Here is a 56,664-nt window from a genome sequence, read left to right as displayed (position 1 = left end):
TACTCTACATCTATTCTGTTTTTCTCTTTTACCATAAAGTAAGGCTCTGCTCGGTCTGAAACTTTGCCGGATCCCTTTACAATTACATAGCCTATCTTAACACCCTTAGAAATTAAATAACCAGCTTTTGCTGCCTTTCTCGCTGCAACAACATGGGGCGCAGTAACATCATATTCCTCCAAGTTCTTATCAATAGATTTCCAAATTATTAAATCTTCTATTCTGAAATTATATCTTCTTAAATCAAAGATCACGGATTTAACATATTTTATAGCATCATCCACTTTACCGGATTTTAATATAAGATCTATTACTTGTGTCTGAACTTGTTTTGCCAGATCACACCAATCTCCTCTAACAGCTTCGAAACCAACTATATCTATTTTTCCATCTTCTGTTAATCCAGCATAGCGTTTTTTATTCTCTGTGAAGAATACTCTCTTGTACACTTTATCTATTTTAATCTCCAGACTGAATTTTGTTGAGATTTCATTAATTAGTGAATTTACATCTCCTTTACCTTTAACAAAAATTGAGTCGGTATCGCCATAAACAACTGTAAAACCTTTTTCTTTAGCTAAGTTAGCTGCCTCAGAAATTATACTCCTTCCCCATGAGGTTACTGCCTCAGCACTTTCTTTGCTATACCATCTGGCGCCAACCCAACCCATATATCCATAAAATGCATTAGCCATAACTTTTAACGCTCTTTGTCTAGCATCAAGTATTCTCTTCTCGTATTCATCAGTACTTTTTTCCATTTTTCTTTTTACTTCTTTTCTTTCTTCCACTAACTTTTGCAACACATTCTTATACAAGCCAGCTGGCTCTTTTCTGAATTTATAACCAATTGGAGAAACCCAACAATCCTCACACTCTCCTTTTACCAAGGTATCAGGGCCTATGTTATATTTTATCATAATTGAAGGATACATTGACGAGAAATCTAAAACATAAACATCCTCATGAATCCCAGGCAATGGAGAAATTACAAGCCCTCCTTCATAACTTTCATATTCCCTTTCTTCCTTATTTGGAATTAATTCATTATATCTGTAAGCTTCTCTCATTAAAAGCCATTCAACTCTATGCCCTACACTAGCCATAGAAAGTTGATCCAATGGTAAACCGCTTATCTTAGTCAATTCCATTCCAAATGGTACAAACACTTCGGCTAAGAGATAAGCCGACTTTGCGTCGTCAAGATTATATTTGAGCAGAGTATCGCGTTTTTTCTCATCGTCCCAATAATTTGGTATATCATACCATTCAATTAAAGTTCTTTTTTCCTTTGGCAAAACGCCTAAATAATCAGCAACATTTTCTAAAGTTTTTACTTTTATTTCTTGAATTGATTGAGCAAAACCGTATAAGTCAACATTTAATCTACCAGTAACAGAAAAATGACCATAAACACCTTGAGAAGGTTCACTGTTGAATCTTCTGCCCACGTCAATTTTTATTCCTCTAATATTGGCTCTCTCTAATAGATATGGCCAATCAAAATTATTTGTATTGTAACCTACAATGATATCTGGGTCGTATTCTTGGACAAAACTTACAAATTCTCTTAGAACTTTTAAATCATCGTTCTTATCAGCCAGGAACTGCTTGACTCCCTCTTTTGTCCAGATTCCGATAATAATTATAGGATCTCTTCTAGGATTGGGAGAACCATATTTATTATACACCTCAATATCAAATGCTAAAGTCTTCAATTCTGGTTCTCTATCCTCATAAATCCTATTTATTTTCTTTAGTTCGTAAACTTTCTTTACTCTAAAACCATTTTCTTTTATCTCTTCTACCTCTGCCTCAATCCAATAAAAGGGTTTTACACCGTTATCTATTGAATACCTCATGTAAAAACGAATATCAGCTTCAAGAACATTTTTAACGCCTTTTACTTTAGCTATATCGTCACGATATACTCTCACATAAGCAGGAATTATTGTCTCAATCCTTAATACTTTAACCGGGGCTCCAAAGTATCTTTTATCTTCAATTAATTTAACATCTGTGATGGGGGAATACGATTTACTAAGTTTAAGTATCTCCTTCTTTACTTCTTCGACATTAGCACTTTCATCTAATAATGCGTAAAAGTATGGACGGAAATCTTTTTCTAGTAGAACAACCCTCTCATTATTTTTGTTAACTGCCCAAATATAAATAACTGGCTTATTGTCAACTACATCATATGAAAAGTCAAGGATGAAGAAATTATCTATCATAAATAATTAGTATAAACAATGAGATATATTTTTAATCACTCAAAACTCTTTCCATTTAAAAAGCTTTTTACCATTATAAATGCATGCTTGCCTCTGCCATAATAGTTTTTTTGAAACTTAACTACTACATAGCCCTGCTTATTATAAAATGCTATTGCAGGGACGTTTTTGTAATTCACCTCAAGATAGGAATAAGTACAATTAAATGCCTTAAACCTGCTTTCAAGGTCTTTGAGCAATAAACTTCCTACCCCCTTATCTCTGTAATCTCTTTTGACCGCAATGGAAACAACATGACCTCTGTAACCATATTGTATTATGCCTAAAGCATAACCAAGAATCTCATTTCCTTCCTTTGCTACTATAAACAGCTCTCTAGCTAGGTAGTAATAGGCTTTAAGCAAAGAATAAGAATACGGTTCACTAAAGCTTTCAAGCTCTATTTCATAGACTTTTTGAAGGTCTCCTTCATCCACGTTAGTTATAATTATCACAATCTATCGATATTATTATGTATCATGAAGATTTTAGAATTTGATGATAAGAAAGGAATAATGAAATTACATATCGAGAATGAGGACGATTTATGGGTGTTACACCTTATTCTTAAAAAGGGAGATAAGGTAATAGCTAAAACTACAAGAGATGTGAGTTTGGGGAAGGAAAGTAGAAGAGTTCCTATGATTGTAGAATTACAAGTAGAGAAAACGGAATTTCAACCATTTACTAGTAGATTAAGAATACATGGCCTAATATTAGACGCACCAGAGAGATTTGGTATAAAAGGAGCCCATCATACAATTAACCTTGATATAGGGGATGAAATAGCAATAGAAAAAACCCATTGGGGAAAGTTTGAAATGGACAAAATAAAAAGGCAGACTGAAAAATATATGAAATTACTAATAGTGCTAGTTGACTTTGATGAATACCTTATCGCTCTTCCCATGGGCCAGGGGATAAAAATTCTATCTGAAAAATCGTTAAGACCTCCTAATAAAGAAGAGGAAGGAATAATAGAAGAAAATGCTAAAGAAGTAGCTAAGGAGGTCATGAGCTACGTAGAGACTTTGGGAGTTGAAGCGATACTTTTAGCAGGACCTGGACCTTTTAAGGAGATTGTTTCCAAATATGTAAAAAATGTGAAAACTTACGTAGATAGCGTGTCGTCAGCTACAAGAACTGGATTGAATGAAATCCTTCGAAGGGACATAGTTGACCAAATTAACAGAGATTACGAAATATCTCAAGAGACCAAGATAATGGAAAAAATAATGGAGAATTTAGCTAAAAACACTGGGTTGGTAGCTTATGGAAAAGAAGAGGTTAAGAAATCTGCAGAATACGGTGCTATTGATACTCTACTTGTGATAGAAGATCTAGTTTCTTCTGAGGATGAGGAGGAAAGATTAGAAATAGATCGTATAATGGAAGATGTAGAGAATAAGAATGGAAGAGTGCTCATAGTCCCTAAAGACTCACCAATATATTTTGAAGTTAAAAATCTTACTGGGTTGGTAGCGTTACTTAGATTTAGAATACAATAACTTTTCAGAAACTCTAAGCCTTCTTGCGTCAGGGTGTTCTTCCACTAACCAGATCTCATCAGCATTTATCATATTTATATACTGGGGGGAGATACTCCATAAATCACCATCTTTTTCTCCGTAATCAGTTAAATCACCATTACTTTTTACTAGGGCTCTAATAATTGTACCTTCTCCAGAATAATCCTCATAAGGCTTACCAGAGAATTTTATAATTCTTAGAAACCTTGTTCTTGTCTCAACTACGTCCTTATAAACAGAACTGCAGTAATGAAGAGCAATTTGAGAGTGTTCGAATTTCTTTAAGATAGAAAGGGCAGAATTAAAACTACCATTGACTCCAGCTACACCGTGATCAATTCTAAATCCACGTGCATTTAGAAGCTGGTAATTCCTTTCAGTAAGTTCAAGTTCGTTTAAATTAACAAATTTCACACCTTTCTCTATAGCCCATTTGATTAATTTCTCTTCATACTCCTCTTCGCCAGGTATAGAAGGAATTTCTAGACCTACATCAAAATCAAATTTCAATGCCTTTTCTACTGCTTTAAGGTATTCTTCTTTAACTGGGTGAAACCTAATCTCGTCAAGACCTACACTTTTAAGTTCATTTAGAACGTCATTGGTAACATATTTTCCACTAGTGTAAAGATGAACATGAAATTCACTTCCAAACTCGTCTTTTAAGAGTCTAATAAGTTGAGTAACTCTATCAATAGCTAAAATGGGATCTCCTCCGGTTATTCCGGCACCCAATGCGTTCATTCTATACGCTTCATAAATATAATCAAACAAAGAAGAGACTAAACTTTCATTAGCATACATGACATCCTTACCAAACCTTTCATAACTCACGGGACAATAATAACATGAATCCCCACATTCCCCAGTGATATAAACAACGAGTTTCCCACCCAATCTACAAAGCTCACAACCTTTAGGCAAAAAGTGATTATACAAGCCAATATCTGGATTACCCTTGAGCAAGTTTATTCTCAATAAACTTTCTCACATAGTCCTTTTTAACTTCATCTAATAACTTTCTTAGCTGTCTTTTTTCTTCTTCTTTATTTAGAGGTTTGTTAGCTTGAATTTTTGGGGCTCCCTCGTTTCCTCCTTCGGGGTAATACCAATCTTTGAACCATGTGAAACCAGCCTTCAGCATCGAAAAACCTAAAGGAGTGTCAGCTGGATGAAAACCCCTATAAAGCATTTCCCTAGTTTCTTTGTCTTTTAAGTATGTAACAAACAGTTTAGACCCTGGAGGTAGGAAATAATAGATAAATAAAAAGAATTGATCCTCAATGCCTTCATCTCTTAACCAAGGGGAATAGTCTATTTCTAGCCAGGGGGAATAATAGCCTCTACCAGAAAAGTAAAATGAAATACCTACTTCTTTCCCATTGACATATAGCCTAAATCTTTTCAGCTCTTTTATGTGAGTATCTTGCACATCCTTACTTTCTATTATAACGTTACTAATTTTACCGTTCAGCATTGATTACCCTCCTAAAAAACTTGTTATTTTTACTTAAATTTCTAATAGCATACTCAAAGCTTTCATCATTATCAAGCTCATATTTTATAAATACTCCAGTATGTCCCCTTTCTTCCCTTTTTTCTAATAATCTCTCTCTTTCTAAAATGGTATCATGAGAAATTTTTAGCAATTTTACAGCATAATCTTCATTTCCATGCAGGGGTAACTGTAAGTGCCCGTTTTCAGTAGGAATAATGATTTCAAGATCTTTATTAACTCCCGGAACTCTTTTATTTTCTATTAACTTATCTAGCGATATTAATCCCCCAAAATTATAAAATTCTATCTCTTTTCTTCTTAACTTAGCTAAAGGAAAGGAAATTACTTCTTTTTCTTCTGGGTCCAGAGATATATATGCTTTAGGAGTAGAGGAAGGAGTTGCTTGAACTATGAACCTATGATGAAAAGGTAAAAGCTCAAGTTTCAACAAGTCTGGATTAAAGACTATAACGTCTATATCACTATCTTTTTTGACATCACCTCTAGCTACTGAACCATATACGTGTCCCTCTATTCCTATTTCTCTTAGTCTAGTAAGAGTTTCTATTGCCGTTTGCCTCTTCTCTCTTAGTAATTCCCAATGTTCTCTAGTATATACTATTTCCATAACCATTTAATAGTACAAAATACTGCTTATATTTTGTGAACTCAGCTGAACTATTCGGAATTGCACTACTAGTTTTCTGGGCTTTAATGTTTCTACTTAAGAAGAGACTTGAGCCTAAGGGGTTTCAAATATATCCTTTCTTATTGTTGTGGAGAAAGAGTACAAGAAGTGAGTGGTTTCCCGATATTGCAAAAAGTAAATGGTATAAAGTGTTTGAAAAACTGGGCACTGTTTTAGGATTAGTCTCAATGGTAGGTGGCATAATTCTGATATTTTATGTATTATCAGAATTTATTACCCCGAAACCCGTTCAAACTGCTGGTTTACGTTTAGAACCAGTCATCCCCGGTGTAACAATAGGGATTGGCCAGTTGCCTTATATTTTGTTGGCCATAGGTATATCTGTGACTTTACATGAACTGGCTCATGCAATATCAGCAACGTCAAATAATGTAAAAGTAAAAAGTGGAGGAATACTGTTCTTAATCTTTTTCCCTGGGGCCTTTGTTGAGCCTGATGAAGACGAATTCAATTCTTCTTCGACCTCAACGAAGTTAAAGATAATCTCAGCTGGGATAGCAGTAAATCTTATACTTGCTGCAGTGTTTTTCCCCTTAGCAGTGTATTTGCCACCAATGTTATCACAAGGTTTACAAATAGTTGGAGAACTGCCACATTATCCTGCATATAACGCTTCAATCCCAGTTAACAGTATCATCCTTAAAGTTAATGGTAACAAAGTTGCAACACCAAACCAACTGGAAACATATTTGCGCAGTTCTTCTTCTCCTATATTAACACTAAAATATCCTAATGGAAGCATCGGTAATATTAAGGTCAATGTAACTGACCCTCAACATCTACTAGGCGTATATCTAACATATTATTTTCCCTCATGGGCGTACGCTATCCTAGATTTTATATCATGGATGTTCACAATTAACTTCAGCTTAGCATTATTTAACGGAGCCCCTCTAATAATAACTGATGGAGGAAAGATATTTAATGAAATAGTGAAAAAAGTAGGACTAAATGAAAGAATATCGTATCTTATTCAAGGAGCACTCTTAATGTTATTTATTTCTGCAATCTTACTTTCTATGAGTCCTCCTCAATGATTTTTGCACTTAACATGGGGAATGGAATAACTTCTTTTATACTGAAATTATTTGTTAATAACATTACTAACCTATCCACACCAATACCTAAACCTCCAGTTGGTGGCATGCCATAACTTAAAGCTCTAACAAAGTCTACATCATATGGGTGAGCTTCCTCATCTCCTTTTCTAAACATTTCTTGCTCTTGTTTAAAGAGCCTATCTTGTAATATAGGATCATTAAGCTCTGTATACGCATTCGCCAACTCCATACCTACAATAAACAGTTCAAATCTTTCTACCAGTCCAGGCTTGCTCCTATGCGGTTTACATAAAGGTGTAGTTTCTATTGGATAATCTAAAATAAATGTCGGCTGTATTAAGTTTGGTTCTACTAATTTATCAAACAATTTTTCTATCATTAACCCTCTGATATACATGTTGCCTCTAGGTTTTAGAGCGTACTTGTCCATTAACGATTTTAATTCCTCATCACTCACATTATCTATATTTTTACCTAGAGCTTCTGAGAGTGCATCATAAATAGTTATTTTTTTGAATTGTGAGAATTCAATTTCATACTCTTTTCCTCCAATAGTATATTTTATTTTCGTATCGTTGTAAACGTTTTTAACAACGGTTTGAATCATTTCCTCTGTTAGTTTCATTATATCGTTGTAATCCGCATAAGCCCAGTATAGTTCTAATAATGTAAACTCTGGGTTATGGGTAACATCAATATCTTCATTCCTAAATACTTTCCCTATTTCAAAGACTTTATTAAAGCCACCCACAATAAACCTCTTTAAGTAGAGCTCCAGTGAAATTCTGAGATACCAATCTTCATTAAGATAATTTACATGACTCTTAAAGGGTCTAGCTAGAGCTCCACCATAAACAGGCTGAAGTATAGGAGTTTCTACCTCTACAAACCCCTTCGAATATAGATATTCTCTTATTAGTCTGATTGTTTGAAAACGAATTTCCATTGCCCTTCTTGCATTATCATTATAAAGAAAATCCACATATCTATGGGCATACCTAAATTCAGGGGACAAATTACTCCAGTCTGGTGGTTCTATAAGTGATTTAGCTAGCATTGCATAATCTTTGACTCTTAAAGTAAGTTCTCCCTTGAGAGTATAAAGCAAGTCTCCCTTTACGCCTATTATATCTCCCCTATCAACTATTTCAAAGAATTTATCATATTTCTCTCCAAGATCATTTACTCTTAATTGTAACTGTAATTTCTCTCCCTCATCGAATATATCGACAAATGAAATTTTCCCGTGTCTTCTTAGGTTTGCTACTCTTCCGGCTGTAGAGATATCAAACATAAATGGTTCAGTAGGTTTGTCGTTTTTCTGTGAAGCTATTTTCCTCAACTCTTGTATTGTGTGAGTTATTTCATATTTCTGAGGATATGGATTTATCCCTTGATTCCTTAGATCTTCAATAACTTTTATTCTCCTTTCATCCCATTTCAATTACAATCAATATAAGGGAGTAAAAGTAGCTTATTAAAATATTTCCATGTAGCAAAAGAGTTAAGCTTATTTTATAAGAAGATAACTTTGTATTTAGACACATGATCGATAAAGGGCCCATAGCTCAGCCAGGTAGAGTGCCGGGCTCCAGCTTTCATCGGGTCTTTTGACTTTATGGGATGAAGAAAAGCTGGAAAGGAGAGACCCGGTGGTCCGGGGTTCGAGTCCCCGTGGGCCCATTATTTTCTTCTTTGTTTTTCTAAAATTGCAAAAGGAATACTACATTCTAGTTATTTAAAAACGAAAAGAAAGAGAGAAATCAGCGCTTGCAGTCGTCTTCACCAATCGTCCAGAGCCCGGAAGCTCATCACGAAATATCATAAGGACATGATTCTTCTTGCTTTAATACTTTTCTCCTAGCATAACTGCATAAAGGACACATTGAGATAGGATCTGTCCCATCTCCAGAAGATATGAGCTTTTGAGTAAAAGATTTTACAAGATCCATAAAATTTTCATCATTAAGCAGAGTCTTCTTTAGTTCCTCGTCTCCTCTTTTCCCTTTTAATAAGAAATTAACCTCTGCTATAGAAATATTAAGAAATTCGGCTATTTCTTTCTGGCTGTAATTTCTAGCTGAAAGTTCAATAACTAGAATAGCCTTAATTGCAGGGATTACATCCTTTACTGCAACTTCACAAGGCACTATTATTTTTTTAGTCAATGTTCTCAATTAACACTATGTAACAACAATTTAATAAAACCAATCATATAGTTTTTTTAATTCTTTTCTAAGATTACATTTTCGTTATTTAAATCTAGATATGCAAAAACCTCATCTTCCCTCTCTACTATTTTAAATCCTAATTTTCTACCTATCTTTATCATAGGAATATTTTCCGGCAAAGTGTAGAATTTAATAATTTTCATACCATGTTTCTTTCCATATTCTATGAGCCTTTTTACTAGTTCTGTTCCAATTCCATATTTCCTAAAATCTGGAGCAACAACCACAGCTAGTTCTCCGTCAGAGTAAAGCGATGCTTCACCTACGATCTTGCCATCAACTTCAGCTATTACCGTATAATGATTTCTAGTATCCGCTATTCTCTTTGCTTCCTCTTCTGTAAGTCTATGGTATGTAAAGAACCTTAAATACAAATCTTCATCCGAGAGTGAATCATATAACTTTAGTATATCTTCCCAGTCGTCACTTTTCGCTTCCCGATAAATAACGTTTATAGTCAAACTCACACTTATACATTACAATTCTAATTTAAAAATTTTTACTGTTGTTTAATCCGTAGGAAATAAACCGTGATATTTAATAACTATTTTACGTTTTAATCCATAATGATACAAAAGATAGTTGTTGTAGGAGCAGGAACAATGGGTCATGGAATTGCAGAAGTAGCTGCACTCTCAGGTTTTAAAGTAGGTATAGTTGATATATCATGGGATTTTTTAAATAGAGCGAAAGAAAAGGTAACTGATTCTTTAAATAGAATGTATGAAAAAGGACAATTAAAAGAAAAGCCAGAAGATGTATTATCAAGAATAGAATTTAATGTATCATATGAGATAGCAAAAGACGCTGATTTTGCAATTGAGGCTGTTCCAGAAAATATGGAATTAAAGAAAAAAGTCTTTAAATCACTGGATGAAATTGCACCGAAACATGCTATATTGGCTACCAATACATCTTCAATACCTATATCAGATATCGCTGAAGCAACAAGTAGGAAGGAAAAAGTAATTGGAATGCACTTCTTTAACCCTCCCGTTATCATGAAATTAGTTGAAGTGATACCAAGTAAATATACCGCAGAAGATGTAGTAAATTTAACTATTGATCTTGCAAATAAAATGAATAAAATACCAGTTAAATTAAAGTATGAGATACCAGGGTTTATAGGTAACAGGATTTTCATTAGGCTTTTACAAGAGGCTTGCAGAGAAGTAGAAAGTGGCGAAGGAACGATAGAGGAAGTAGACAGTGCCTCAAGGAACAAACTAAAATTGCCTATGGGACTTTTCGAATTAGCAGATTATGTAGGACTTGACGTAGTTGTGGATATTTGGAACGTCTTAGTAACTAGGGGCACATCAGATGTAAAATGCAGTATGTTTAAGAACAAAGTCAATGAGAAAAATCTTGGAGTAAAGAGTGGTAAAGGATTTTATACATATCCGTCTCCAGGGAAATATGCAAAAGTTCAGTTACCAGCAGACAGCAAGATAGATCCAGCAAAAATAATTTCTCTGGCAGTAAACGAGTCAAGTTGGATGATAGAAAATCAAATAGTTAATGCAAGAGATATTGATACTGTTATGATTTATGGTTTTAATTTCCCGAAAGGATTATTGGAGATGGCGGATGAGTTAGGCTTAGATCTTATCTATAATTATCTTAAGGAAATTTACAGCAAAGGCTACGAAGCTTATAAACCAACAGCTTTACTCGAAAAAATGGTAAAAGAAGGCAAAATTGGAAGAAAGAGCGGAGAAGGATTTTACAAGTACTAATTTTTTTAAACTGCTTATACAATTTAAACATATGTCGAGTGTTTTAGCTGAATATGAGGCTATGCATAAAGAGTTAAGAGAACAGAGCTTTATCAGACCTGATTATCCACCAAACCCTTCAGAAGTATTATGGAACAAAAAAATAATGACAATGCCAAGAGAAGAACTAGATAAGTTAAAGACTTTTAGACTAAAGAGAATCGTAAACTGGGCTTGGGAGAACATACAGTTTTACAGAAGATACTGGAAAGAGAAAGGATTTGCACCAGATATGATAAAAGATTGGAAAGACGTAGTAAAAATTCCGATTTTAAGAAAGGATGAGTTAAGAAAAGACCTACAACAAAACCCACCCTTTGGAACAATTTTCCACCCAGAACTAGCAAGAAGAATTAGGTTTGTTGGAGCAACCTCAGGGTCAACAGGCTTACCGACTTTCCAAGGTTGGGGAGCATTAGAAATGGACTACTTCCAAGAAGGGCAGGCTAGATATTTATGGACATTTGCAGGGGTAAAGCCTACTGTTGTTTATGCTAATTATCTAAACATGAGTGGTTTTTACAGTTGGGGACCACCAGTAGTAGAAACTGCGATGTGGAGATGTGGAGGAACTGCTATAGCAGGTGGAGGAGAGACATTCTTTAGCTGGAAAAACAGACATATGCTAATATTCAAACTTTGGAAAGTTGATGTATTTGCAACTACTCCATGGCTACATAGGCTAATTGGAGAAGAGGCTACACTTGAAGGGTGGGAAACGCCATTTAAAGTATTATTATTACATGGAGGAGCTGCTGCTGAAAACACAAAGAAAAAACTGTTTAGCGTTCATCCAAATGCTGAATTAGCAATAAACGTTTGGGGAACAACCGATGGACATATGGCTATCGAGATACCAGGTTCTGAGGGTCAGCTAGTTGTATGGGAAGATATGGAGATTTTTGATATTGTTGATCCTAAAACTGATGAGCCTACTGCTGAAGGTGAAAGGGGAGAATTAATAGCTACACTTTTAAACCACTTCACAATGCCGCTTATACGCTATAGTTTAGGAGACTATGTAAAGAACGAGTTTATAACAGACCCAGATCCGAAATTTGGAATTACCCATATGAGATTTGCAGAGCCAATCCCTGGTAGAGTAGAATGGATGTTTAGAGTTAGAGGAAAACTCTTGTTCCCCATATATGTTGAAGACGCGGTAAATGAAATACCAGATACTACTGGAATGTATAATATTATAATATATGACAATGAAATGGACAAGCTAAAGATAAAGATAGAAACCAGAAAAGAATTGGTAGACCCGCAATATGACAAGCAAGCAAGAGAAATATTAGCAGGAAGACTTGGTATAAATCCAGATGACGTGGAAATAGAGTGGCTAAAACCAGGTCAAACTGTATGGACTGGATATAAATTGCAAGTATTTCTTGATCAAAGAAAGAAAAAGTAAAACAAAATAAAGATTAATTTTTATTTATCTTATTTCTTTCCAGATTTTTCTAACATTTCAATTAATTCTTTTGGAGCATCTTTTTCGCTTACTGCTCCTCTACCAGTCTTGCCATTGTCGTCATATGTGAATGATATCATTTTTCCAACTTTCCATACTTTCTTTATTTTTGAAATATCTACTTGTTTCTCTTCTCCTTTGTACTTGAACTTTACTGTTACCATTTTTCCTCAAGTAATCTTACGATACTCAGATAAATAAACCTTACGGTATTAAGTTAAGGATTACTTATGATATTACCTCAGATATTTTTAGCGGAAAAAGGGTTTGAATTTTAAGATGAGTTATGTACAATAATTTTTTGGCTAATAAAAATTCTCTTTATGCAATAAAAATAGAAATTAATTATGAAAAATAATATAAGATAGACTAGGTCTCACTAGTTAAACAAAATTATCAGATCTATATAATAAAAGCTGAAAGAAGTTTAACCAACTAACGAGTATTCAGAGTATAAATTTGATAGATGCCACATTTTTACCTATATCAAGAACTTGGTAATCACAGTTATTGATGAAAGTTCTTTATCCAATCCAGTTGTAACCCTGCTCTCTATAATCACTCTCTAATCCAAACATCACTTAGAATACTAAGAGTGTCAGACTTACTTTAATTTAACTTTTTAATTTACTCAAGACCCAAAGCCAAGAAAAATTTTAATAAGCGTTAACAGCATATAAATAAGTGTAGGATGGGGCCGTAGTCTAGCCTGGACTAGGACGCAAGGCTTGGGCCCTTGTGGTCGGGAGTTCAAATCTCCCCGGCCCCACCATACAAAAATTTAAGCAATTTAAACTTATTATATACTGATGAGTCAAAAAAGGATTAAGGTTCTGGTTTCAAAATTAGGTTTAGATGGACATGACAGAGGAGCAAAAGTGATAGCTAGAGCATTAAAGGATGCAGGGATGGAAGTAGTATATACTGGACTAAGGCAGACACCAGAGCAAATAGTAAAAGCTGCTATACAAGAAGATGTTGATGTAATTGGCGTAAGCATTTTAAGTGGCGCTCACTTAGAGTTAGTACCTTTAGTAGTAAAAGAAATGAAAGACAAGGGATTAAATGACGTTGTCCTTGTAGTAGGAGGAGTTATACCACCGCAAGATATACCCAAGCTAAAAGAAATGGGCGTAGATGAAGTTTTCCTTCCGGGATCAAGTCTAAAAGAAATAAGCGAGAAGATTACAAGAGCTGTTGAAGCGAAAAGGGGCATAAAGATTGCTTCTTGAAAAAGCATTAGCTGGTGAAGAACTAGCTATTTCCAGGCTTTTAACAAAAATTGAATACTTTACACCAGAAGGATTGGAAAGTTTACAAGAATTAATAAAGAGATCCGGAAAGGCACATGTTATAGGTATTACTGGTTCACCGGGTGCGGGTAAGAGCACATTAATTTCTGAGTTAATTTCGGAATATGTTAAGAGAGGGCATAAAGTAGGGGTAGTATTAATAGATCCATCAAGTCCTTTTAGTATGGGCTCGTTCATGGGTAATAGAATTAGAATGGTAGGTAAGGATGTGCAACAAAATGTATTTATAAGAAGTATTGCATCTAGAGGAAACCTTGGAGGTATCTCTGCTGAGGCTCTAATGCTTATAGAGGCATTAGATGGTTTAGGTTTTGATAGGATCATAGTAGAAACTGTAGGAGCTGGACAAACGGATACAGATGTAGTAAGTGGAGTCCACACTATTGGTGTAGTCTCTGTGCCCGGGACGGGGGATGAAATACAAGCTTTAAAAGCTGGCATAATGGAAATCGGAGATGTTTATATAATAAATAAGGCTGATAAACCAGAAGCTGAAATGCTTTATGAAGCAATCAGATTTGCTTTAAGTAGTGCGGAAATAAATTTCAGAGACGGATGGACTCCAAAAATTGTAAAGACAATAGCTATAAAGAACGTCGGAATAAAAGAGTTAGTAGACACTTTTGAGGAACATTTAAACTACACTAAATCTCAAGGTCTTTTTAATAAGAGAATAAGAGATAGAAGAGTAAAAATGATAGAGTTACTTTTGAGGAAAAGAGTTGAAGAAGTGATTTCTAAAATAGTCCTAGAAAACTCTAATTATATCTCTAAGGAAATAAATGAAAAGCATAATCTGTTAAATTTAATTAATGAAATGTATAACAATGTAAAGGCTTCTCTATAGTTATTTTGGTAATATCCCTTTCCTCTTTAGCTCTCTCACAACTAGTTCTCCAATCCTAGATAAACCATAATACTTGTGATGAGTCCTCGTCTCTTTTTTAGGCTTTGATTTCCTTTCTCCGAACTTTATTATTTTTGCCGTTTTTTCTTCCAATAGTCCAGTTTTCTCTAATTCCTCCAACTTTGGTGTTACCTCTTCAAGTGGTTTATGAAGTAACTTTGAGTAAGTTAGAGCGTGGTCAGCGTTTACTTCATCAGCTATTCTCAAGATATCTAAAGCAAATTGATCATTTCTAACAAGATCCACATAACCATCAATTAGTGCTTTTTCATCAAGTTGTCTAAGGAGATGGTCTCCTTCTCTAGTTAGAGTATAATACGTGTGGTGTTTATGAACTTCTTTACTTAGCTTAAATTTTGCCTCTGTATTTTTTAATGTTGCACCATGTACTCTCTCTATTAAACCTATTTTCTCTAACTGATCCAATAAATCAACGACTTGATCTATCGGTATTTTTGTGTTTAACATTATTGATTTTCCATAGTCTACATTAGCCTTTCTTAAGTGCTTTAGTATTTCTAGAAGCCTTTTATCTCTGAGTATCTCTAAAAGTTTTGGCTTTAGTTCTTCATCCATCATTCACTCTCCCTTTAAGAATTTTACAATTTGCTGATTAAACGTGTTAGGATCATCTAAATAACATGCATGCTGTTTACCAACCGTAATAAATTTAGCACTTTTTACATGGGCAAGGATTAATTCTGCATTTCTTCTTGGGGATACTGAATCTTTTTCTCCCCAGATTAATAGAACTGGTTTTCCATCAAGGTTTCTTAACTTATTCTCATATGAAGAAACTCCAACTGCTCCAACTAAAACTAATCCTTCAACCATGTTAGGGTTTTCCACTGCAAAACCTAATACTGCCTCTCCACCCATTGATGCACCCAATAGGTACGCTTTCTGGATATTCATTGTATCCATAAAGTCTTTTATAAAACTTGGCAACGAATCAAAGTTTCCTCTCTGTGATTTTCCAAATCCCGGAAAGTCTACTGACATTGCTTTAAATCCAGAAGATGCTATCGCTTCTACTGTCCTTGTCTCTACCCATGTATAAGAATTGAACCTTGCCCCGTGAAATAAAAGGAAGGGTGTTCCATCACCTTCTTCTACATAATGTATTTTACTTCCCTTGACCTCAACAAATGAGTCTTTCATGTATCTAAAGTTTAATTTTAAGACTAAAAAATTTGTTATCTGTTTAAAGATGTATTTTGTACAACCTAAGTTTTATACTTCTCTTCTTCCTCGATTCTATTAGAAATAAAATCAATTAAGTTCTTCTCTATTATATTTATTGACGGGTTTATTTTCCAGCTCCTAACTTTTGAATATTTGATGAATGAAGAGACCTTAATATTCCACGGAGGAGAAGAAAAAAATTGAAGAACTTTTTTGAAGTCCTCAAGAAGAAAGACTTTCCCTGGAGACACTGTAAAAACTAGATCAACATCCGTAGAGAGATAAGTAGGAGCTAAGGCATCATTATAGGATTCGATGATCGTGTCGTTAGCGGAAAACTTAGAAACACAAAGATCTGCTATCTGAGCAGAAGAATCTAGCAATTCTCTTAGTTTAGTTGAATCCGCGCTAATTCCGTTCACTTCTTGTACGAATTCCTTAAAGGGTTGAATAATTGAATCTGGAATTATTGAGAGAAGAGAAGACGAATAAATGTGAACTATAGCTCTACAGTCATAATATCTAACCATAATGGGGAGCCCAGAGGCAAGGAGCTCATTATAAAGCCTTACATCTAACTGCAGCTTCTCTAGGTCTGGAGGAGCTAGGAGGATGTCAAATGGATTAATTTCTTCTACTGGAAGCTTTGTCTCATCATAGTATCTCAAAGCATCATTACCTGCAAGTATTTTCAACTCTTTACTTCTTAACAAAGTAGAAAAACTATACCAAATGTTATGTCCAGCTACTGGTTTTAATGGTCTAAAATTATATCCTAGCTCTTTCAGAGATCTTAGTAAGTTTAGAGAAAAAGTGGTTTTCCCTGCATCATAAGGGATTAAACCATTTACTAATATCTTCATCCCAATGATCTTCTTATCTTTGCAATTTCTAAAAGGTAACTCTTAGCTTCCTCTATGTTACCCTCTTTGATTGCTATTAATGCTAAACTTGACATTAACGCATGCTTTCTTCCAATTGAGTTTGAATCTCCTAATTTAATTCCTAACACGCTTTCGGCATATGATAAGTCTTCCTTTATTCTTTTCATTGTTCCTTCATTAATATTCCATATCTCCTTTGCTAAATCCAAGCCTTCAAAATTAACAAATCTTGCAGCAGTTTGTAAATCATGCTTATAATGCTTATATGATTTTTCAAATAGGCTCCATTCCTTCTCATTAAGTTGAGAAAGGGACGAAATACCTATAAGCTCCGGTGGAATGCCTAGAGAATAGAGTGCTCCGGTGAATGAGATTGCTCTAGGTAAGGTAACTTTTCCAGTATTTCTAGAATATCCAAACAACCCTATATGCAACTTTCTAGCTCTCCTCCTAGGTAGGAGTAAAGCAATCTTATTTATTGCATTTGCCAAGCTTTCTATTATTGGCTGATACATAGAAGTATATAAGTTTGCTATTCTATGTAATATAGTTTCTTCCTCTTCATTAAATAGCTCTATCTCACTCATTTGTCTTTCATTTACTTTTCTTATTGCATCTTTTACTTCATCGTCTTCATAATCATACTTAAATGCTGACTGAACTGTAAACGTGTAAACTCCTCTATATTCATCTAACACTTTATCGACGTTTCTAGGGTTGAAATGCCCCCTAAACGGTAACGAACCTACACCTATTATTGGAAACATTTCTATATTGAATTCTTTTTCCATCTTAGCTATTCTATTAAGGGCATACTTAACGGATAATACAGCAGAGACTAAACCGTAATTCATAGCTGGGTCTGATCTTGCCAAGAAGACCCTCATATACGGTGGCTTTATCGCTTTTATGTAACCACCAACTATCTCATCAATTCTGAACATTGAATCTCTGTCTTCTATTAGAGGTATTATTTCAATCTTTTTTGGATTTACACTCCCTATAAGGTCTTTTACATAAATGTCATCAACAAGTTTTGTATTTTCTCTATTAACAATAGCAACTTCATAATACTTCGCTATAGCTACCAATTCTTTGTAGTCAGTGGTGAAAGGTAATATAACTTCGAACACTGGGGGAATTGGCTGTGAATCAAAGAACCTTTCAGCTAAGTCATATGTTATTGGGATACTTTCCATTGTCTCAGCGAATACTTTCTTTTCAGCTCCTTCAATTTTCGGGTTTGGAATTCTATAAGTAAGAAATATATCTCTACCTAAGATCTTTTCCTTAAAGAACTCTGGGTATTGCGTCAACAACTTTCTAACTACATGGGTGTCTACATCCTTTCCCTCCGCATCCCACATAACTTCATCTACGCCATAAATTTCATAAGCCACATACGCCTCGATAACTTCGCTCTCTCCACTTATTACCTCGCTTTTACTCCATTCTGGTACTCTCGCATTGTCTGGATGCTGTGTTGACATAGTCCTAGGGATCTTTCTCATTTCCTTATTAACTCTTATCCGCTTCTTATAAACTAAACTATAAAAGCTAGTTCGAATTTATAACCCACATGCCAGTAAATGTTGGAGACGACGCACCAGATTTTGAAGCCGAATCTACAATAGGAAAAATAAAACTTTCAGATTTTAAAGGTAAAAATGTTGTACTTTACTTCTATCCAAAGTCTTTCACACCAGGTTGTACGAGAGAGATTCAGAGATTCGTGGAGCTTTATGAGGAGTTCAAAAAACTAAACACTGAGATAATTGGAGTAAGTGCAGATAGTATATCAACACAGAAAAGGTTTGCGGAAAAGTATGGAGCTAAATTCCCAGTAGTAGACGATAAACAGAAAAAAATAATAGAGGCCTATGGAGTGCTTAACGAAAAAGGAACAAGTGCTCAAAGAGTCACTTTCATAATTGACTCAAACGGGAAAGTAGTAGAAATACTAAGCAAACTGAAAAAAGCGGAAGAACACGCGGATAAAGCGTTAGAAATTATAAAAAAATTGTCGTCTAATTCTGGTCAATAACTCTTTTGTACACTTTTTTCTTAAATGCTTCTAATGGATTATTAAGTACAACTGGTATCTTGTTTAAGATGTCTGTAGGAGTTAGATGAGGGCCTACCTCTGAGTATGCTAAAGTACCTGCAAGACTGTTTACAAAAACGCCTATTGATGCAGCGTCAATTGGAGTAAGCCTCTGTGCAAGTAAAGTACCTACTATTCCAGTAAGAGTGTCTCCGGAACCGCCTACCGTCATCCCAGGGTTCCCAGTCTTGTTTAACCTAAACTCTTTACCATTACTAACTATATCAACATAACCTTTTAATAGTACAGTACAGTTACAACTTTTAGCTTTTTCTATAACTTGATTTATTCTTTTTCTAATCTCCTTTTCCACTTCCTCCTTAAAGAATATCTTAAATTCTCCTGCATGCGGAGTAATAACTGCATTAGGATACAGAGTGAATCCGGAGATTGCCTTTAAAGCGTCTGCATCAATGACAGCTAACTTATTTTTTTCCTTCAAATAATTCACAATTATTTTTGAAGCCTCAACAGTTTTCTCATCTAATCCCGTACCAGGGCCAATAACAACTACATCAGCTCTATCAATCCATGGTCTTAGTTCATCAAAATTCTCTGGAGATATATTCTTTCCGCTGAGCTTTATAGTTATCAAGTCTGGCGAATAGCCAGCTATTATTTTTGCTGTTTCTTCAGAAGAAGCTACATAAACCAAATCTGCCCCAGTTCTCAATGCTGCTAACGCTGAAAGTGTAGGTGCTCCGGTAAAGGTATAACTGCCACCAATAACTAAGACTCTTCCGTTATCCCCCTTTTTAGTCTTGAAATCTCTTTTCTTAACGTTTACTATAACGTCCCCTGGCCCTACATAAATTTCGGCTTCTGGGGGAATTCCTATTTTCTTAATCACCACATTAAAATTATGATTTAGAAGTCCTTTCTTTATATCATGAAAAGTTACAACTAAATCTGGTTTAACATATTCTCCAGGCGCTTCTCCGGTATCAGAGTCTATACCAGATGGTAAATCTATTGAAACTTTATAGCCCTTACTTTGATTAAAAACTTTTATTGCTGTAGCAAAAGGTTCTCTAGGCTTTCCTCTAAATCCAGTTCCTAACATAGCATCAACTAAAACATCAGCTTGAACGGGTGTTAAGTCACTAACATCTTTAATTTCTTGAATATCAATAGAGTAGTCCATATCTAATATTGCATTATAATTAAGAATGGCATCCAGATGTTTATTTTCGCCTAGGATAAGGACTCTAACTTTTACTCCTTCACCAGCTAGATGCCTTGCTGTTACTAATCCATCTCCTCCTTTTCCGCCATGACCTATAAATATTATTGCATCTTTTGGTTTCGTTCTAGTTAGTATCTCATCTTTTACGCTTCTTCCAGCATTCTCTATCAATAAAAGAGTTGGTACCCCAAAGGCTTCACTATTTATTTCTATTGCACGCATCTTTTTTGTATCTATCATATATATAAAGATAGAGAGAAAGTTTATCTCAGTTTCGGGTTACTTCCTCATCAATCAGATTTGAAGTCATTCATCACTTTCTTTAAAAATTTTTTATACTATTGTTATTATCTTTTACTGATGAAAGGGACTAAAACTGAAATGGGACTAAAAGAATTATTCATGGCAAATAGTGAAGACCATCTATTTCTATATTTCATTTCAGAAAAATTAGATGAATTTAATAAAAAGGAAGAGGCAAAGATGATAAGAGATAAGGCACTTGTAGAGTTAGGGCATGCCAGAGGGATATTCGAAAAAATGAATAAATATTTAGGGACTGAAGAGATGAAAAATTGGTTGTCTGAATTAGAGAAGATGAAAGGAAAAGAGATTAAAGAGAAATTTGCATATACTGCAACTCAATATATGTTAAGCAAGATTCTCTCCGAAAGAATAGAAGATTCCAAAATGAAAGAAGAGCTAGTAAATAAGGCTAATCAAAAATATAATGAGGCAAAAGAGTTATTTGAGGAACTCTTAAAATCTGGTTCTGATTTGCTCTAAAAATTATTTTTTTGATATAAATGTAAATGGGTAAACAAACCTTTATATAGTTGTAAAAGAGATGAGTTAAATAGGGGGTTTAAGAATATGAGCCTCACCCAAATTAAAGAAGTATTAAACAAATTCGTAGAAAAAGAAAGTGAAGAACACGTAAGCACATACAATAATGTAGCACTCACAGCAAAAGCAGAAGGATATGCAGATATAGAAGCAATGTTATGCAGTTATGCAGACCAAGAGGCAGAAATAGCAAGCACAGCAAACAAAGTAGTAAATATGTTAGCAGTTAAAGAAGTACTAAGCAAATTTGCAGAAAAGGAAAATGCTGAGCATGTAGCAACATACAATAATGTAGCACTCACAGCAAAAGCAGAAGGATATGCAGATATAGAAGCTGCACTATGTGCATACGCTGAACAAGAAGCAAAAATTGCTGAAACAGCAAAGAAAGTAGCAAGCGCACTTTAAAGCTAATTTTTGGTATTACCTCTTTTTATATCAAATGGTTTAAGTAATCAAGATCAAAATTATTTTATATGACAATTGGTTATGTAGTTGGATCAGCAAATACACAAGAAGCTACTGTTCTTTTAGAACAGAAAGTTAGATCTGGTTACTATGTAACTTTAGAATATGAAAACGAAAAAGTACTAGGTCTTGTTACATTAGTAACTACTGGGAGTCCACTATTAGATGATAATCTAAACGACATAGAACTAGTTCAGCGAATTAAACAAATGGGTAATAATATACCAGTCTATATGAAGGCTAAGGTAAAACTTCTTTGTAAAATTGATAGTAACGATCTAACACAACCTGATCTACCGCCTGTAGCTGGTACACCGGTAAGATTAGCAACAGAAGATGAGCTAAGAAAGATATTTTCGGATGGCGTAATACGAATTGGAGAATTAATAGGAAAAAATATAGAGGTAAGGTTAAGAGTAAACTCTTTAACTAGGCATCTTGCTATACTTGCGGCTACTGGATCTGGAAAGTCTAATACAGTGGCTGTTCTTTCATCAAGGCTTTCCGAACAAAATGGCACAGTATTAATTTTTGATTATCACGGAGAGTACTATGGTAGTGAAATACAGAATTTAAATAACATAGAACCTAAAATCAATCCTTTAAGTTTAACTCCTACAGAATTTGCTACCTTGCTAGAAATAAGAGATAATGCTATTATTCAATATAGAATATTAAGGAGAGCTTTTAAGAGCTTTCTTACAGAAGTAAAAGAAAAAATAAAAGAGGGTAACGTAGATTATGGAGATCTAAACAATAATTTTGTAACTTATCTAACTAATAAAGTTGATGAAGTCTCAAAGAACGAGAAAAGAAAAGATAGCAAAGATGAAGTAATAAACAAGATTGAAGACTTCCTTGATAGATATAGTGAAATAATTGATTTTACTTCGGGAGATGTGATAGAAAAAATAAAACTAGGCAAAGTTAATGTAGTCAACTTAAGTTCATTAGATGAGGATGGAATTGATGCTGTAGTATCCCATTATCTTAGGAGGGTTTTAACGTCAAGAAAAGACAATAAAGTAAAAGGAAAGGGAGGACTTAGATACCCAGTAATTCTTGTTATAGAGGAAGCACATGTGCTCTTATCAAAAGATAACAATACATTAACTAAACATTGGGCTGGGAGGATAGCTAGAGAAGGAAGAAAGTTTGGTGTGGGCTTAGTTATTGTAAGCCAGAGACCTAAAGGAATAGATGAAAATATCTTAAGTCAAATGACAAATAAGATAATCCTTAAGATGACTGAACCTTCAGACAAGAAATATGTATTAGAAACAAGTGACAACTTAAGTGAGGATATTGTCGAAGGTCTATCGTCCTTAGGTACTGGAGAAGCTGTGATAGTAGGAAATATTGTCAGATTGCCTACAATTGTAAAAATAGATAAATTTGAAGGGAAATTAGCTGGAAGCGATCCTAATCTACTTGAAGAATGGAGAAAAGCAAAAGAAGAGATAGAAGACAACTCTGATGTAATGAACTGGGGTGTATGAATGCAGTTTTTACACATATCCGATACACACTTAGGCAAGAGACAATATGGTCAAGATTTCAGGGAGCAAGATCTTTATGAGGTTTTTAACCAATTAATTGAAATTGCAATTAAGGAACATGTAGATGCTGTAATTCATACTGGAGATTTATTTGATGTTAATGACCCACCAAATAGAGCGGAATATGAAGCTGTAAAGTCTCTAAAGAAACTTAAAGAACATAGTATACCTTTTATAGTTATAGCAGGGGATCATGACAGTCCAAAGAGGGCTTACTCACAGTATCCACAGAGGCTCTTAGAAGAATTTGATCTAATTAAATTCCTCTATTCAAACAATATCAAATATGATGTAGGTGATGTGCACATTTATGGTATATCTCATGTACCTAATTTAGCTTCACAATCGTTAAAACAAAGGTTATCATCCCTAAAGCCAGAGGGTAAAAAAAGCATGTTATTACTTCATCAAGGACTTAGAGAAATTTTGCCATACGAAGGGGCATGGCAAATTGAAATTGGTGATTTACCTAAAGATTTCTCATATTATGCTCTAGGTCATTTCCACACTAGAAGAGTAACGAAGCTAGACGGAGGAAGAATTTTAGAGGTTGCTGGTTCTCCAGATATAATAAGAGAGGAGGAAATAGAAGGATATGAAAAATATGGGAAAGGTGCTACTCTGATTGATTTCTCAAAGGAGTCACCAGAAATTCAAAAAATTAATGTGGAAATAAGAAAGCAGTTTGTAGAGGAGATAGATACTACTAAGCTAGATGACGAAATTAAAAGGGTTTCAAGTAAATTACAGCAATTTAAAGAACCTAAACCAATACTTCACATCGTCTTAAAGGGAATTAGCTTGCCAAGAGATCACTTAAATAAGAAATTAGAATACTTAAAACAGTTTGCCTCATTATTAAGAATATATAAAGATGAAACCAAAAATCAACAGGAAAAAGACATTGAGATACCTAATGATACACGTATAGATAACCTAATAATGGAGTATTTAATAAAAGTGGAAGGTTTTACTAAGGAAGAGGTCACCGTAATATTAAATATAATCAAGCATTCTGAAGAAAAAGAATATGTAATAGAAGAACTGAAAAAAATGTTAGGTGTAGGAAATGATCATTAAGAAAATTGAACTAAAGGATTTTCTAAGTCATAAGGATTCTGTAGTACAATTCAAAGGCAGTGTCAATGTTATAATAGGGCATAACGGTGCTGGCAAAAGCTCAATCATAGATGGCATTATATTTGGACTTTTTAGAGATACGCTAAGGGGAGTAAGAAAGCAGGAGGATATTGTAAGGAGAGGTGCCACTACAGGTGGGATAACGTTAGAGCTCTCTGATAAAGGAAGGACATATATCATAAAAAGGAATTTGTCTAATAGGACTGCAGAAGACAATATTACTGAAGTCAGTGAAAATAATAAAAGAAGCATAATTGCAAGAGGGGCAAGTACTGTTACTGAAAAAGTCTCAGAGCTTTTAGGTTTAGATAAGACTACACTAGAGTCTACAGTTATAATAGGACAAGGTAAAATAGAAAGCGTATTTGATGACCTACCAGATACAATAAAGAAAGTATTAAAAATAGATAAGATAGAAGAGCTAAGAGACTCAAGAGGCCCATTAAAGGATATTGAGTACGAGATAGAGTGGAAGCTAAAGACATTAGACAAAGAGGAGGAAGAGAAGAAGAAAACTGAGGAAGAGAAGAAGAAAAAAGAAGAGTATGTATTTAAGTTGAGGGAGGAAATAGACAGAATACTAGTTGAAAAGTCCGAATTAGAAACTAGAGTGAAAGAGTTGAATGAAAAAGTAAAAGAGGGAGAAGAAAAACAAAAAAAGTTTATACAGATAAAATCAGAAATAAACAGGCTACAAAGCGAAATAGAGAGGCTGAAAAGGGACGTAAGTGAAGAAGATGTAATAAGGAAACAAGTAAAGATATTAGAAGAGGAAGTTAAACAACTTGATCAGCTGAGGAATGATAAGATTAATATGGTAAATATAAAAGGAAAAATAGAGTTGAAGAAACAGAAAGAAAAAAATTTAGCTCTAGACAATAAGAATTTAATAGATTTAAGAGAAAAATTAAGAAAAAAGAATGAAAATAGGAGTGCTTATGAAGAATATTTACAAATATCTAATCGGCTAAATGAACTCAAGTATAAGGAAAATCAGTACAATAAAGTAGTAGGTCAATTAGAAAATTTAAATGTACAAATACAAAAAATACAAAGGAAAATAGACAATAATGTAAACGAAACAGTTCTAACTAAAATTGAACAAGAAATAGAAGATTTAAATAAACTATATGAAACCCTTGAGAATGAGGAAAAAGATCTAAACAAAGAGTATGGAGAACGTAAAGGGAAATATGAAGAACTAAATAAATTACTTAAGAATATCGATGAAGTAAAGGGAAATAAATGCCCAGTGTGTGGTAGAGAGCTTGATGAGACCCATAAATTACAAATAAGATCTGAAATAGAGAAACAACTTAGTGATATAAATGCGCAACTGAAACAAATTTTAGCTTCGTTGAATAAGAACAGCGAAGAAAAAGGGAAAGTACTTAAAGAATTAGAAGAAAAAAGGAAAGAAAAGGATGTTATTAATAGAAAACTCTCAGACTATAATAATTTAAAAAGACAATTAGAGGAATTGAGTGAAGAGCGTAAACAGTTAGAAGAAAAAATGATAGTACTAATGAAAGATCATGAAGAATATGAAAAACTAAGCAAAAGACTCGAAGAATTAAAACTTGGATATAATGAATATCTTAAGTATTCAGACGTTGATGAAAAGAAAATAGAGGAACTGGAAAGGAAAATTAAAGAAAACAAAGAAGAAATAGACAGACTAGCAATAGAGGTTGGTGAGTATGAGCATATAGATGTAGACAAAGAGTTACAGAAAATTAACAATAAAATCCAAGACTTAGAGAATAAAGAGATTCTACTAAAGAAGCTCGAAAATAAACTCGCTTTAATAGAGGAGAAAAAACAACAAATGGAGAAGAATATAAGGGAGTTGAAAGATTTGACTATAACCTTAAATTCACTAGGTTTTAATGAGGAAGAATTTAACAAATTACGTGAAGAGAAAGAAAACATAGAAAATAAGCTTAATCAATTAATTGCAGATGAACGTCAAAAAGAAGGGCAAATAGAGGTTCTTGAAAGAGACATTAAAGAGTTGGAACAAAAAATAATTGCTTATGAAGAAAACTTGAAGAAAAAACAAAAACTAAGGGAAGCTTATAATAAAATTAAGAAATTAAGAGACGCATTATCAGAAAAAAGACTACAAGCCTATTTAATGAGTACTGTAAGAAAGATTGTAGAAAATAGGCTTAATGAAACATTATCTAAGTTTGACTTATCTTTCACAATGGTTGAGGTTAATTTCAATGAGAAAAATGGTATTTACGCTTATACACAAAACGGGCAAAGGCTTCATATAAACATGCTGAGCGGTGGAGAAAGAGTTTCTATAGCTATAGCTCTCAGGCTAGCTATAGCTAAATCCTTAATGAATGATATCGGTTTCATGATACTAGACGAACCTACTGTAAATCTTGATGAATATAGAAAAAGAGAGTTGATAGATATAATTAAATCCACTACTGAAGTAGTACCACAAATTATTGTTGTGACACATGATGAAGAACTTTTACAAGCAGGTGACTATGTATTAAGACTAGAAAAAAGAGGAGATTCAAGTAAAGTAATAGAGGAGGTAGGTGGTATTGATCAAGGAAATTTATGAGAGCCTTATATCAAAAAAAGTAGAGATAGAAAGACAATTACAGCTTTTAGATGATATTAGAAATCTAGAGACCGAAAAAAAGGTAAAGGAAAAATGGATAGAATATAAGCCAAAAGAAGCTAAAGGGAAGTTTATAGCGATAGATGGTGGAGAGTGGGTAAAAGAGTTACGCTCTGGCACGCTCTATGTAATGAACGCTGAAGTGATAAAGGCTGAAGGAAACGACATTACTACACTAGATACTAAGGGATTTATAGGCGTTCTAAGACCAGGTAACCTTGCTAGGGAAAATGTTTCGCTTATGATGCAACTTCTTGAGCTAAAACTAGCTTTTAAATACGGAAGTGAAGCAGATTATATTTTATTAGATGGAAGTCTATCAAAAAAGATAGGAGACCATAAATTTAAGGATAAGGATTCTACTCTTGATGACATCGAGATAAATGACAAGATCTATGCTCTTGAGGAATCCAATGAGGCAACTATGCATAAATATTTAATAGCTGAAAATCAAGTTGTTATAGCTAATTTGATAGAAAAATATAAAGATAAATTACTTTGGATATCTAAGAATAATAAATCCACAGAACTGTTTGGCGAAAGGGTAAGTGATATGGCCTTGCTTGATCTGCTTACCAATGATACTGGTTACTCAGTACCTTTAGAAAAGTCAATTAATGGTAAAAACATAATTTCTTTAATGGCTTCACAAAAACTGGATAATACAAAATACTATTCGTCTTATGTTAGATTAAGCAAAGGGGGAAAAGTTCTGAAGATTGATATGTTTACTAGGGATATAGAAAAAATTATGGACCTTTTGTCTACAATAAGCATTAAAGGTTATCCATACCCACTTTTAAAGGTTCATACTGACGTAAAAGTGTCGAGACAAGATAGGGAAAGAATCCAACAAATGCTTAACATTAAAAAAAGAACTACAGATTGGTGGCCTAATCAACTCTTTTAGATTCAAACTGAATTGTAACGTGGTTTATATTATATTTTTCCCTAAGAATTTTTTCTATCTTTTCTCTTTCATTATCAACTTCTTTAATTGTCATGTTTTCGTTTACTTCTATATGAATAGTTGCTACATTAATATGACCGCATATAGCCCATACATGAACATGATGGACACCAGGGTTTATTGTTTGAAGATCTTTTTCTAATTTTTCAGTGTCAACAGGTGAACCTTCCAAAATAATCAAGAGAGAACGTTTTAAGGAATTGAAAGAGAAGACAATACTAAGTACAACAATAAGTGCTGTGGCAGAAATAATAACTAGCCGTGAATTTATGAAAAAGGAAAGAACAAGAGCTACTATACCAATAACATAGGCTGTAGTATCAAATAAGGAATGAAGAACTACTGCTTTTCTGTTAAGATTATTTTCATCATCTTCGTGTACAGTAAGAAGTAATAATATTGCTATAAACGATAAGAGAATAACGAGGAGCGAATACCTATCCCCTCCAAGTGTAAATGATAAATATAAAGTAAAAACAGACCCAAAAATTATGATCATGAAGTTAATGAGAGCCGAGATTATTTCTAGTCTATGTAAACCATATGTAAATATTGAAGAGCGATTGCCAGATATTTTGTCTATATAAAATGAAAATGTAATGGATATTGCATCAATAAGATCATGAAAACTATCCGCTAATGCAATGATGTTTTTGCCTATTATAAAAGGAACTAGGAACACAATAAAAATAATCCAATACACTATTAGAGCACGTTTCATCAAGTTTTATTACCCTATCAAAAAATATAAGTTATTATGGCAGGATCACCCTCACGAGAGGCTATAAAGCTTTTCAATGAGTGAGGGGCCGAATTTAATTTGAAGTTTTTTCTATTTCAAAAAATAATTTATGGTAATAAAAGGTTGAAGACTTAAAGGATTTAAAACTAAAAAGATTTTATGCAAATTGTATAGTGATGCGATAAAGTATATATTCCTTTTCCTTAAAAGAAATCATGATTTTAACGCCTCTATACATACAAATGACCCTGAATCATCATTTTTTATATCTTCAAACTTTTCTTCATCATTAGGAGAAATAAACAGAGTTGACATCACTCTTGAAATCTTAAAGAATTTCTTCAATTCCTCATATAGTTCATATTTTCGTATAAAATTAGCCTTTGAATAATATTTGTGTCCCCTTTCTCCAAGGTGGTAATAATATTCACCCCAAATCGAATCACGGGGAACAAAACATGTAATAACTCTATCCTTAACTACTCTATGAATCTCTTTATAGAAATTCTCTATGCTTTCTAAAAAACATATAGTCACAGATATAAATGCACATTTTACAGCGTTGTCTCTAAACGGAAGATAAAGAGCGTCGGCCAAAACTTTGTCCTCGTCTTTTCCATTTTCTTTTAGCATATATATAGAAATATCTAAGGAAATAGTATTCCCTCTAAATACTTCATGAAATATGCCCGGACCTGCCCCTATATCAAGACAGTCTTTAGGGTTAAATTTTGCCACTAAGTTCTTTTCAGACTCATAAATTTTATCATGATTCTCATACCATTTTTTATATCCTTTGGGATCAGTAAAAATCTCCATTATCTAAAAGTTTTCATTAGTTCCTTTAATACCTTTATCTTTGTTATAATGTCATTTAACAAAGCAATCAAGTCTTCTCTCCTTCTTCTTAACGATAACGGAAAGTTAATCCCAGCCATTTTATTTTCAATAAAGTTTAGTTCTCTCTCTATGGTCTCTCTGAGTTCCTCATAATATAAAAGAATATCGAACAAATCTAGAACTATTTGTTTGTCTTCATATCTAATGGAAAAATAAGGACAAAGAAAACACATTATTGGATGTGGATTCATCTTATTATTGCTTATCCAGTTTGCAGGGACATTACTATTGGTCACTTTAAATTTATTACAATATTTTCCATCAAAATATGCACATAGATCCCTTTTCTTTTTACCTTCATAGAATAAATCTTGATAATTAGGAATAGCCTTTGATAAGGCAATATCAATTAAGATTTCTCTGAACTTCTCCATTAATTAATAAACTAAGCTTTTATGTACTTAAATTTTGTATACTTATTTGATGAGCATAATCAGAGAACCAATAATTGTAAGACCACATGATAGCCTATTACATACTATAAAGATAATGACTATGGAGTATGTGCCAAAACTCATCGTAGCAGACGAGAACGAAATGCCTTTAGGTTCGATTTCTCAAAAAGATGTTTTAAATTTTATTTATAGGATGGGAGATAGAGAGTTGGATACTGTTTATGTCTCAGAAGTTATGAGGAAAGATATTGTAGTAATAAATAATTCAGTGGAACCCTTAGAAGCTGCACAGATTATGATAGAAAAGAAACAACCATTGCTAATTGTAACTTCCGATAGCGGAAAATTACTAGGTATGATTATCAAAAGTGACTTAGCTCAATATTATGCTACATTAGTAAAAGGAATTCATAAAGTAGCTGAATACATGAGTAAAAATCCTATTGCAGTCGATAAAGATACAATACTTGATGAGGCGATAAAGATTCTGTTTGAACAAAATATTGGAAGACTAATCGTAAAAGACCAAAACAAAATTTTAGGTACTATAACTACAACAGACTTGCTTTACTTAGCTCCAGTACTAAAATTCAAGGAATTGAAAATAAAGGTGAAAGACATAATGACACCAATAATAGTGGTCATGGACGAAAATGAAGATTTAAATTATGCTGCAAAGTTAATGGCAAATAGAAAAGTGAAAGGAATCCCAATAGTTAGTGCAAATGGGGAACTAAAAGGTATTGTCACTACTACAGATATTGTAAAGGCCCTCACAGATGAAAAAGTAAGAAAATATTTACTAGAGTTAAAATTATATACTTCTACTTTTTAATGACTTCTAATTTATGATCAATACTGTTTTCTTTATCTCTTCTGTCATCTACCTTTAACAAAGTTATTACTCTTTTTACGCCCATTTTTTCCAACTCATCATTTATTTCTTTTAGAATATATCCTAATTTGGTAATGTCATCTAATTCCATTGTAGTCATTGAAGGAGCGGGATAGTATTTGATACCTTCTCTATCTAATACTTCAAATACTTTCTTAATATATTTAGATATACTAGGTGAAGAAGTACCCAAGGGTTCTACTGCAATATCTACTAAAATTCTCATAAAAAGAAAATTCACCTACTAATTTTTATCTTTTATGCTAGTAAAAATCAAAACATCAGGAGGAAATTTTAAATGGCTTTGTAGTAATAGTTATTCTTTGATGGAAGTAGAACTAGCTAATCTGCTGAAAGCGCATAACCTAAAAGTTACACCTCAAAGAATTTCAATACTTAAGATACTCTATAAAGGGGGACATTTCAGCGGTGAACAAATATTTAATGAATTAAAGAAAGCAGAGCCCAGTATAAGCCTTTCAACAGTATACAATACACTAAACTCTTTAACTGAAATGGGTTTATTAAATTCTTTCGAAATAAATGGAGTAACTTGGTATGAGATGAAAAGAGATCTCCATATAAATGTATATTGTGAAGATACAAATCAAATAATAGATGTAAACAGTGTAGATCTTCAGACTTTATATAATGAATTGGAAAAATTAGGAATTTTAGTAAAAAATTTAAATATAGTGGCTATAGCTCAATGTTCTAAGATTTCGAAAGAGCCTCAAATAAGTACTCCTTGAATTTATGTGAATCTACTTTGGTAACAATCTTCGCATTAGGTTTCTTCATCCCTAAGTTATACCAGTCTACTAGCATAGCTCCTCTAGCAGAGGAACATAGTTCCACTTTGACTGATTTGCTTATTTCTTCTAAAATTAATGAATTATCGTGAGCTATAGTCACTGTTAAAGAATCCGGGTGACCACTACCTTCAGAACCTACTGATTTTGAGTATTCCCTTAAAGTGCGATTAACATTAACAAAAAACTCTGACCTTCGAGTACCTAATTTTTCAATCATGTTCCATTCTCGATCAGTTACAGTTGCACTATCTTCCGTTACTTCCCATGGTACTATTGTGATGTCGAAACCTGCATTTAATACGATCTGAGCTGCTTCTGGGTCTACCCAGAAATTAAATTCTGCTATTTCCGTTGTATTTCCCTTATAAAAAGCTCCTCCCATTATCCATATTTTTTTAATTCTATCTTTAATTTTAGGGTCTTTCAGATAAGCTAAGGCAATATTAGTTAACGGAGATACTGCCAATATTTCCAATTCTCCTTCGTATTCTTTTGAAAGTTTAATTATGGCATCTGGTGCAAATTCATTTTCTGGTTTCTTTGTGGGTTTAGGGTATTCCCAATTTCCGAATCCGTTTCTTCCATGAACTTCTTCAACGGTTCTCCATTGCCCTAGAATAGGTCTTCTTGAACCTAAGTACACGGGGACTTCATTTTTTCCGAGATATTCTAAGGTGAATAAAGCGTTACTAACCTCATGTTCAAAGTCCACATTACCTGCGACAATCGTTACGCCAACTACTTTAAAAAAATCCAATGAAAGCATTAGTGCTATTGCATCATCACTCGCCGTATCTGTATCGAATACTACTTTTCTCACAGTAAAAATACTTGAATAGGAGAGAAAATAATTTAACTCAAACTAAGGAAGAGTCCTAATAACAATATATGATGATAGTACCTTCTTTAGTTAATTCCAAGATTATTTTATTATATACAAATCAAGCATTAACAATCAAATTTGCTAATAAAATTTTTGAAATTTTATGTATCTCTTATACAAATAAAGATTTTTATAAACTTTTATTGCAGCGGTAGAGAATTTAAAATCTATACTGATAGCGGATAATTCCTAGGAAAATAATAAGTTTTTTATTTAATTGTATTATTTAAAATGCCATAAACCTTTTAAGGATAGAAAGTAAAGCATAATCAATGAAGGTTAGAGTATCAAACATAGGAGGCATAACTAGAGAGCTTACTCTCTCTCTAGAGAAAGGACTGACAATATATAAAGCCCCAAACGCTTACGGAAAAACATCTTTGACAAAAGCTCTTGTGTCTCTATTAACCTCATCAATAACAGCAGCAGATTTGTTGAATGTATTTAGTGACGAAGGTTATGTGGAAGTTGAAATGGATGGCAAAATATATTATAGAAGATTTCACAGAATTAGAAATAAAATAGAGGAAGAGAAAAACCTAATAATGGATGATGAAAGAGCATTATTATTATCATATTTCTCACCAGAAAATCAATTATTAGCGAGAATAATAACAGGCGACGAGAACGTAGAATGGTTTATCTCAAAGACTTCTAGGGTTCAAGAGATAAAGGCTAAAAAAGAGGATTTAGAAAAGAAATTATTTGATCTAAGAGGCCGATATAATGATCTATCTAGAAAATACCAAGAAATCAAAGATATAACCACTGAGCTGGCTAAAATTGATAATGAGATAGAAAGACTAGAAAGAGAAAAGAAAAATGTAAAGCTAAATACAACTCAAAGCATTATTTTAACAAGACAAAATAGGCTATATGAGCTAAAAAGTAGAGTTGATGCGAAGCAGAAAGAACTTAAAGACAATATAGCCAGGTTAGAAAAACTCAATAAAGAAATAGAAGATTTAAAGAAAAAAACAGATGCTTCACTCAAGGAAAAGATTAGGAGTGAAATTGCAGATCTAGATAAAAAGCTCCAAGAATTATCAGCTAAACGTAATTCTATTGAGATAGAAATAGGCGTATTAAATAGAGTCTTGGATGAAGTAAAGGAATCGGAGAAGGAACACGCAAGCACCTGCCACGTATGTGGAAGCAAAGTAGATCCTTCTATTTGGAAAACAAGGATGGATGTAATACTAAAAGAAATAGAAAATATTAATATGACAAAAACACAGATACTAAATGAATATAACTCCATAGTTTTAAAGAAAAACGAGCTAGAAAGTAAACTAAAAGAAATAGAAAGGGCTGAAAAAACTTTAGCTGATAAAGAGTCTCAAAAAGAAAGTCTAACTACCAAAATAGAAATGCTAAATCATCAAATAGCTGATTTTGAAAGACAGATTAAAGACCTAGAGGAAAAAATAAATGAGATAGCAGAGTCATACAACGTGGAAACTAGTGAAACAGAGATTGACAAAAAGTTAAAGGACTTAGAAAAGAGAAGAGGTGATTTAGAATATCAGCTTCAAACGCTTGGTGTCTCAAGTAAAATATTAGAAGAAATGACAAGTATTCAGAATCAGATAGAAGATTTTAGCAAACAAATTGATGAGCTTGAGAGAGAGTACATAAGAAGGTTAACAGTAATAAGAGAGAGATTTAGTGAAATGGCTACATCGCTACTTAAGGAATTAGAATTTGATTTTACTGCGGAAATCGATAATAACTATCGGCTTATAATAAAAAGAAGAGGAACAGAACTAGAAATTAGAAAACTTTCATCATCTGAAAGAACTACTGTAGCTTTAATTTTAGTTCTAGTAGCATTGAAAGAATACTTCAAGACTCCTTACTTTATAGCCGATGAATCTTTCATGACATTTGATCAAAAAAGATTTGAGAAGTTACTAAGGTATTTAAACGGTGTAGTAGACTATATAATAATAACTAGAAGTGATGAAATGGTACAATTATCTAATGAGACAGTTCCGGTGACCATTGCACATCAAGTTGTTTCATAAGAAGCTTATTCAAGTCAGTTTTTACAGCCTCTTCTACATCTGGAGGAATTTTTGTAATCTCGGTAAACCAGCCAACTAATGCAACCATACCAAGTTCTTCTGCTTTCTGCTTTAACCAAAAAGCTACTGCTAAGCTAGCCTTAGTTGGTTTAAATAGTACTACTGAAGCACCGATTGAAGAACTAGAAATTTTTATAGCATGTTTAGATACGGTTTTCCATCTTGTTTTCGTTATTATCTTAACTAATTCTTTAGCCCTTTCTCTTTCACCTATTGCATAGAATATTATCATTAGTCTAAAAAATGAATTCTAATACTTAAATTTAATCAGCCAGAACCGGTGCCACAGTTACAATATCCATATTCATCAATTTCTACTCCACAGACTGGGCATACATAACCAGAACCTTTTACTTCTCCTGCTTCTTTTTTGAATTGAAAAAAGTGAGGATCTAATAATGCTTTTGATAAATCCCTTATTGAAACGATACCATTTATTTTACCATCTTTACCAATAACAGGTAAATGCCTAAAACCGTGATCTAACATAACTTCTAAAGCATCTGTAATTGGAGTGTCCTCTGTAACTCCAATTACATCTTTTGTCATATAATCTTTTACTTTAGCATCTAGTTTCCCGTCAGCTACTACTTTAACTAAATCTCTTTCAGTTAATATACCAATAACCTTACCAGAATCATCAATAACCACAAGAGCTCCCAAGTTATGTTCCTTCATCTCTTTTGCTGCATCTCTAATTAAATCATTTTCTTTAACCACATGAACAACTTTATTTCCTATAACACCTATCGTTAAATCCATGTATTTTATATTGTATTAAAAGTTCAAAAATCTTTCTTACGATAATAATATTAAGATCCTTCGATTAAAAAATCATGATGACCTTGATAGCATTTATAAGACATGGACAGTCAGTATCTAATGTAAATAAAATATTATCTGATGATATAAACAATTATCCTTTAACTGAAGAAGGAAGGAAACAAGCTCTTAATGCTGCTAATGAGCTGAAAAAAATTAATCCTAAAAAAATCTATACAAGCCCTGTACTAAGAGCTTACCAGACAGCTACAATAATTGGAGAGGCCTTAGGCATAATTCCAATAGTGGATGAAAGATTGAGAGAAAGAGAACTAGGAGAACTTAACAATAAAAGAATAGACCAAGGAGACCACTGGAAGTTACGTATTGCAAGAAAGGAAATGAGTATAAAAGGACTTGAACCATGGGAACTATTAAAAAAGAGAATGGTAAACTTTGTAAATGCAATATTATCTCAAGAAAGTTCAACTATAGTTGCTGTTACACATCATGATCCGATTAAAGCGTTTTTATCACATATCCTTGATTTAGATGACGTCTCTGCATGGGGTTTACATTTTCCAAATGCGAGCATAACTCTTGTAGATTGTAAGGATGCTAATAATTGTAAAATATTAGCTATAGGAACTCCACTTTTAACTAATGAATTATTATCTAGACTTAAACTCTAAGTTATAATTTTTCAAAACTGAAGTTATTTTCTCCCGTATTTTTGAGTTAACATTATCAAAGATTACTTCATTTATCTTCTCTATCGATTTAGATATGGTTTGTAAAATAACATCGTCTGAAAGTTCTTTCAGATAATATTTAGAGATGATATGACCAATACATTCTTTTTCTGCTAATTGAGAAAAATAAGGAGTGTAATGAGATCCACCGAAACCTACAATTCTATTTTCGCATTGTATATTGGTATAATTATCTATACCTCTTAATGTAGCTTCAACTAATTCTCTAACTATGTTTTCATTTGTCCAATATTCTTCTGAACTGCCGACCTCCACAAAAATAACAGGGATTCTTTGATAGGTAGGACCATGATGAGTAGCTTCTATAGCTTTTTCTATCCCAACATTTATCGTGCGTATTTCTCTGAATATTGAAGTTAAAAGAGAAGGAAAAGAAAAGCTAAGTTTTCTTGGTTCACCTCCCATAATTTTATCTGAAGGATTGCCAGGGTGATGAACGGTCAATGAGGGAACATTAGCAGAGCTTTCGTGCCTAGAGAAAATTACTATGGCATCTCCTTTTTCATATCTGAAATCTATTACATCCTCTTCAATTTCTTCAAATTTATATCCAAGTTTTCTTATTGTCTTACCTACTGGATCCGAAAGTGAATAAATAACCTTTATATCCATCTAAACACCCTCAATTATTTTTAGTGCTTTACTTACCATATAAGGTGCTAATGCAAAACCAAATCTATAACCAGCTATAACTACTGCATTCTTATAAATTTGCCTTACTATGGGCTCACCGTCACTAGAAACACTTCTAATACCTACTCTGATTTTTATATCTGAAGTCTTTATGGGGAAAATCTGCGATGTAACTGCTATGTGATCTTTTACTATATCATAATTAATAGCCGATGAAGAATCTTTTAGCGAGTCACCATTAATATATACATTTTCTTTTCCCTTTACTATGATCTTACCTTTGTAGAAAATTATACCAGAAAGATCATAAGGACTTTTTGTTATAACTAGATGTCCTTTAAACGGAGAAAGATTTAACGATACTAAATTTTCTGTCCAATAGCCAGCAGCAATAATTAACCTTTCTACATTTATTTTCTCTCCAGACTCTGTCTCTATATATTTTACTTCATTATTAAATACTCCTAGTCTAGTTATCTTTTTACTAAAATGTATATTTAATTCTGAAGCTAGTTTTCTAATAAGCTCGTCTCCTTCAATGAACATAGTTTTTTCTATTTTCCTTAGCTTACTATCTAGTCTTATACTTGGTTCTAATTCATGAACAATACTTTCACTAATTTCATTATTATTTAGTTCCTTATCAGTAAGAGTAAAGGTTTTCTTGTAATATATATTGTATTCTGTACCGAGTTTTTCATAAAAGCTTATTGCATCTTCACATTCGTTAAAATGGTTGCCACATAAAGGAGGGATGATTGTCCACAGACTTGCGTTTGAATTAACTTGGTTTATCGTTGATTTCTCCTCAAAAATTTCAGCCTCACCTTTAAACATTTTAGCTGCAAGGAGTCCAGTTATTCCAGCACCGATTATAGTTATATCAGCCATAAATTACTTATAAAATATAATATAAAATAAACTTTTTAAATGACGAGGAGCTAAAAATATCTATGAACACTGAAAAAGACCCCGAATTAGAGAAACTTTTAGAGGAAAAGGCCAAAAAACTTATGCAACATTCTAGTAAGCCAGAAGTAGCTCACCTAGATAGTAAAACCTTCGACTCATTCCTAGCTTCACATAAAATTGCAGTTGTTGATTTTTGGGCTGAATGGTGTGCACCATGTCTAATATTAGCCCCAATAATCGAAGAGTTAGCACATGATTATCCACAAGTTGGATTTGGAAAGATTAACAGTGATGAGAACCCAGATATAGCGTCAAGATACGGCGTAATGAGCTTGCCTACTGTCATATTCTTTAAAGACGGAGAGCCTGTAGATGAGATTATAGGTGCTGTACCTAGAGAAGAGATAGAGGTTAGAATAAAGAGTCTACTAGGTGAATAAAGTGAAGCCCGTTCTTTTAGGTATTCCAGGGCTTAGTTATTCTAGTTTTATGAAATGTAACCCTAGATTTTTATTAATGCTTTTTAGTAGTACATTTAGGGGAGTGGTAGTAAACAAAGAGTTTAATTACCACCCAGCTCCTTCGTGGTTAAGTGTCTTGCAGATGGACTACCAAAAAACAGAAACTTTTCTTCCTAGCGTCCCTGAGTTAAAATTAGCTAAAATGACTGATTCTTTACTTGTCAATATACCTATTACTAATCCTACATATGGTGAGGTTAGTTTACCCTACGATACATCAACTACAGTAGATGAGGAAATCAAGGAGGTAAAGGATGCAATTCTTCAACACATAGATAAAAGACCTGTTATTGCCAGTGTAAATTCAATAGACAGATTCTTAATTCAAGATGGAAAAGATAAATGCGAAATATACAAGGCAGTGGATGGGTTAGTCAAGGATATTATAAACAAGGTTGACGATTTTATAGTATTTTCGCCTTACGGAGAACCTAGTAAAGATGGTAAAAGAGAACAGTATGGAGTATTTTTGGCTTCTGTACCGAGACCGAATGAACATGACACAGTTAAACTACCAGAGATAGGTCAACTATTCTTAAATATAGCGAGGAAATAGTTGAAACAATAGAGTTTATTTTATTTTATTATAGAACGGGTACAATGCGGATATGACGGGTTGTACATATAGGTCTTTTCTACTAATCACTTTTGTTAGGTATCCTATTGCTCCTTCTTGTTGTTTGCTACCCTTTGTAGAAAATACTATATCTGTAGCCTCACCCAACTCTTTCCCGTCAAGTATATGCTTTACCATTAAAGCTGGTAATGAGAATGCCATTGAAAAAGAGAAATTCTCTATTCCTTCTCTATTTACTGCATAAACTACTGCAAAAGCCAGATACTTATTTTCATATACACAAATTCCTCCTTCTATTCCAATACCTAAATCAGCTTTAGTATTTTTTAAAACATTATATGCTCTGTTTTTAGCTCCTACAAAAGTCTCATGACAAAAAGGCTGTGAAGAAACTCCAGATTCCACATTTAAACTAATAACTTCTGCCTCAAGGCCAATAATTCTCAATGCCTCTTTTACGGCTTCGACTTTAGCCTTATTCGTTGAACCTACTGCGACAAACATTTTTTATCTCCCCAGTTATATAAAGAATCATGGTAACAATAAAAGTTGGACCACTAGCTGATTCTGGAGACCTGTATCCATTTATACCATTAATTGAAGGAAAAATTAAACCTGAAGGGTTTAACTTAGAATTTGAAGTAATACCAACCGTTCAAGATACCAATGAGAAAGTTCTTAAAAAAGAGGTAGATGTTGCAGTTCCTTCAGCAGCAATGTATCCTTATATTCAAGACGATTACTATATACTAGGAAACGCTATAGCTTCGGCAGTTGACGGAATAACTGGTATGCCAGTAATCTCTACTTCTCCACTTTCACCTTTAGAGCTAAGAAAGTCTAGGATAATAGTCCATGGCCATAATACAACTGCATATACATTATATAGACTATTAGTTGGAAAATATGGAAAATTAGTCATAGTTAAGAGAGTTCTTGATGAAATAAAAGCTTTAGGAAAGGAGGGAGACGCTTTAGTAGCAGTACATGAGATAAAGATGATGTTTGCTTTGGAAAAACTAGGTATTAAAGTTCATAGAGTTACAAGTATGTGGGATCTTTGGAAAAACTTAGCTGGTAATCTTCCTATGCCTTTGGGAACTGTTGTAATAAGTAAAGACTTAGGCAAGGATATTGCTCTTAAGTTTAAAGAAGTTTATGAAAAAAGTAAGAAGTATGCCGAAAAGAACTTAGATGAAATAATTAAAAAAGATGCCGAGATAATGGCAGAAGCTCAAAAGGAAAAGATGGATGAGGAAATTATAAGAAAGACAATCTGGGCTGATATCCAAGAATATAATGTACCTTTGGAAGAGGTTAGGAAAGGCATGGAAATGTTCTATAATCTAACAGCAGAAAGAGGAATATTACCAAGAGTCAAAAAGATAGATATCATATGATTTTCTTAGAAGAAAAATAACTATCAGCTGAAATAAGAATTTCGCATTCTCTGTTGCAAATATCTTTTATAATTTTCATAATAAAAACAAGAAATTTCTCTGGCACATATAATTCACTAAGATATAAAGGAAACTCTTCTTCTTTAGTTTTCAAAAAATAAGAAATTCGAATAAATGGAATATATTCAATAAAATTTAATACATCCAAATTAAATGTAAGCAAATCTATATAAAAATCTCTTTTACCATAGTCTACTATAAAGCCCTTTATTATAGAAGAGTTTATCATACTTAATATCGGCTCTTTCAGAGATAAAGACTTTATAGCGGTAAGAGTTACTTTTCTAGCGAACTCATAAGGATATATACTTACATAATCACCTTTTAGCTCTAGGGAAATATCCCAATCATCTTTTATCCAATTATAAGTGTCCGGAATTCCAGAATAGTTTCTGATTTCAACAACGTTTAGATTTCCTTCAAGAGCTAAACCCCTAGTGTTCTTAATGCTTCTTCTAATAAACCCCGATTTAGATATTGCTATCGAATCCACGTTTGTTATTGGTGTGAATTGTAGTCCTTTTATTCCTTTAAGAAAACCAAAAAGAACTTCTTGTTCAGTATTAGTAAGTCTCGATGCTAGCTCAATATTTGGTCCCACAACCCTTAATGTCCTTATTATTTTTGCAAAATCCACATGATAAAAATAGAACGGAAAGCTAAAAATTCTCACCTTCTTATATACTCAGATTGTAGTTAAATCAAAAAAGAAAGAAAACGACATAAGTCTCACATACTTTAACTTGGTTTTTATAAGTTACAAGACACTAAAATTTATTAATTATAACTTGAATAAGTTTTATAAGGTGCAGGAAATGGCTGAAAAGAAGAATGAAGGAGAAATTAACTCGTTTGGAGATCTTATAAAAGCATTATTCAAGTATGATAACTGGTATTTGGGAGGCTTTGTAATACTCTTAATATTATTCGTTATCTTTGATATAATAGCCTTTACACCTCATCACTAATTTTTTAAAATTTTAGGAAAGATAAGCTATTTAATAGCCTTTTTTAATAGTATCTTGTGGTGTAACTTTGCCGAGAGTAAACATAGCAGCAGATTCAGATGTCCTTGAAGAACTTGAACAAGAAGCAAAGAGAAAGGGGTATACACTCTTTGCTATTACAAACCTAGCATTAAAAGCAGTGGCTGAAATCCTAAAAGAAGGGGGAGACTCAGAAACTCTTATGTCCTTAGTTGAGTATTATAAAATTGTAAAAGACCTTGAGATAGTCCCTGTAACCGTATGGTATCTTGAGAATTTAATTAAAATAGCTTATGAAAGTGATCAAAATAAGGTAGCTGAAATTTGTGAGACAACTGGAGTACAGATAGCTTCATATCTAAAAACAAAAGCCTCTACACTGAGTGAACTTATGAATATTTATGACCAAATCAGGGAAATCTTACCAATAAAAGACATATATATTAAGCAAAATGGTGATATAATAGATCTAAGGATAACTGGTTCCGGTTTTGGAATAGAGTCTACTACTTGCGCCTCAAATATACTTAAGAAAATTTTAGAGGAATACGGGTTTCATATAATATCTATGACTCCTTCCCCTGGAGGAATAATTTTGGTTAAGGCTAAGGCCAAATTAGTTTCTGGAGACAACCAGAAATAAGCCTACAAACTACTTGATGAGTCTCTAACCTATAGCTACTGATGGAGAAATACTGGTCAGCCAATCTTTTTATATCATCAGAAAAATCTCCATGGGGAAAAGCGCCTATTCCAATTAACCACTCTTCGCCTAAGTTACATAATTCGTCTGGTTTAACTTTTTCCCCGTCTTCACTTAATATTGCTAATTTATATTTCTCTTTGAGATCTTTAAGTTGAATGTTTATTATTTCCATTAATGTTTTCTCGTTTTTCTCTACTGGAACTTTGCCATGGACTAGCAATTGTTCCATCAATCCTATGAATCTATTATAGTTTTTTGGAGGTCTCATTTTATTATTTACTTTAATAATCTTACCATCTATCGTATGTATAAAAAAATCTCCTTTTATATCACTTTGTTCCGTTAGAAACATAATCATAGCTAAATGGACTATGTCAGGTCTTCCTCTTTTTTCTCTGTTTTCTAAATCTCTCATTGCATGATAATGTAAAGATATGTCGAGTATCATATGCTCTGGTTTTTTACCTCGTTTTTTTGCATTACTTATCACCGCAGGATGATTTATAATTTCCTTTGGAATTAATTCTAAGGAAGAATCAAGTAGAATAAGATTAATCTTCACAAGGTTATTGATAATGAAAAAGGTAAAAAACATAAAGATTTATAAAAAGAGGGCAATCCAATTAATCAAACTTGCATTGGAGTTAACAAAAAATAATGATATAGACCTAGCGAGAAGATATGTACGACTTGCGTTACTTTATTCACGCAAAATAGGTTTTAAAATTCCTTTAGAATATAAAAGATTGTATTGTAGAAAATGTTTTGTACCATTAATCGTTGGGATATCAGAAAGGAGAAGAATAAAAAATAAAGTCTTGGTAAGGACATGTATATATTGTGGATGGACAAGAAGATATAAATTACAATCTAAAGCAACTAATAAAGAGAGCAAAGACTAGTCATGCGGATGTGAGAATAGGTAAAAGAGGAGTTAATGATGAGATAATTAATGAAATAAACAGAAGATTGAAAGATCACAAAGTCATCAAAGTTAAAATAGGAATAGATGTGGATGATAGAGAGAGTTTTGCTAAAGAAATAGCTACAATGACCAGAGCAAAACTTATTGAAGTAAGAGGATTTACATTTATACTAGCAAAAGAAGATGATAGCAGTTGATGTGGTAAAAGCTCATGGACATATAAATGTTAAGGCAACTCATAGAAACACGTTAGAAATTACTAAAGATAATTTTCTTACTACTAGAGGGGACTGTATCATTGGAATTGAAAGTAATAAATCTGCTTATGACTTATCGTCTGATGTAAAAGAACTAATAAAAAAGGGAGCTTACGTGTACCTAGTAATCAAGGTAAGAGACAAAGTTGAAATAATTCATGGAATAGGTGATCCTAGATTAACACTAGAAAGTAAAGAGAAAATCATAGTAAGAAAATCAGATTTTATATCAGATTCTACAGTAATGATTAGAGCAGATAAATCAGCTAGAGATATAAGAAGAGATTTAATAGAAGAATTAAAAAATAAAGAGACAGAGCTAATTGCTTACATTGTTGCATCTGACTCTGCCCTTGAAGACTCTGAGATCCTTAGAATACTCATTAATAGGAGTCCATTTCCCCTCCCCTAATTTTTCTTTTGCTTCCTTTTCATCTCTACTAAGAATATAGAATAGTACTTCTTTTCCAACTCTGCATAATTCTTGCTTAAAATTAGTTATTAAAGTAGGATTATCGCCAATTATTAAATAAAAACTCTTATTTCTAAATGGTAAAAACTCTGCGTCGTATTGAATAATATCAACAACTCCTTTTAATTTGTTTAGAGAGATAGATTTTTGTAACATATAGAGACCTTCTATGTTTAAATCCCCAGCAACGACATATCCACATTTTTTCAAGAAATATAAGGTAAACGCACCATAACCACAAAACGCATCTAAAATTACACCAGAACACTCTATTTCGCTAGCTGTCCTAGCTCTTTCTGCAGACAAACTAGGGTTTACATATACTTTACTAATGTCTACGTAAAAATTGATCCCATTTTCTTTGTATACGGTGTTTGTTTTATATTCCCCTCCTAAAAAGTCTAGTTCATTAATTCTTAATTCTCCGCCAACTTTTTTCCTTAAAAATATAGTCTTTACTTTAGGGTTTATCTTTAGTATAACTTCTGCTAAAAGAGTTTTATCTATCTCTTTTTTTGGGTTAATAAGAAAAATATCCCCAAGTAAGTAAAAACTTCTGATTCCAGGGAATATATCACTTAACCTTGGCATCTTTTTTTCTATTCTAGAACAATCAACTAGCTCTAAATTTTCATCTTGAATAGGAATAGAATCAATTAGTTCTATGTAAATAAAATTATTATCTGAAAAAATATATTTTATATTACTAATCAAATTACGAATAACTTCTAATGATTTTTCTTTCTCTATTTTTACGCATATCATTTCTTAAACTTATCCATCTCTGAGCTATGTCCTGCAAACAGAGATGCATTTGGATCAATATACTTCTTAGCTACACTAATAGCTACGGCAGCTTGTCCAAAACCTACTGCTATTAGTGCGAGTTTTGGAGCACCTTCTTGTGTTACAATATCACCAGCTGCATACACACCTGGTAGGTTAGTCTCCATTTTTGGATTCACTATTATGTCTCTCCCTTTCATATTCATTCCCCATTTTGGCATGTTACCTAAATCACCCTTGAAACCTATACTTATTATTACTGCATCTACATCGAGTACTTTTTCGTCCTTAGTCCTATTATCAAATATAATAGCTTGTGTAACCCTATTACCATCTCCCTTTACTTCTTTTAACTCATGCCACGTATAAACTGTCGCTACTTGATACATCTGTTTAACACTTCTTTCATGTGCTCTAAATTGATCTCTTCTGTGAATTAATGTAACAGACTTTGCTACGGGAGCAAGAGTTAATGCCCAGTCTACCGCAGCGTCTCCTCCACCTACAATCAAGACCCTTTTACCCTCGAAATCTTTCTTCCTTCTTACTGTATAATAGACACCTTTATTTTCGTATTCTACCTCACCTTTTGCTCCCAATCTTGATGGAGTCATTCTGCCAATTCCAGCAGCCACTAGAATTGTTTTAGTCTTAAATGAACCACCTTTATCTGTCTTTACTATCCACATATTATCTGGAGTCCTTTCTATCGTATCTGCCCACTCCTTAAGCCTAATATCTGGGGAGAAGAGTTTTGCTTGTTCTACTAAATGTTGAGCTAATTCGTACGCTAAGATACCGGGAAAACCACCTACATCATAAACCATTTTTTCTGGATACAATGTTACTAGCTGTCCACCTAGTTCGTCTTGCGCATCTATTAGTAAAGCTTTCATATCTCTTAATCCTGCATAGAATGTTGCATAAAGTCCTACTGGACCTCCTCCTATTACCACCATGTCGTATTCTGTCAAAACAAATTCCCCAATAATGTCATTTTGCTTATACTATTTAAACCTTAATACATATGTTTATATCGAGCAAAAAATGAGCCTCATACCATTTATCATTACAATTTATTTTGCAGGATTTATTATTTTGATAAATATGTGGTTTATGTATTATAGAAAACTTATACGAGCTGGAATAGAATATATAGGAGAAAACGCAACACAAAAAACAATAATACTAAAACCTAATGAAAAAATTAATATAAAACTGAATGGGAAAGCTACTATACTAGTATCTGGTGTTAATCCTTGGTTAACAATAAAATATAATGGAATAAAACAGAAAGTTTACAAAATTAGATTGTTAGACCATATAGGTGAGATTGAACTGATAAATGAGAGTAAAATATTTACTCTATCTCTAACTATTTTAACGGAATAGAGGAGAAAGAATTAATGCGATTAAAAGTATTTACTAAAAATTCTTCGGACACAATAGAGTTTGGAAATTATGTTAAGGAAATTGCTCAAAAATTGGGCTTTACAGTTACTGAGAAAGACGCTGATGTAATTATTGTAATAGGAGGAGATGGTACATTACTTAGGGCTGTAAAAGAAGGTTTGCCAATTATTGGGGTAAAATTTGGCAGAAGATCTGCTTTATTAGATGTAAGACCAGAAAATGTAAGAGAAGCATTAGAGCTCTTACGTGAAAATAAGTATATGACGGAAGAATATATAATGCTAGAAGGTAAAAGCAAGAACATAAATACTATTGCATTTAACGAGATAGCAATACTTTTTAATAATCCAGAAACGGTTTATGGAAGCGTTACCATAAAAGAAAGAAAAATAGTTTTTGAAGGCGATGGGGTAATGGTGGCAACTCCGCAAGGGAGCTGGGCATGGAGTTATTCAGCTACAAGAGTTTTATTGCACAAAGAAATTAACGGAATTGAATTGACTTTTATGAACCCGATAATGCCAAATATCAGATCTATAATACTACCACAGAATGAGGTAATTAAGATTAAATTAGAGGATAAGGGAAGAGTTCAAAATGTTAGAGTTATAAGCGATGGGGAAGTAGTAGGCAACCTAATAAGCAAAGAAGATGAGGAGCTACAAATAAAAGTCTCTCAAAAGAAAGCAAAAATATTAAGGTTCTTTGGTTTAATAGAATTTGATGGACTCTTCTCATAATATCATTTTTGACACTTCAGCTTTTCTTGCAGGCTTGGAGAATTATTATAATAGAGTTTATACCACGAAGCTTGTTATCTCTGAAGTTAAAGATAAAAAATCAAGAGAATTACTTGATTTAGCAATTAATGCACGAAAAGTATATATAATGGAGCCTAGTGAACAAAGTTACAAAAAAATAAACGAGATAAGAGAAAAAATTTCTGCTTTGAAACTTTCTTTAACCGACATTAGTGTAGCTTCATTGGCGTATGAATTAAGGCCTAGTATTGTTTTTACTGACGATTTAATGTTACAGAACTTACTTCTAAACCTAGGTATTGAATATAAATCGGTTAAACTAAAAATATCTATAAAAAATAAGAAAAAATATGTTTATAAATGTAAGGCTTGCGGAAGGGTTTTCACCAAATTTTATTCCTATTGCCCATATTGTGGTAATGAAATAATTGAAGAAGTTGAAAAATAATAAATTCCTATATTAGATATTAGAAAATTAATAATTTGTTGTAGATTTTTTGTCGCAAAGCTAAAATATGGTTTATTAAGAATATGACAACATATGAATAATAATCATTTAAAATATCTTATACTTAACATTGTTAAAAGAATTGGTGGAAATTTTACCTCAATATTCAAGATGTTAAACTTACCTTCAAACACGATAGCTAAACTTTATGAGAGCCTTTTCATAGAAGATGGCTTAAGAATATATCCCATATTGGAAACTGAAAGGATAGGATTAAATAAAGCTATTATTTGGTGTAAAAAAAGTAGTATAAAATATGAAACAGCCAAAAAAATAATGGGGCCACTTACTTCAATGTTCAGAGGAGATTTAGAAGAGAACAAATTTCTATTAGTATTTTATTCTAGCAAGGAAAAGTACAAAGAATACAAAGAAGAAATAGAAAAACTATCTAAAATGATTAATGCTGAATGTGAGATAAAATACATAGATAAATATTATAGATATATCAATGATGAAAGCTGTTTTGATTTTAATAATAAGGCATGGATTTGCGACAATAAAATTATATTTGTCTCCTATCCTCATAGTTCATTAATAGATCTACATAGACAAGATGTTGATTTATTAGTAACCATCCAATCCAACCCCTTTTCACCTTTCTTATTAAGTCTTCACTTTAACCACATAAGGCAATATTTGAGAGGGTTTATCTATACCTTAGGTGATACTAATTATCTAGTAACTAGTCGTGGGAACTATATTTTATCTTCTCCTTATCTATTATGGTCAGTAAAACTAGATGATGGGAGTTACATTTCAGAATATCATGTTAATAAAGAAAACCTAGATAGACTAACTAGAGAATTAAGGGATCAAGATATAATAGTCGCAGTAAAAGATCTCGCCTTTGCCCATGGTTTCAGTATACCCTACGAAGTATTTAAATATAATAAATGGGAAATGCCTAGGATAGTAGTAGAGTCATAATGGATTATTATACATTATATCAATATTCTTTAGAAAAACCAGAAAACTATTGGGAAAATTACAGTAAAAAACTAACTTGGTTTTCACCTTGGAAAGAAGTAATAAAAAAGGAAAAATATGTAGCAAAATGGTTTATTGAAGGAAAAACTAACATATCATATAATGCAACCGATATACATAAGGGTAAGTCATTAGTATGGTATGGAGAAAACGGAAAACGAATTGAGGTGACTTTTGAGGAACTTAAAAAATTAAGCAGCTCGATTTCAAGGATCTTGATAGAGAATAAAGTGAGTAAAGGTAAAAGAGTTGCAATATATTCCCCTAACTCAATTTTAACCTTAGCTTCCATTCTAGGTTCTGCACGAATAGGAGCAATTTATACACTCATTTTTGCGGGATTAGGAATTGAGGCAGTTAGGAGTAGGCTTGAAGATTTTGCACCAGACTTTATTATAACAAGTAACAAGACTTTTAGAAGAGGAAAAGATGTACCTTTACTCATAGAGGGAAACCTGAATTTTAATAGAGATAAGGAAGAGGAGGAGATTGAAAAACTGTTAGATGGTGAAGAAATAAGAGCAGTAGAAGTAGAATCAAATGAACCACTAAAAGTGATGTATACTTCAGGGACTACCGGAAAACCTAAGGGAGTAGTTTTGCCTCATGGAGCCTGGATGGTGGGAGACTATACAGTATTCGATCTACTTTTTGGCTTAAAACCCGGTGATAAAGTCCTAACCACGACTGATGTAGGTTGGATAACATTTTCAAGGATTATGTATGGAACATTACTTCATGGTTCTACATTCGTTTTTATGGAGGGAGCCCCAGATTATCCAAGAGATAGATTAATAAAAATAATTGAGCAAGAACAACCAAAAGTGCTTTTTACTTCTCCAACCTTAATCAGACTTCTCATGAAGTATGACTTAAAATTGCCTAGGGTAGAATACATTGCTACAGCAGGAGAAATATTTGACGAAAAAAGCTGGGAATATGCACTTAAAATGGCTGATAAGGTAACTGATGTATATGGTCAAAGCGAATTAGGATATGTGGTTGGCATTCCTTATGCTCTTGAAGGCATAGAGGCTAAGATAGGATATGCAGGAGTTCCCTTTCCGGGAGTAGTCCTAGATACTGTAGATGACGAAGGGAAAAGCGTAAGAGGGTCTCCAGGGTATTTAATAGCTAAATCCCCTTTTCCAACCCAATTTATAGGGATTTTAAATAATGACAAAAAGTTTCTAGATTATTTTGCTAAATTCGGCTACCATGATACTGGAGATCTTGCAGTAATCGATGGATCTTATATAAAAATTGTCGGAAGATCAGATGATATGATAAAAGTTGCGGGTCATAGAATAACTAGCGGAGAAGTAGAAAGTGTAGTTTCTAGCATAGAAGGGGTAAAAGACGTAGCAGTGGTTGGAATACCAGATGAAATCAGAGGAGAAAAGCTTGTAATATTTGTAGTTGGTAAAGTTGATAAAGAAATTGTAAAGAGGAAAGTTGTTGAAACTTTAGGACCTATTTACATTATTGATAATGTTTACATAGTGGAAAGACTACCTAAATCTAGAAGCGGGAAGACTGTGCGAAGAATTTTAAGAGACATATTACTAGGAAAAGAAGTAGATTCCTCAATACTTGAGGATCCAGAAGTTGTGAAGGAGATAAAAAATGAGATTTCATGAAACTTTTAGGCAACAAGTTCCAATAACAAATGAATATGCATATTTAAATCACGCAGCTATTTCTCCAACACCCTTACCAGTACTGTACGAAAGCTTAAGATATTTGCTTGACATCAGTAGATTTGGTACTATCCCAGTAAACCAAGAGGAAAACGATGATTTCTTTCATATGAGAGAAAAAGTAGCCAGATTAATAAATGCCTCACCAAATGAGATCTCTTTTATACCTAACACCAGTTTTGGAATAAATGTTGTAGCTCATGGTATAGATCTGAAAGAAGGAGATGAAGTAATTAGTGATAACCTAGAATTTCCTACAGTTACATTTCCCTTTTTTAAGCTAACAAAGAAGGGAGTTAATGTCAAGCTTGTTAAACCTAAAATAGAGAGTTTTGAGGATGATATACTTTCTGCAGTCACGAGTAAAACTAGACTGATAGCAATAAGCCATGTTAGTTTTAACACTGGAGTGAAGGTTGATTTGAAAAGAATATCAAAAGAAGCAAAATCTGTGGGAGCATATACTTTGATTGATATGATACAAAGTGCTGGTGCGACAAAAATCGATGTTAAAGACTCAGATATAGACTTTGCAGTAGCTGGTGGATATAAATGGCTAATGAGCCCACAAGGATCTGGTTTTATGTATGTTAAAGAAGGATTATTAGAAGACCCGCCTTTTTATGGCTGGAAATCATCTTCTACTTACCTAGAATTTAATGCTGAAAACTTTGAGTTAGAGAAAGGCCCGAGAAGATTTGAAATCGGGACTATAGACGTAGGAGCTAATTTAGCTTTAGCTAAAGCTTGTGAAATATTAAGTCAAAACATGGAAGAAATAAGCTTTCGCGTAAGCGAACTATCTAGTTTTACAATTAGATACGCAAAAGAAAAAGGATTTGACGTAATTACCCCTGAAGATAAGAAAGCTGGAATAGTGATTGTTAAAGTGAAAGACCCAAAAACAGTTGTTAATGAATTACTAAAAAGAAAAATTATTGTATCTCCAAGAGGTATTGGAATAAGGATATCAACCCATTTCTACAACACTGAAGAAGAAATTATCAGAACTATCGATGAAATTAAGAAAATCAGTAATAGTTAAACTAGTTATTTATTTTTGACTCTTAGTTACAGCTATGTATAATTGTTCAAGGTTTTCCATTATTCTAACTAACATGGAATATACTATTGCATCATCTAATTTATCAAGGTTCTTAATAATTGATATGACATCTAATAGCTCTTGAATTAGATTGGAGCTAATGATTCCCTTTTTAGCTAATTCCCATATAGCATCTTCATCGCCCTTACCTATAACTCTCTTAACTTCGTTCATTGTATCTGAATAAAGGTCTATAATCCCCTTTTTCACTCTAGTTTTAAGCTGTTCATCTTTCATAAAATCGTCTAAGCTGACTCTTGTACCTAATTCTACTATCTTATAATTATCCCAGAACACAAATAATGTTAAAATAATGTAGTCAAAAAGTTAGCTTAATATGATAAAGACTTTTAACGGAAATTTTGAAATTCCAAGCAAAACAAACTCTGCGTTTTTACTTGTAATAGCTACAACTGATGTAAGTTTAATCCCCGGAATAACAGTAGCTGGGGCAACACCAGAACTAACCCATTTTACACCTGCTGCAGATGCAGAATTTTTGATAAAAGGAAAATGCACAGTAATAAACACCGTCCCAGTAACACCTAATGGGATACCTACACCTGCAATAATAAGTAGAGCCTCACTTGAACTTGTTAAAATTCCAAAGTTTGTTATCAATGCAGGTAGTAGAGTCAAACCTAATTTGCCATATATAGATCTAGGTGGAGAACCGGGCAAGGATATAAGAAAAGGAAGTTTGAGAAAAGAAATAGCTGAAAAAATAATATATAATGGTGTAACGCTCGGTGAGGAATTATCAAATTCTTTTGACTTCATAATTATCGGAGAGTCTATCCCTGCAGGAACTACAACAGCAATGGCAGTATTAGCTGGGTTAGGCTATGATGCCTTAGATAAAGTAAGTTCGGCATCACCAGAAAATCCTAAAGACCTTAAACGGAAAGTTGTATTAGAAGCATTAAAAGATTTGCCTACTGACTTAATGACTAAACTTGCAAAATTATCAGACCCTATGCTGTTAGGAGTATCTGGAATTACTTTAGGTTTTAAAGGGAAGATCCTATTAGCAGGAGGAACTCAGATGACTGCGGCTGCTGCAATAATTAAAGAATTTAATAAAGATAAACTTAAAGATGTTGCTATCGGGACAACTAAGTGGATTATCAATGATAATAGCGCTGACATACTATCCTTAGCTAAACAAGTAGGTATACCAGTCTTAGCTGCTTGGTTGGATTTCGGTAAATCTAGGTTTGAGGGTTTAAGAGTATACGAAAAGGGGTATGTAAAAGAAGGTGTTGGTGCTGGGGGTGCTTCGATCTATTCTATACATAGAGGTATAACTGCTGACAATATATTATCTAAAGTAGAAGAAATATATTGGGGAATAACAAATACTAAATGAGATGGAAACTGACTACGAATTCTTGACTCTAAGAGAGAGAATAGTTCTTTTACTAAAATATTCTGAAAATCCCTTGACAGCGAAAGAGATTAAAGAAGCTCTTGGGATTGAGAAAGAAAAAGAAGTCTACGATCATTTATATCATATTGCAAAATCTTCTAAGCACAAAGACTATGAACTTTTAGTTTTCTTACCGTATTGCAGAGACTGTAAATACATTTTCAAATTAGATACGCCAAAAAAACCAAGCAAATGTCCTAGATGCAAAAGCGAAAACATAGAACCGCCAAAATTCTTAATAAGGGATAGGAAATGAGCAAAGTAGTATTTGTTGATATGGGAGAAACTTTAGTCAGCTTCACTCCCAAGTTTCATGAGCCAATATATCAGTTCCTTTTGAAGAGAGAGTATAAAATTTCAGAGAAACTAGTGTTCAGAACTGTCTATAAACAGCTTAGCAAAGACCATTTTCCAGATCCATTACTTGGAGGTCTAAGTGTACTTAACTATAAGGATTTGCTTTGTGAACTTGGTATAACACCTAAAGAATGTTTGATGAAAGAGATTGAAAAGATTCAGCTACTTTCTAATAAATGGGATTTATTTGAAGACTCAGAACCTTTTCTTAAGGAACTAAAGAAAGATGGTTATAAGATAATAATGATAACAAATGCTACTAGAAGTGTTTACAAAATAGTTAGCGATTTAGGATTAGATAAATACTTAGATGATATTATTGCTTCTTGCGATTTGGGAATAATGAAACCACACCCAAGAATATTTAGAATAGCAATTGAAAAATATGGTATGCCGAAATATCATATAGGTGATGTTTATGAAATCGATTACATTGGTGCGTTAAGGGCTGGCATAAAACCCCTACTTTTAGATAGATTAAACTTCTATGATGACATAAAAGCAGAGAAGGTGAATAATTTATTTCAAGCTTTAAAGTTAATAAAAAATACCTAGAAATATTTTTAGAAAAAGTTCCTCCTCACCCTAATCCAAAATACGATTTGGAACAATATATAACGCCTTCCTATCTTGCGTCAGAGTTAATTTGGACTGCCTATCTAAGAGGTGACATTAAAGATAAGAAAGTGATAGATTTAGGATGTGGAACGGGCAAATTATGTTCTGGCATTTCCCTTTTAGGGGGCTATTGTATATGCGTTGATATTGACTATGAAGCGTTAAAAATAGCAAAAGAGTTTTTTGAAAAAGAGTCTTTACAAGCAGATATATTAAATTCGGACGTAAGATACTTGGAGCTAAAGGCTGATACTGTAATTCAAAATCCTCCATTTGGGGTAGTAAATAAAGGGGCGGACTTAGAGTTTCTTTCTAAGGCTTTCGAAATTGCAAATGTAATATACAGCATACATAAATCTAATGAAAGAAGTAGAAGTATAATATTTAAGCTAAGTAAAAGTAAAGGTTTTAAAACCGAAGTACTTACGCAAAAGTATAAAATGAAGACATATTATCCTTGGCATAAAAAGAAAATTCACGAATTCCTTGTAGATATATATCTTTTTTCTAAAAATTAATCTTATTCTCAATAATATTTTTTAGAAATTCTTTAACACCATCTCCATCTTCTTTATCTAAAACTAAGTCACTGATCTTTTTTATTTCAGGCAAAGCGTTAGCTACTGCAACTTTAATATCAACCACTTCAAAAAGAGAGATGTCATTTTGGCTATCTCCTATGCCTATAGTTTTACCTCTAAAGTTTAGAATCGTCTTTAAGTGACGTACTGCATTACCTTTACTCACATTTTTTGGCATTATCATTGCATCACTTCTATTCCATTCTATTTTAGCCATTTCGCTTATCTTATCATCTAATACATTCTTTTTATCTAGAACAGAATCCAGATAAACTATAACTTCACCGATTGAATATTTTATACCTTCTCTCCTTAGAACACGCAATACTTCTTCCCTAATAGAGAACCACTCTTCGTCTGCCAGTTTTATTTTTCTGTCACCAAGCAAAATTATTCCTCCATTTTCAATAATCCATCCAGTTGGATTAAGTCCCTTAGCTAATATATCTATAAATCTTTTTTCTCTACCGGTTACAACAAAGAAAAAATATTTCTTTGAAAACTCATTTACTATCTCTGCTACATCCTCTCTAATTACAAAATTATCCTTTTCATGAGATAATGTCCTGTCAAAATCAGATAAGACCATTAAACTCAAAACTTATACCCCAGATCTTCTAAGATTTTTTTCATCTTCAAAGCATCTCTCTCTAATTCTGGGCTTTCACATACAAGGGTAATCGATATATCCCTCTTTAGAATTTCTTTTGCTAATGGTTCAAATGGAGGTGCGTTATTCTCTATTGGTAAATGTTCATCCACATACTTACCTTTTCGAAATACTAAAGACTCAAAATGAGAATTGATATGAGTTAAATTTAGCTCCTTTGTAAGCCTGTCTATAATTTCACCATAGTCTATCTGCCCACCTTGTCTGGCAAAAGTATGAGCCCAGTCAATATAAGGAATAACGTGTTTTACTTCTTTAGCGATTGATATAACTTCATCTATTGTTCCAAACGCAGTTTCTTTAGCCATTGTCTCCACCCCAAATTTTACGTTCTTTATGCCCATAGACAATGCAGTATCTACTACTTCTCCTAATCCAGATTTCACCATTTCGTAGCATTCTTCTGGTTTTCTTTTACCGTAAAATGCAACATGTATCGCTATTGCATCAGCTCCCATTCTCTCTGCTCTATCAGCTGTATCTAAAATCCTTTGTTTTGACGCCTTAACTTTTTCCTCCTCTTCGGCACAGAGATTTATAAAATACGGAGCATGAACAGAAAGTCTAACCCCAAGTTCTTTAGCGACTTTTCCAGCTTCTTCAGCACTTTCTTGACTCATTCTAACCCCTTGCACAAATTCAACTTCCATTGCGTTTAACCCTAAATCTTTTACAGTCTTTATCCCTTCTATTGTATTTCTTTTTTTAGCAGAATGAGGAATACCTGCTGGTCCTAAGTAAATCTTAGCCACGCTCTAATGTTTACATAAAAATTTATAAAAGCATTCAGACGAAATGAGTGGGGTTTTATGAAAGGAGCTGAAGATATAGTTTTTTAGAGAAAAAAGAGATGTTTAAATTTATCCTTTGAATTTTTCAATACTATAACTCTGTAGGATAGATATAACTGAACAGCATATTTAAAAAGCAACGTTTACCTTGATGCTTTTTTCTCTTAATATCTGGTCATTACTTCTTATTAATACTATCAGTGAATTTCTAAGTACGTCTGTATCAAACTCTTCACTTGTTTGTTTCTTAACTTGTAATACGATTCCATCGATTATAGGATCTAATTGTAATGAAGAAACGATGGCATTTAGTTCCTTTGTTAGTGCACTAAGATAAGACACTAGTTCTTCATTGGAGGAGATATTCTTTTTCCTCTGCTCAACCATAGAGGATACATAAGAACTTATTGAGTTAGAAGCTTCTTCTATCGCTTCCTTTACTAATGGTTCAATGATCTTCTTGTATTCATCAATGCCACTGGAAGTAAATGTTACTGTGTCTACTATGAGGCTTACTCTTTTTGTTAAGGCGTTTACTATCGAATTAAGAACAATAGCTTGTAAAGAGTTCCTTTCATCGGGTGATAGCTCAACTTTTGTAGAAGAAATCTGGGAGGGTACTTTAACATTCACCTTTTCTGCAATGAACTCTATTAATGTCTTTGCATTCACACCACTTTCTCTAAATTTGGCAGCAGCTAGAGGACAGAGTGTAATCAACATAGGATACTTAGAGCCTAAAGCTCTAGCCATCATATCAGCTCTTTTTCCAATATTCTTTTCCAATACAGCCCCAGAACATCCTTCAACTTTTCTAACTCTGAATCCCATATCAATAAGTCTTTTTGTGACATCATTAGCGTAAGGTGAAGAGAAACAAGCAACATGTAAATAGATCTCTTCTCCTTTTCCATCAATCTGCATAGATTTTAAGATTCTTATATCAAGAGGTAATACTTCATATGTAGTCTTCAAACCTAACATATTAGAATATTCTTTATAAACCTCTGATAGAACTTTATAATCTTCTGGTGCTATAGTAAGTACTTCTAGTGAATTATTCAGTACTTCTTCATTCTTTTGAATCTTTTGTTGTAATCTTTCTCCACCGCTTATATAACTCATAAAACCGCTATCATATGAAGTGCCAACTAGTTTCACTTTTAATCCCAACATTTTCAAAAGTTTTAAGGCTGTAATTGCAACTGTAGGATTATCAATAAGATATTTGCCGGCCCATAAAGTTATATCACTATTATCATCTACTACGTCGGCAACTTCAGGATCTTGTGTTAATGGTATTTCTACCGGAGGCTCTTCTGGGATCTTCTTTGCTACAATACTGTTCAGTTTTACTAGTAATGAGGATATTGGAATCTTAGCTGGACATACACCATCGCATAATCCACATTTATGACACCCAGAAATTTCGGCTATAGCAGAATCTGGTATATCCACACTTCTGTTCAAGTAGTACGAAGATATTGCA

General features: G+C 33.2%; 67 protein-coding genes and 2 tRNA genes (1 of these 69 only partly in view). 37 read left to right on the top strand and 32 right to left on the bottom strand.

Translation table 11 applies throughout. From position 1 onward, the window contains the following. On the bottom strand, window positions 1-2,234 hold the 5' portion of the coding sequence (locus AC3OCB_RS06515; protein WP_498341518.1) for a DNA-directed DNA polymerase. It extends 115 nt beyond the left edge of the window; only the first 2,234 of its 2,349 coding nucleotides appear in the window; the start codon lies at window positions 2,232-2,234; the stop codon falls past the left edge of the window. 35 nt (window positions 2,235-2,269) lie between these two features. Then, window positions 2,270-2,728, bottom strand: a complete 459-nt coding sequence (gene rimI / locus AC3OCB_RS06510; RefSeq protein WP_498341517.1) for a ribosomal protein S18-alanine N-acetyltransferase — start codon at window positions 2,726-2,728, stop codon at window positions 2,270-2,272. Window positions 2,729-2,752: 24 nt separating this feature from the next. Here rimI and AC3OCB_RS06505 point away from each other — a divergent pair, with 24 nt between their 5' ends. After that, window positions 2,753-3,781: an mRNA surveillance protein pelota gene (locus tag AC3OCB_RS06505; protein WP_498341516.1), complete on the top strand. Its 1,029-nt coding sequence runs from the start codon at window positions 2,753-2,755 to the stop codon at window positions 3,779-3,781. On the opposite strand, the gene AC3OCB_RS06500 is transcribed toward AC3OCB_RS06505, so the two are convergent. The 3 genes from AC3OCB_RS06500 to AC3OCB_RS06490 are packed head-to-tail and all read right to left on the bottom strand — an operon-like array spanning window position 3,758 to window position 5,928. Then, the gene (locus tag AC3OCB_RS06500; protein WP_498341550.1) at window positions 3,758-4,768 is read right to left on the bottom strand and encodes a radical SAM protein; all 1,011 of its coding nucleotides are present in this window, start codon (window positions 4,766-4,768) and stop codon (window positions 3,758-3,760) included. The two genes, AC3OCB_RS06505 and AC3OCB_RS06500, sit on opposite strands and share 24 nt — an antisense overlap. Next, window positions 4,755-5,279 carry a DUF1122 family protein gene (locus AC3OCB_RS06495; RefSeq protein WP_498341515.1) on the bottom strand — a complete coding sequence of 175 codons (525 nt, stop codon included), beginning with the start codon at window positions 5,277-5,279 and terminating at the stop codon, window positions 4,755-4,757. Before AC3OCB_RS06495 ends, AC3OCB_RS06500 begins: the two co-directional genes overlap by 14 nt. Further along, on the bottom strand, window positions 5,266-5,928 hold the full coding sequence (locus tag AC3OCB_RS06490) for a nucleotidyltransferase domain-containing protein (protein WP_498341514.1): 663 nt from the start codon (window positions 5,926-5,928) through the stop codon (window positions 5,266-5,268). Before AC3OCB_RS06490 ends, AC3OCB_RS06495 begins: the two co-directional genes overlap by 14 nt. A gap of 35 nt (window positions 5,929-5,963) precedes the next feature. On the opposite strand from AC3OCB_RS06490, the gene AC3OCB_RS06485 reads away from it, so the two are divergent. Beyond that, on the top strand, window positions 5,964-7,046 hold the full coding sequence (locus AC3OCB_RS06485) for a site-2 protease family protein (RefSeq protein WP_498341513.1): 1,083 nt from the start codon (window positions 5,964-5,966) through the stop codon (window positions 7,044-7,046). Here the strand turns inward: AC3OCB_RS06485 and lysS are convergent. Further along, window positions 7,027-8,514 (bottom strand): lysine--tRNA ligase, encoded by a 1,488-nt coding sequence (gene lysS, locus AC3OCB_RS06480; RefSeq protein WP_498341512.1) that lies wholly within the window; start codon window positions 8,512-8,514, stop codon window positions 7,027-7,029. The genes AC3OCB_RS06485 and lysS overlap by 20 nt on opposite strands. A 113-nt stretch (window positions 8,515-8,627) precedes the next feature. On the opposite strand from lysS, the gene AC3OCB_RS06475 reads away from it, so the two are divergent. Next, window positions 8,628-8,753, top strand: a tRNA-Trp gene (locus tag AC3OCB_RS06475). Between the two features lie 128 nt (window positions 8,754-8,881). Here AC3OCB_RS06475 and AC3OCB_RS06470 read toward each other — a convergent pair. Together AC3OCB_RS06470 and AC3OCB_RS06465 are read right to left on the bottom strand one after the other, a co-directional pair. Then, on the bottom strand, window positions 8,882-9,238 hold the full coding sequence (locus AC3OCB_RS06470) for a transcriptional regulator (protein ID WP_498341511.1): 357 nt from the start codon (window positions 9,236-9,238) through the stop codon (window positions 8,882-8,884). A 56-nt stretch (window positions 9,239-9,294) separates the two neighbouring features. After that, complete coding sequence (locus AC3OCB_RS06465) at window positions 9,295-9,762, bottom strand: GNAT family N-acetyltransferase (protein ID WP_498341548.1); 468 nt, start codon at window positions 9,760-9,762, stop codon at window positions 9,295-9,297. A gap of 102 nt (window positions 9,763-9,864) precedes the next feature. Between AC3OCB_RS06465 and AC3OCB_RS06460 the strand changes: the two genes are divergently transcribed. Both AC3OCB_RS06460 and AC3OCB_RS06455 read left to right on the top strand, forming a co-directional pair. Further along, complete coding sequence (locus AC3OCB_RS06460) at window positions 9,865-11,040, top strand: 3-hydroxyacyl-CoA dehydrogenase (protein WP_498341547.1); 1,176 nt, start codon at window positions 9,865-9,867, stop codon at window positions 11,038-11,040. A 31-nt stretch (window positions 11,041-11,071) separates the two neighbouring features. Then, on the top strand, window positions 11,072-12,496 hold the full coding sequence (locus AC3OCB_RS06455) for an acyl-CoA synthetase family protein (RefSeq protein WP_498341510.1): 1,425 nt from the start codon (window positions 11,072-11,074) through the stop codon (window positions 12,494-12,496). Window positions 12,497-12,525: 29 nt separating this feature from the next. Here AC3OCB_RS06455 and sul7d read toward each other — a convergent pair whose 3' ends face one another. After that, entirely contained in the window at window positions 12,526-12,720 is a 195-nt protein-coding gene (sul7d, locus tag AC3OCB_RS06450; RefSeq protein WP_498341509.1) for a Sul7d family chromatin protein, read from the bottom strand. Window positions 12,721-13,249: 529 nt separating this feature from the next. On the opposite strand from sul7d, the gene AC3OCB_RS06445 reads away from it, so the two are divergent. From AC3OCB_RS06445 to meaB, 3 genes are all read left to right on the top strand, one after another. Beyond that, window positions 13,250-13,328 (top strand) — tRNA-Pro (locus tag AC3OCB_RS06445). A 37-nt stretch (window positions 13,329-13,365) separates the two neighbouring features. Beyond that, on the top strand, window positions 13,366-13,788 hold the full coding sequence (locus AC3OCB_RS06440) for a cobalamin B12-binding domain-containing protein (protein ID WP_498341507.1): 423 nt from the start codon (window positions 13,366-13,368) through the stop codon (window positions 13,786-13,788). Further along, window positions 13,778-14,716: a methylmalonyl Co-A mutase-associated GTPase MeaB gene (meaB, locus tag AC3OCB_RS06435; protein ID WP_498341506.1), complete on the top strand. Its 939-nt coding sequence runs from the start codon at window positions 13,778-13,780 to the stop codon at window positions 14,714-14,716. The genes AC3OCB_RS06440 and meaB overlap by 11 nt, the downstream gene beginning before the upstream one ends. On the opposite strand, the gene AC3OCB_RS06430 is transcribed toward meaB, so the two are convergent. The 4 genes from AC3OCB_RS06430 to ppcA all read right to left on the bottom strand — a co-directional run bounded on the left by AC3OCB_RS06430 (window position 14,717) and on the right by ppcA (window position 18,356). Continuing rightward, complete coding sequence (locus AC3OCB_RS06430; RefSeq protein WP_498341505.1) at window positions 14,717-15,352, bottom strand: DUF2250 domain-containing protein; 636 nt, start codon at window positions 15,350-15,352, stop codon at window positions 14,717-14,719. A 3-nt stretch (window positions 15,353-15,355) separates the two neighbouring features. After that, window positions 15,356-15,937 (bottom strand): alpha/beta fold hydrolase, encoded by a 582-nt coding sequence (locus tag AC3OCB_RS06425; protein ID WP_498341504.1) that lies wholly within the window; start codon window positions 15,935-15,937, stop codon window positions 15,356-15,358. 65 nt (window positions 15,938-16,002) lie between these two features. Next, a complete protein-coding gene (locus AC3OCB_RS06420) occupies window positions 16,003-16,824 on the bottom strand; it encodes a hypothetical protein (protein WP_498341503.1) in 822 nt (273 codons plus the stop codon). Next, window positions 16,821-18,356 carry a phosphoenolpyruvate carboxylase gene (gene ppcA, locus AC3OCB_RS06415; protein WP_498341502.1) on the bottom strand — a complete coding sequence of 512 codons (1,536 nt, stop codon included), beginning with the start codon at window positions 18,354-18,356 and terminating at the stop codon, window positions 16,821-16,823. Before ppcA ends, AC3OCB_RS06420 begins: the two co-directional genes overlap by 4 nt. A gap of 68 nt (window positions 18,357-18,424) precedes the next feature. Here ppcA and AC3OCB_RS06410 point away from each other — a divergent pair, with 68 nt between their 5' ends. Beyond that, window positions 18,425-18,889, top strand: coding sequence for a peroxiredoxin (locus AC3OCB_RS06410; RefSeq protein ID WP_498341500.1), 465 nt, complete (start codon window positions 18,425-18,427; stop codon window positions 18,887-18,889). Here AC3OCB_RS06410 and AC3OCB_RS06405 read toward each other — a convergent pair. After that, on the bottom strand, window positions 18,873-20,375 hold the full coding sequence (locus AC3OCB_RS06405; RefSeq protein ID WP_498341499.1) for an NAD(P)H-hydrate dehydratase: 1,503 nt from the start codon (window positions 20,373-20,375) through the stop codon (window positions 18,873-18,875). The genes AC3OCB_RS06410 and AC3OCB_RS06405 overlap by 17 nt on opposite strands. A gap of 120 nt (window positions 20,376-20,495) precedes the next feature. Here AC3OCB_RS06405 and AC3OCB_RS06400 point away from each other — a divergent pair, with 120 nt between their 5' ends. The 6 genes from AC3OCB_RS06400 to nurA all read left to right on the top strand — a co-directional run bounded on the left by AC3OCB_RS06400 (window position 20,496) and on the right by nurA (window position 27,705). Further along, a complete protein-coding gene (locus AC3OCB_RS06400) occupies window positions 20,496-20,921 on the top strand; it encodes a hypothetical protein (protein ID WP_498341498.1) in 426 nt (141 codons plus the stop codon). Window positions 20,922-21,008: 87 nt separating this feature from the next. Beyond that, window positions 21,009-21,389, top strand: a complete 381-nt coding sequence (locus AC3OCB_RS06395) for a hypothetical protein (protein ID WP_498341497.1) — start codon at window positions 21,009-21,011, stop codon at window positions 21,387-21,389. A gap of 68 nt (window positions 21,390-21,457) precedes the next feature. Further along, window positions 21,458-22,948 (top strand): DNA double-strand break repair helicase HerA, encoded by a 1,491-nt coding sequence (herA, locus tag AC3OCB_RS06390; RefSeq protein ID WP_498341496.1) that lies wholly within the window; start codon window positions 21,458-21,460, stop codon window positions 22,946-22,948. Further along, entirely contained in the window at window positions 22,949-24,088 is a 1,140-nt protein-coding gene (gene mre11, locus AC3OCB_RS06385; RefSeq protein WP_498341495.1) for a DNA double-strand break repair protein Mre11, read from the top strand. Next, on the top strand, window positions 24,078-26,735 hold the full coding sequence (locus AC3OCB_RS06380; protein ID WP_498341494.1) for an AAA family ATPase: 2,658 nt from the start codon (window positions 24,078-24,080) through the stop codon (window positions 26,733-26,735). Before mre11 ends, AC3OCB_RS06380 begins: the two co-directional genes overlap by 11 nt. Next, entirely contained in the window at window positions 26,716-27,705 is a 990-nt protein-coding gene (gene nurA, locus AC3OCB_RS06375; RefSeq protein ID WP_498341493.1) for a DNA double-strand break repair nuclease NurA, read from the top strand. Before AC3OCB_RS06380 ends, nurA begins: the two co-directional genes overlap by 20 nt. Here the strand turns inward: nurA and AC3OCB_RS06370 are convergent. The 3 genes from AC3OCB_RS06370 to AC3OCB_RS06360 form a co-directional block, all read right to left on the bottom strand. Then, window positions 27,689-28,486 carry a cation diffusion facilitator family transporter gene (locus tag AC3OCB_RS06370; RefSeq protein ID WP_498341491.1) on the bottom strand — a complete coding sequence of 266 codons (798 nt, stop codon included), beginning with the start codon at window positions 28,484-28,486 and terminating at the stop codon, window positions 27,689-27,691. The genes nurA and AC3OCB_RS06370 overlap by 17 nt on opposite strands. Window positions 28,487-28,720: 234 nt before the next feature. Next, window positions 28,721-29,326, bottom strand: coding sequence for a class I SAM-dependent methyltransferase (locus AC3OCB_RS06365; protein WP_498341490.1), 606 nt, complete (start codon window positions 29,324-29,326; stop codon window positions 28,721-28,723). Further along, window positions 29,326-29,781 (bottom strand): hypothetical protein, encoded by a 456-nt coding sequence (locus AC3OCB_RS06360; protein ID WP_498341489.1) that lies wholly within the window; start codon window positions 29,779-29,781, stop codon window positions 29,326-29,328. Before AC3OCB_RS06360 ends, AC3OCB_RS06365 begins: the two co-directional genes overlap by 1 nt. A gap of 49 nt (window positions 29,782-29,830) precedes the next feature. On the opposite strand from AC3OCB_RS06360, the gene AC3OCB_RS06355 reads away from it, so the two are divergent. Then, the gene (locus tag AC3OCB_RS06355; protein WP_498341487.1) at window positions 29,831-30,637 is read left to right on the top strand and encodes a CBS domain-containing protein; all 807 of its coding nucleotides are present in this window, start codon (window positions 29,831-29,833) and stop codon (window positions 30,635-30,637) included. Here AC3OCB_RS06355 and AC3OCB_RS06350 read toward each other — a convergent pair. After that, window positions 30,627-30,923, bottom strand: coding sequence for an MTH1187 family thiamine-binding protein (locus AC3OCB_RS06350; RefSeq protein WP_498341486.1), 297 nt, complete (start codon window positions 30,921-30,923; stop codon window positions 30,627-30,629). The two genes, AC3OCB_RS06355 and AC3OCB_RS06350, sit on opposite strands and share 11 nt — an antisense overlap. 100 nt (window positions 30,924-31,023) lie before the next feature. Between AC3OCB_RS06350 and AC3OCB_RS06345 the strand changes: the two genes are divergently transcribed. After that, window positions 31,024-31,449: a Fur family transcriptional regulator gene (locus AC3OCB_RS06345; RefSeq protein ID WP_498341485.1), complete on the top strand. Its 426-nt coding sequence runs from the start codon at window positions 31,024-31,026 to the stop codon at window positions 31,447-31,449. Here AC3OCB_RS06345 and AC3OCB_RS06340 read toward each other — a convergent pair. Continuing rightward, entirely contained in the window at window positions 31,412-32,332 is a 921-nt protein-coding gene (locus tag AC3OCB_RS06340) for a nucleoside hydrolase (RefSeq protein WP_498341484.1), read from the bottom strand. The genes AC3OCB_RS06345 and AC3OCB_RS06340 overlap by 38 nt on opposite strands. A gap of 335 nt (window positions 32,333-32,667) precedes the next feature. Between AC3OCB_RS06340 and AC3OCB_RS06335 the strand changes: the two genes are divergently transcribed. Then, window positions 32,668-34,422, top strand: a complete 1,755-nt coding sequence (locus AC3OCB_RS06335) for an archaea-specific SMC-related protein (protein WP_498341483.1) — start codon at window positions 32,668-32,670, stop codon at window positions 34,420-34,422. On the opposite strand, the gene AC3OCB_RS06330 is transcribed toward AC3OCB_RS06335, so the two are convergent. Both AC3OCB_RS06330 and AC3OCB_RS06325 read right to left on the bottom strand, forming a co-directional pair. Beyond that, complete coding sequence (locus tag AC3OCB_RS06330) at window positions 34,376-34,714, bottom strand: hypothetical protein (RefSeq protein ID WP_498341482.1); 339 nt, start codon at window positions 34,712-34,714, stop codon at window positions 34,376-34,378. The two genes, AC3OCB_RS06335 and AC3OCB_RS06330, sit on opposite strands and share 47 nt — an antisense overlap. 35 nt (window positions 34,715-34,749) lie before the next feature. Beyond that, window positions 34,750-35,244, bottom strand: a complete 495-nt coding sequence (locus AC3OCB_RS06325; protein ID WP_498341481.1) for a CBS domain-containing protein — start codon at window positions 35,242-35,244, stop codon at window positions 34,750-34,752. Between the two features lie 77 nt (window positions 35,245-35,321). Here AC3OCB_RS06325 and AC3OCB_RS06320 point away from each other — a divergent pair, with 77 nt between their 5' ends. Continuing rightward, window positions 35,322-35,936, top strand: a complete 615-nt coding sequence (locus tag AC3OCB_RS06320; protein ID WP_498341479.1) for a 2,3-diphosphoglycerate-dependent phosphoglycerate mutase — start codon at window positions 35,322-35,324, stop codon at window positions 35,934-35,936. Here AC3OCB_RS06320 and AC3OCB_RS06315 read toward each other — a convergent pair. Both AC3OCB_RS06315 and AC3OCB_RS06310 read right to left on the bottom strand, forming a co-directional pair. Continuing rightward, on the bottom strand, window positions 35,916-36,629 hold the full coding sequence (locus AC3OCB_RS06315; protein WP_498341478.1) for a D-aminoacyl-tRNA deacylase: 714 nt from the start codon (window positions 36,627-36,629) through the stop codon (window positions 35,916-35,918). The genes AC3OCB_RS06320 and AC3OCB_RS06315 overlap by 21 nt on opposite strands. Then, window positions 36,630-37,541, bottom strand: coding sequence for an FAD-dependent oxidoreductase (locus AC3OCB_RS06310; protein WP_498341477.1), 912 nt, complete (start codon window positions 37,539-37,541; stop codon window positions 36,630-36,632). 62 nt (window positions 37,542-37,603) lie between these two features. Between AC3OCB_RS06310 and trxA the strand changes: the two genes are divergently transcribed. After that, window positions 37,604-38,002 (top strand): thioredoxin, encoded by a 399-nt coding sequence (gene trxA, locus AC3OCB_RS06305; protein WP_498341476.1) that lies wholly within the window; start codon window positions 37,604-37,606, stop codon window positions 38,000-38,002. Between the two features lies 1 nt (window position 38,003). Further along, window positions 38,004-38,639 (top strand): hypothetical protein, encoded by a 636-nt coding sequence (locus AC3OCB_RS06300; RefSeq protein WP_498341475.1) that lies wholly within the window; start codon window positions 38,004-38,006, stop codon window positions 38,637-38,639. Window positions 38,640-38,654: 15 nt separating this feature from the next. On the opposite strand, the gene yjjX is transcribed toward AC3OCB_RS06300, so the two are convergent. Beyond that, window positions 38,655-39,164: an inosine/xanthosine triphosphatase gene (gene yjjX / locus AC3OCB_RS06295; protein WP_498341474.1), complete on the bottom strand. Its 510-nt coding sequence runs from the start codon at window positions 39,162-39,164 to the stop codon at window positions 38,655-38,657. A gap of 29 nt (window positions 39,165-39,193) precedes the next feature. Between yjjX and AC3OCB_RS06290 the strand changes: the two genes are divergently transcribed. Further along, the gene (locus tag AC3OCB_RS06290) at window positions 39,194-40,060 is read left to right on the top strand and encodes a menaquinone biosynthesis family protein (protein WP_498341473.1); all 867 of its coding nucleotides are present in this window, start codon (window positions 39,194-39,196) and stop codon (window positions 40,058-40,060) included. On the opposite strand, the gene AC3OCB_RS06285 is transcribed toward AC3OCB_RS06290, so the two are convergent. Continuing rightward, a complete protein-coding gene (locus tag AC3OCB_RS06285) occupies window positions 40,053-40,757 on the bottom strand; it encodes a hypothetical protein (RefSeq protein WP_498341472.1) in 705 nt (234 codons plus the stop codon). The genes AC3OCB_RS06290 and AC3OCB_RS06285 overlap by 8 nt on opposite strands. Before the next feature lie 178 nt (window positions 40,758-40,935). Here AC3OCB_RS06285 and AC3OCB_RS06280 point away from each other — a divergent pair, with 178 nt between their 5' ends. Then, window positions 40,936-41,088, top strand: a complete 153-nt coding sequence (locus AC3OCB_RS06280) for a hypothetical protein (protein ID WP_498341471.1) — start codon at window positions 40,936-40,938, stop codon at window positions 41,086-41,088. A 67-nt stretch (window positions 41,089-41,155) separates the two neighbouring features. Beyond that, window positions 41,156-41,749, top strand: a complete 594-nt coding sequence (locus AC3OCB_RS06275) for a hypothetical protein (protein WP_498341470.1) — start codon at window positions 41,156-41,158, stop codon at window positions 41,747-41,749. Here the strand turns inward: AC3OCB_RS06275 and AC3OCB_RS06270 are convergent. Beyond that, complete coding sequence (locus AC3OCB_RS06270) at window positions 41,712-42,389, bottom strand: 16S rRNA methyltransferase (protein ID WP_498341546.1); 678 nt, start codon at window positions 42,387-42,389, stop codon at window positions 41,712-41,714. The two genes, AC3OCB_RS06275 and AC3OCB_RS06270, sit on opposite strands and share 38 nt — an antisense overlap. On the opposite strand from AC3OCB_RS06270, the gene AC3OCB_RS06265 reads away from it, so the two are divergent. From AC3OCB_RS06265 to AC3OCB_RS06255, 3 genes are read left to right on the top strand one after another with little or no spacing between them, the layout of a single operon-like run. After that, window positions 42,388-42,714, top strand: a complete 327-nt coding sequence (locus tag AC3OCB_RS06265) for a ribonuclease P protein component 4 (protein WP_498341469.1) — start codon at window positions 42,388-42,390, stop codon at window positions 42,712-42,714. The genes AC3OCB_RS06270 and AC3OCB_RS06265 overlap by 2 nt on opposite strands. Beyond that, complete coding sequence (locus AC3OCB_RS06260) at window positions 42,653-42,934, top strand: YhbY family RNA-binding protein (RefSeq protein ID WP_498341468.1); 282 nt, start codon at window positions 42,653-42,655, stop codon at window positions 42,932-42,934. The genes AC3OCB_RS06265 and AC3OCB_RS06260 overlap by 62 nt, the downstream gene beginning before the upstream one ends. Next, window positions 42,921-43,406: a DUF371 domain-containing protein gene (locus AC3OCB_RS06255; RefSeq protein WP_498341467.1), complete on the top strand. Its 486-nt coding sequence runs from the start codon at window positions 42,921-42,923 to the stop codon at window positions 43,404-43,406. The genes AC3OCB_RS06260 and AC3OCB_RS06255 overlap by 14 nt, the downstream gene beginning before the upstream one ends. Here the strand turns inward: AC3OCB_RS06255 and AC3OCB_RS06250 are convergent. Beyond that, a complete protein-coding gene (locus tag AC3OCB_RS06250; RefSeq protein WP_498341545.1) occupies window positions 43,314-44,057 on the bottom strand; it encodes a methyltransferase domain-containing protein in 744 nt (247 codons plus the stop codon). The two genes, AC3OCB_RS06255 and AC3OCB_RS06250, sit on opposite strands and share 93 nt — an antisense overlap. Before the next feature lie 170 nt (window positions 44,058-44,227). Beyond that, window positions 44,228-45,226 carry an NAD(P)/FAD-dependent oxidoreductase gene (locus tag AC3OCB_RS06245; protein ID WP_498341465.1) on the bottom strand — a complete coding sequence of 333 codons (999 nt, stop codon included), beginning with the start codon at window positions 45,224-45,226 and terminating at the stop codon, window positions 44,228-44,230. A gap of 73 nt (window positions 45,227-45,299) precedes the next feature. Between AC3OCB_RS06245 and AC3OCB_RS06240 the strand changes: the two genes are divergently transcribed. From AC3OCB_RS06240 to AC3OCB_RS06215, 6 genes are all read left to right on the top strand, one after another. Next, window positions 45,300-45,644, top strand: coding sequence for a hypothetical protein (locus AC3OCB_RS06240; protein ID WP_498341464.1), 345 nt, complete (start codon window positions 45,300-45,302; stop codon window positions 45,642-45,644). A 14-nt stretch (window positions 45,645-45,658) separates the two neighbouring features. Beyond that, on the top strand, window positions 45,659-46,405 hold the full coding sequence (locus AC3OCB_RS06235) for an NAD(+)/NADH kinase (RefSeq protein ID WP_498341463.1): 747 nt from the start codon (window positions 45,659-45,661) through the stop codon (window positions 46,403-46,405). Further along, complete coding sequence (locus tag AC3OCB_RS06230) at window positions 46,389-46,874, top strand: NOB1 family endonuclease (protein WP_498341462.1); 486 nt, start codon at window positions 46,389-46,391, stop codon at window positions 46,872-46,874. Before AC3OCB_RS06235 ends, AC3OCB_RS06230 begins: the two co-directional genes overlap by 17 nt. Window positions 46,875-46,967: 93 nt before the next feature. Further along, window positions 46,968-47,864 (top strand): hypothetical protein, encoded by an 897-nt coding sequence (locus AC3OCB_RS06225; protein WP_498341461.1) that lies wholly within the window; start codon window positions 46,968-46,970, stop codon window positions 47,862-47,864. Then, a complete protein-coding gene (locus AC3OCB_RS06220) occupies window positions 47,864-49,564 on the top strand; it encodes an AMP-binding protein (RefSeq protein ID WP_498341460.1) in 1,701 nt (566 codons plus the stop codon). The genes AC3OCB_RS06225 and AC3OCB_RS06220 overlap by 1 nt, the downstream gene beginning before the upstream one ends. After that, window positions 49,551-50,669, top strand: coding sequence for an aminotransferase class V-fold PLP-dependent enzyme (locus tag AC3OCB_RS06215; protein ID WP_498341459.1), 1,119 nt, complete (start codon window positions 49,551-49,553; stop codon window positions 50,667-50,669). Before AC3OCB_RS06220 ends, AC3OCB_RS06215 begins: the two co-directional genes overlap by 14 nt. A 9-nt stretch (window positions 50,670-50,678) precedes the next feature. Here the strand turns inward: AC3OCB_RS06215 and AC3OCB_RS06210 are convergent, their stop codons facing one another. Then, entirely contained in the window at window positions 50,679-51,026 is a 348-nt protein-coding gene (locus AC3OCB_RS06210; protein ID WP_498341458.1) for a hypothetical protein, read from the bottom strand. A gap of 40 nt (window positions 51,027-51,066) precedes the next feature. Between AC3OCB_RS06210 and cobT the strand changes: the two genes are divergently transcribed. From cobT to AC3OCB_RS06190, 4 genes are read left to right on the top strand one after another with little or no spacing between them, the layout of a single operon-like run. Continuing rightward, on the top strand, window positions 51,067-52,098 hold the full coding sequence (gene cobT, locus AC3OCB_RS06205; protein ID WP_498341456.1) for a nicotinate mononucleotide-dependent phosphoribosyltransferase CobT: 1,032 nt from the start codon (window positions 51,067-51,069) through the stop codon (window positions 52,096-52,098). A 1-nt stretch (window position 52,099) separates the two neighbouring features. Then, window positions 52,100-52,414 (top strand): transcriptional regulator, encoded by a 315-nt coding sequence (locus AC3OCB_RS06200; RefSeq protein ID WP_498341454.1) that lies wholly within the window; start codon window positions 52,100-52,102, stop codon window positions 52,412-52,414. Next, window positions 52,411-53,070 carry an HAD family hydrolase gene (locus tag AC3OCB_RS06195; RefSeq protein WP_498341453.1) on the top strand — a complete coding sequence of 220 codons (660 nt, stop codon included), beginning with the start codon at window positions 52,411-52,413 and terminating at the stop codon, window positions 53,068-53,070. The genes AC3OCB_RS06200 and AC3OCB_RS06195 overlap by 4 nt, the downstream gene beginning before the upstream one ends. A 47-nt stretch (window positions 53,071-53,117) precedes the next feature. Beyond that, window positions 53,118-53,651, top strand: coding sequence for an METTL5 family protein (locus AC3OCB_RS06190; RefSeq protein WP_498341451.1), 534 nt, complete (start codon window positions 53,118-53,120; stop codon window positions 53,649-53,651). On the opposite strand, the gene AC3OCB_RS06185 is transcribed toward AC3OCB_RS06190, so the two are convergent. From AC3OCB_RS06185 to AC3OCB_RS06175, 3 genes are all read right to left on the bottom strand, one after another. Then, entirely contained in the window at window positions 53,641-54,303 is a 663-nt protein-coding gene (locus tag AC3OCB_RS06185; RefSeq protein ID WP_498341544.1) for a phosphoglycolate phosphatase, read from the bottom strand. The genes AC3OCB_RS06190 and AC3OCB_RS06185 overlap by 11 nt on opposite strands. Before the next feature lie 5 nt (window positions 54,304-54,308). Continuing rightward, window positions 54,309-55,136: a TIM barrel protein gene (locus AC3OCB_RS06180; protein ID WP_498341449.1), complete on the bottom strand. Its 828-nt coding sequence runs from the start codon at window positions 55,134-55,136 to the stop codon at window positions 54,309-54,311. A 168-nt stretch (window positions 55,137-55,304) separates the two neighbouring features. Next, the coding region (locus tag AC3OCB_RS06175) for a (Fe-S)-binding protein (protein WP_498341447.1) at window positions 55,305-56,664 on the bottom strand (1,360 nt) is incomplete at its 5' end.

The sequence above is a fragment of the Sulfurisphaera sp. genome (assembly GCF_059755235.1).
This window is presented reverse-complemented; position numbering and strand designations above follow the sequence as displayed.

Coding starts and splice junctions, on each gene's coding strand:
- AC3OCB_RS06250 (WP_498341545.1), bottom strand. CDS start 44,057: ATGCCAAGGTTAAGTGATATATTCCCTGGAATCAGAAGTTTTTACTTA.
- AC3OCB_RS06235 (WP_498341463.1), top strand. CDS start 45,659: ATGCGATTAAAAGTATTTACTAAAAATTCTTCGGACACAATAGAGTTT.
- AC3OCB_RS06330 (WP_498341482.1), bottom strand. CDS start 34,714: ATGATAATATTCTATGCAATAGGTGAAAGAGAAAGGGCTAAAGAATTA.
- AC3OCB_RS06395 (WP_498341497.1), top strand. CDS start 21,009: ATGAGCCTCACCCAAATTAAAGAAGTATTAAACAAATTCGTAGAAAAA.
- AC3OCB_RS06195 (WP_498341453.1), top strand. CDS start 52,411: ATGAGCAAAGTAGTATTTGTTGATATGGGAGAAACTTTAGTCAGCTTC.
- mre11 (WP_498341495.1), top strand. CDS start 22,949: ATGCAGTTTTTACACATATCCGATACACACTTAGGCAAGAGACAATAT.
- AC3OCB_RS06255 (WP_498341467.1), top strand. CDS start 42,921: ATGATAGCAGTTGATGTGGTAAAAGCTCATGGACATATAAATGTTAAG.
- herA (WP_498341496.1), top strand. CDS start 21,458: ATGACAATTGGTTATGTAGTTGGATCAGCAAATACACAAGAAGCTACT.
- AC3OCB_RS06240 (WP_498341464.1), top strand. CDS start 45,300: ATGAGCCTCATACCATTTATCATTACAATTTATTTTGCAGGATTTATT.
- AC3OCB_RS06355 (WP_498341487.1), top strand. CDS start 29,831: ATGAGCATAATCAGAGAACCAATAATTGTAAGACCACATGATAGCCTA.
- AC3OCB_RS06345 (WP_498341485.1), top strand. CDS start 31,024: ATGGAAGTAGAACTAGCTAATCTGCTGAAAGCGCATAACCTAAAAGTT.
- AC3OCB_RS06370 (WP_498341491.1), bottom strand. CDS start 28,486: ATGAAACGTGCTCTAATAGTGTATTGGATTATTTTTATTGTGTTCCTA.
- AC3OCB_RS06280 (WP_498341471.1), top strand. CDS start 40,936: ATGGCTGAAAAGAAGAATGAAGGAGAAATTAACTCGTTTGGAGATCTT.
- AC3OCB_RS06440 (WP_498341507.1), top strand. CDS start 13,366: ATGAGTCAAAAAAGGATTAAGGTTCTGGTTTCAAAATTAGGTTTAGAT.
- AC3OCB_RS06455 (WP_498341510.1), top strand. CDS start 11,072: ATGTCGAGTGTTTTAGCTGAATATGAGGCTATGCATAAAGAGTTAAGA.
- AC3OCB_RS06315 (WP_498341478.1), bottom strand. CDS start 36,629: ATGGATATAAAGGTTATTTATTCACTTTCGGATCCAGTAGGTAAGACA.
- AC3OCB_RS06290 (WP_498341473.1), top strand. CDS start 39,194: ATGGTAACAATAAAAGTTGGACCACTAGCTGATTCTGGAGACCTGTAT.
- cobT (WP_498341456.1), top strand. CDS start 51,067: ATGATAAAGACTTTTAACGGAAATTTTGAAATTCCAAGCAAAACAAAC.
- AC3OCB_RS06265 (WP_498341469.1), top strand. CDS start 42,388: ATGAAAAAGGTAAAAAACATAAAGATTTATAAAAAGAGGGCAATCCAA.
- AC3OCB_RS06405 (WP_498341499.1), bottom strand. CDS start 20,375: ATGATAGATACAAAAAAGATGCGTGCAATAGAAATAAATAGTGAAGCC.
- AC3OCB_RS06200 (WP_498341454.1), top strand. CDS start 52,100: ATGGAAACTGACTACGAATTCTTGACTCTAAGAGAGAGAATAGTTCTT.
- AC3OCB_RS06490 (WP_498341514.1), bottom strand. CDS start 5,928: ATGGAAATAGTATATACTAGAGAACATTGGGAATTACTAAGAGAGAAG.
- AC3OCB_RS06430 (WP_498341505.1), bottom strand. CDS start 15,352: ATGGATGAAGAACTAAAGCCAAAACTTTTAGAGATACTCAGAGATAAA.
- AC3OCB_RS06410 (WP_498341500.1), top strand. CDS start 18,425: ATGCCAGTAAATGTTGGAGACGACGCACCAGATTTTGAAGCCGAATCT.
- AC3OCB_RS06310 (WP_498341477.1), bottom strand. CDS start 37,541: ATGGCTGATATAACTATAATCGGTGCTGGAATAACTGGACTCCTTGCA.
- AC3OCB_RS06380 (WP_498341494.1), top strand. CDS start 24,078: ATGATCATTAAGAAAATTGAACTAAAGGATTTTCTAAGTCATAAGGAT.
- ppcA (WP_498341502.1), bottom strand. CDS start 18,356: ATGAGAAAGATCCCTAGGACTATGTCAACACAGCATCCAGACAATGCG.
- yjjX (WP_498341474.1), bottom strand. CDS start 39,164: ATGTTTGTCGCAGTAGGTTCAACGAATAAGGCTAAAGTCGAAGCCGTA.
- AC3OCB_RS06495 (WP_498341515.1), bottom strand. CDS start 5,279: ATGCTGAACGGTAAAATTAGTAACGTTATAATAGAAAGTAAGGATGTG.
- AC3OCB_RS06420 (WP_498341503.1), bottom strand. CDS start 16,824: ATGAAGATATTAGTAAATGGTTTAATCCCTTATGATGCAGGGAAAACC.
- AC3OCB_RS06215 (WP_498341459.1), top strand. CDS start 49,551: ATGAGATTTCATGAAACTTTTAGGCAACAAGTTCCAATAACAAATGAA.
- AC3OCB_RS06425 (WP_498341504.1), bottom strand. CDS start 15,937: ATGAAAGACTCATTTGTTGAGGTCAAGGGAAGTAAAATACATTATGTA.
- AC3OCB_RS06230 (WP_498341462.1), top strand. CDS start 46,389: ATGGACTCTTCTCATAATATCATTTTTGACACTTCAGCTTTTCTTGCA.
- AC3OCB_RS06400 (WP_498341498.1), top strand. CDS start 20,496: ATGAAAGGGACTAAAACTGAAATGGGACTAAAAGAATTATTCATGGCA.
- AC3OCB_RS06225 (WP_498341461.1), top strand. CDS start 46,968: ATGAATAATAATCATTTAAAATATCTTATACTTAACATTGTTAAAAGA.
- trxA (WP_498341476.1), top strand. CDS start 37,604: ATGAACACTGAAAAAGACCCCGAATTAGAGAAACTTTTAGAGGAAAAG.
- AC3OCB_RS06320 (WP_498341479.1), top strand. CDS start 35,322: ATGACCTTGATAGCATTTATAAGACATGGACAGTCAGTATCTAATGTA.
- AC3OCB_RS06220 (WP_498341460.1), top strand. CDS start 47,864: ATGGATTATTATACATTATATCAATATTCTTTAGAAAAACCAGAAAAC.
- AC3OCB_RS06185 (WP_498341544.1), bottom strand. CDS start 54,303: ATGGTCTTATCTGATTTTGACAGGACATTATCTCATGAAAAGGATAAT.
- AC3OCB_RS06360 (WP_498341489.1), bottom strand. CDS start 29,781: ATGGAGAAGTTCAGAGAAATCTTAATTGATATTGCCTTATCAAAGGCT.
- AC3OCB_RS06335 (WP_498341483.1), top strand. CDS start 32,668: ATGAAGGTTAGAGTATCAAACATAGGAGGCATAACTAGAGAGCTTACT.
- AC3OCB_RS06350 (WP_498341486.1), bottom strand. CDS start 30,923: ATGAGAATTTTAGTAGATATTGCAGTAGAACCCTTGGGTACTTCTTCA.
- AC3OCB_RS06365 (WP_498341490.1), bottom strand. CDS start 29,326: ATGGAGATTTTTACTGATCCCAAAGGATATAAAAAATGGTATGAGAAT.
- AC3OCB_RS06325 (WP_498341481.1), bottom strand. CDS start 35,244: ATGGATTTAACGATAGGTGTTATAGGAAATAAAGTTGTTCATGTGGTT.
- AC3OCB_RS06505 (WP_498341516.1), top strand. CDS start 2,753: ATGAAGATTTTAGAATTTGATGATAAGAAAGGAATAATGAAATTACAT.
- sul7d (WP_498341509.1), bottom strand. CDS start 12,720: ATGGTAACAGTAAAGTTCAAGTACAAAGGAGAAGAGAAACAAGTAGAT.